Here is a 56,626-nt window from a genome sequence, read left to right as displayed (position 1 = left end):
CGGCCGCCACCGCGTCGAGGACCACGCCCTCCAGGGCGCCCTGCCGCAGCTCGCCGCCGACCAGCCGGACGAGGAAGCGCTGCTCGTCGTCGGTGGCGGCCGCCAGGAGCTCCGCCAGCAGGGCCTCCCGGCGGGCGGCCGAGCCGCTGCCGGCGGTGCCCGCCAGGCCGGTGAGCGCCGCGTCGACCGCGGCCACGGTCAGGGACGGCGCGGCGGCGGCAGCCGGCGCGGCCTTCGCCAGGGTGCGCCAGCCGACCCCGACGCGGCCCTGCGGCAGCTCGCCGGCCAGCCACGCGGCCACCGGCCCGACCTCCCCGGGCACCTCCCCGGCCGCAGCGGCGCGCAGGGCGGCGGCGATGGCCTGCGCCTTGGCGGTGCGTGAGCGGTTGGCCGCCACGGCGGCGGAGGCGGCGACGACGTCGGCGAGCAGCACCGGGTCATGCTGGCAGCGCCGTTGCCGTGCTCGCAGCGGGGTGCCGGCTCGAGAGGTGAGTGTCCCCCGGTCCGGTTAGCGTCACTCCCGCGCCGGAAGGGGGGTGACCGCAGCGTGAACCTGGAGAAGGTCGTCTTCGGCTTCTTCGTGCTGCTCGCCGCGACCCTGAACTTCGGCTTCTTCCTCGGCGACATCTCCGACCCCGAGCTGCACAACGTCTACGAGCTGTTCGCGGCGCTGGTGGTCAGCCTGATCGCCACGGTGCTCAAGTTCGGCGACCGCACGCAGATCGGCGCCGTCCACCTCGCCACCAGCCTCGTGGCCGACCTGCAGCTGATCGCGGCCACGATGACCTGGGCCTGGGCGGTGCACATCTCCGCCGACGGGCTGACCGAGAACGCGACCGCGAGCATGGTGTCGCTGTCGGGCGGTGCGCTGCTGGCCAACGTGGTCTCGGTGGTGCTGCTCGTCGTCGAGACCGTCTCCTTCCAGCGCCACTGACCGCCGCCGACCGCCGCCGACCGCCATGGAAGCCGCGCCCCCGACACCGGTGACGACCCGCGGCCGCCGCGTGCGCCGGCGGGCGCCGGTGGTGCCGCGTGCAGAGGGGTCGGCGACGGTGTTCGTCGTCCTCCGCCGGATGCGCGCGCCGCTGATCACCCTGATCGTCATCTTCTTCGTCAGCGTGCTCGGCCTGTCGCTGATCCCGGGCCTCGACGCCGAGGGGCGACCGGTCCGCCTGAGCCTCTTCGACTCGTTCTACGTCATGAGCTACACGGCGACGACGATCGGCTTCGGCGAGATCCCCTACGCGTTCAGCTACGGGCAGCGGATGTGGGTCACCGGGACGATCTACCTGACCGTCGTCGGCTGGGCCTACGCGATCGGCTCGCTGCTGTCGCTGGTGCAGGACCGCGCGTTCCGGCAGGCACTGGCGCTGCGGCACGTGTCGCGCAAGGTCACCCGGCTGCGCGAGCCGTTCCTGCTGATCTCCGGGTTCGGGCAGGCCGGCGAGACGCTCGGCGCCTCCCTTGACGCCCTGGGCCGCCGGTTCACCGTCGTCGACATCTCGGAGAACCGCATCGACGCGCTCGAGATCGCCAGCTACCGGGCCGACGTCCCCGGGGTGGTCGGCGACGCCCGCGACCCGCACGTGCTGGGTGTCGCCGGGCTCGGGCACCCGTACTGCGAGGGCGTGCTGGCCGTCACCGGCGACGACGAGGCCAACCTCGCGGTGACCATGGCCGCCGCCCTGCTGCGCCCCGAGCTGCCGGTGGTCGCCCGCACGACGTCGCCGACGGTGGCCGAGCGGATGTGCGGGTTCGGCTCGCCGACGATCATCAACCCCTTCGACCGGTTCGGCGACCACCTGCGCCTGGCGCTGCGGACCCCGGCGTCCTACCAGCTCATGACCTGGCTGGAGAGCGGCCCGGGCGCCGAGGTCCCGCCGCGGGGCAGTGCGCCCGCGCCCGGCCGGTGGGTGGTGTGCGGCTACGGCCGGTTCGGCCGGCACTTCGCCGCCGACCTGCGCGCCGAGGGTCTGGAGGTGACCACCGTCGACCCCTCGCCGGAGGAGGAGCCGACCGTCGTCGGGGACGCCGCGGACCCGGACACCATCCGGCGGGCCGACCTGGCGTCCGCGGTCGGCCTGGTCGCGGGCACCGACAACGACACGACCAACCTCTCGCTGATCGCCGAGGCGCGGCGGATCAACCCCGGCCTGTTCGTCGCCGCCCGCCAGAACCAGCCCGCCGACGCCGCACTGTTCGCCGCCATGGAGGTCGACGCGCTGCTCGTGCCGACCGAGGTGGTCGCCCACGACGCCTACGCCCGGCTGAGCACGCCGCTGCTGTGGCGCTTCCTGCGCGAGCTGCCGCGGCAGAGCGACGCGTGGTCGGCGCAAGTGGTCGAGCGGCTGCTGGACGCGTGCGGCAGCCACCTCGAGGCGCTGTGGAAGGTGCGGCTCACCGCGCAGGACGCCCCGGCGCTCCACCCGCGGCTGGCCGCCGGGGGGTTCCGGCTCACCGACCTGCTGCGCGACCCAGCCGACCGGGACCAGACCCTGCTGGCCGTCCCGCTGCTGGCGCTGCGCCGCGGGGAGGCGCACCTCGCCCCCGACGGGGACCTGGTGCTCGAGCCCGGCGACGAGCTGCTCTTCGCCGGCCGGGCCGCGGTGCACCGGGAGGTCGAGGCGACGATGTTCATCGAGGGCGTCGCCGACTACCTGGTCACCGGCCAGCGGGTGCCGTCGAGCTGGATCTGGCGGAAGCTGAGCCGGTCGGCGCCGACGCCGGAGGCGACCGCCGCGTCCTGACGCCGCCGACAGGGGGAGATCCGTGGCCGACCAGGGACTGGGCCGACGGCTGATCGACGGCCTCACCGGCCGGGGGGACGCCGTCCGGCCTCCGCAGCTGCGCACCGACGACCACCGCTCGGCCTCGCGCCTGGAGCTCTTCTTCGACCTGGCGTTCGTCCTCGTCGTGGCCGAGCTGGCGATAGCGCTGCGCGAGGACGTGACCTGGCACGGGTTCCTCGTCTTCGCCGGGCTCTTCGCGACCGTCTGGTGGTCGTGGGTGAGCTCGACGCTGTACGCCAACCGCTTCGACCACGACGACGTCGTCTACCGGCTGTACAAGCTCGGCAGCATGGCGGCCGTCGTCGGGCTGGCGGCGTCGGCGTCGGAGGCCACGGGGGAGCGCTTCGTCGTCTTTGTGCTCTGCCACGTCGCGCTGCGGATCACGCTGCTCCTGCAGTACCGCCGGGCCCACAAGCACGTGCCGGAGGCGCGGCCGATCACCCGGCTCTACCTGCTCGGCGCGGGCGCCGGTGCGACGCTGTGGGCGGTGTCGCTGGCGGTGCCGCGGCCGGCCGCCTACGCGCTGTGGGCGGCCGCGGTCCTGGTCGAGGCGCTCGTGCCGCTGCTGGCGACGCGGTCGCGGACCGACGTGCCGCTGCACGTCGAGCACCTGCCCGAGCGGTTCGCGCTCTTCGTCATCCTCGTGCTCGGCGAGCCGGTGGCCGCCGTCGCGCACGGGCTCTACGACGCGAAGTGGACGGGTGCCGCGCTGCCGGTGGCGGCGCTGGGGTTCGTGCTCGCCGCGGCCTTGTGGTGGAGCTACTTCGACCTCGCCGGCGCGCGGGCGAAGAAGCTGCTGAGCGAGGCGGGGGAGTCCAACGGCGCGCACTCCCACGACGTCTACGTCTTCGGCCACCTGCCGCTGACGCTGGCGCTGGCGTCGGTGGGCGCCGGCCTGGAGCTCGCGGTCGTGGAGGCCGCGGCCGGTGAGGTGCCGGTGGGGACCCGGCTGCTGGTGGCCGGCGGCGTCGCGGTCTACCTGGCTTCGGCGAGCGTCACCACGTCGGCGATGACGGGGGAGTCCCGGCGCGCGCTGTGGTGGCCGCTGCTCGCTGCGGCGGTGGCGGCGCTGGACGTGTTGCTGGAGCTGCCGGCCGTGGTCGTCATCGGTGCCCTCGCCGCGCTGGTCGCCGTCGTGGTGGTCGCCGGCGGGGTGCAGCGGGCCTCCGGTGACCTCGAGACCGAGGAGGTCTGACCCCGGCGGTCCCCAGGGACCTCCGACCCTCCCGCCGGCCCCCGGGACGGCGTCCACTGGACCCGGCGGGTCGTCGAGGACCGGCCGGGAGGTGCGCTGCCGTGGACGCGTTCCCGGGAGGCGGCGGGATCGTCGTCGGGGTCGACGGGTCGGCGTGCGCACGGACGGCGCTGGCCTGGGCCGGACGGCTGGCCGGCCGGGCGGGCCTGCCGCTCCTGGTGGTCCGCGGCTGGAGCCTGACCACCGCGCCGCGGCCGGCCAGCTGGGAGCCGGCGTACGTGCCGCCGCTGGCCGAGTACGAGGCCGCGGTGCGGCAGGCGCTCGACGACGACGTCGCCGCCGCCGGGCTGCCCGCGGACGTCGCGGTGTCCTGCCTCGCGGTGCACCGCGCCCCCGTCGACGCACTGGTGGCCGCGGCCGCGGGCGCCGAGCTGCTCGTCGTGGGTTCCCGCGGCCGCGGCGGAGCCCGGGGGCGGCTCATGGGATCGGTGGCCACGTCGGTGATGCGGGCGGTGGACTGCCCGGTCACCGTCGTGCGCCCGAGCGGGACGACGCCCGGTCCGGGACCGGGCGGGACGAGGGAGGAGCGCCATGAGCACGTCCACACCGACGCCCGGTGACGACCGGCAGCGCTGGGAGATGTCCCCGGAGGAGAAGCTGATCGCCCAGTGGGAGGCGCAGCACGACGTCGCCGCCCGCGGCTCGCGCTCCGACCCGCTCGGCCTGCAGCACCAGCTCAGCCGGGAACGACTCGCCGAGCGCACGCGGCCGCCGGCCCCCCGGGCCACGGGCGCGACCGCCTCCCGGGTGGCCGCCGAGTCCGCCGCGGAGGGCGAGCAGCACCCCGAGCCCCCCACGGCCCGGCGGCACCCGTGGCGGCGGTTCCACCGCCACCCCTCCGAGCACTGACGCGGGCGGTCACCGCCGCGGAACGGGGCGACACGGGTACACCGGTCCGGATCGTGGGACCAGCGTGGGGGTCCTGTGGGTGGGACGTCCGCGGCGCCGCGGACAGGCTCGTCCCCATGACGAACACCGCCATGACCCGCACCGACGTCCGCGACATGTACGTCGTCCACCGCGCCTTCCGCCGGGAGCTCGGCCTGCTGCCCGGGCTGGTCCGGGCCGTCGCCCCCGGCGACACCGGCCGCGCCGCCGTGCTGGTCCGGCACGCCCGGATGCTGCTGCAGGGCCTGTACCTGCACCACACCGCCGAGGACGACCTGCTCTGGCCCAAGCTGCTCGAGCGATGCCCGCCCGACGCCGGGCTGGTGCACCGCATGGAGGCCCAGCACGAGCAGGTCGAGCACCTCACCGGGCTCCTCGGCCCCGCGCTGGACCGGTGGGAGGTCGAGGCCCGGCCGGCCGTGGCCGAGGAGGTCGCCTCGACCCTCGAGGCGCTGCGGGCCGTGCTGGTCGAGCACCTGGCCGAGGAGGAGCGGGAGATCCTGCCGCTGGCCGAGCGGCACGTCACGCAGGAGGAGTGGGACCAGCTCGGCCAGCACGGCAAGGGCCAGATGTCCGCGCGCGACCTGCCGCTGCTGTTCGGCTCGCTGCTGGAGGAGTGCAGCCCCGAGGAGCGCACGATGATGCTGCACGTCGTGCCGTTCCCCGTCCGCCTGCTGCTGCGGACCGTCTTCGCCCGGCAGTACCGCCGCTACGTCAGCGAGGTCCGCGGGACCGCCTGATCTCGCCGGCCAGGGCCGGGACGTCCGTCGGTCGCACCAGCCGGCCGGCGTCCCAGGCCCGGGCGAACGCCTCCTCGCCGAGCGCCGCCCGCACCGCCGGGAGCACCTGCCGGGCGAGGGCGACGTCGGGCGGGAAGGACACCGCCACCGCCGCGGCCTCCGCCGTCGCCGACCCCGCCGCGAACAGCCGGGCCGCGAGTTCCGGCAGCCCGCGGGAGGCGGCGATGACGGCCAGCCCGGGCAGTGTGTAGGCCAGCGTCCAGGAGGTGCGGACCGCCGCGGCCAGCTCCGCGGCCTCGGCCCACCGCGCGAGGGCGCCGTCCTCGTCCCCGGCGAGCTGGGTGAGGGAGGCCTGCACGTTGAGCACCGTGGCCAGGCTGAAGGGGCTGCCGAGCTCCCGCGCCAGCCGCTCGGCGTCGGCCAGCGCTTCCGTCCCGCCGGCCAGGTCGCCGGACTGCAGCAGCAGCTGGCCGCGGCCGGTGACGGCGTGCGTGCGCGCCCAGGCCTGCCCCGTCCGCTCCGCCAGGCGCAGCGCCTCGGCGAGGTCGCGGCCGGCCGCGTCGAGGTCGCCGAGGACGACCGCGGCCGACCCGGTGAGCACGAGCGCGAGCGCCCGGAGGTCCCCGGCTCCGGCACGCGCGGCGGCCGACGCCGCACCGGCCGCCGCCTCCGCCGTGCCGGGGACGTCGCCCGCCGCGTAGCGCAGGGCGGCCAGCGCCAGCAGCGCCCGGGCGTCGTCGGCCGGCGCCAGGCCCGTCCGGTCGACCCGCGACACCCACCCGAGGCCCTCGGCGACGTTGCCGCGCACCGTCCAGTACAGCCACGTCGCGCCCATCAGCCGGGCGGTGTCGGTGGCGCGGCCGGTGTCCACGAGCCGCCCGAGGGCCGCGCCGAGGTTGCCGTGGTCGTGCTCCAGGCGGTCCAGCCAGGCGCCCTGCTCGGCGCCGGCCAGCCCGGTCTCCGCGCCGGCGGCGAGGTCGAGGACGGCGGCCGTCGCGCGGTCGGCGGCCAGCGCCGTCTCGCCGGCCTCCTCCAGCCGCGCGGCGGCGTACTGGCGCACCGGTTCCAGCAGCCGGTACCGCGCCTCCGGACCCTCCTCGGGCAGGACGAGGGACTGCTCGGCCAGGCCGCCGAGCGCGGCCAGCACGTCGCCGCCGCCGGCGACCGCCCGCGCGGTGTCGAGGGAGAAGCTGCCGGCGCACACCGCCAGCCGGCGCAGGAGCTCCTGCTCGGCGGCGGTCAGCAGGTCGTGGCTCCAGTCGAGGGCGGCCCGCATCGTGCGCTGCCGCTCGGGCAGGTCCCGGGAGCGGCCGGACCCGAGCGCCTCGTCCAGCCGGCCGAGCAGCGCGGCCGGCGGCAGGTAGCGGGCGTGCGCCGCGGCCAGCTCCAGGGCCAGCGGCAGGCCGTCGAGCCGCCGGCAGATGGCGGCGACGTCGGCGGCGCTCGCCTCGGTGAGGGCGCCGGGGCGCCCGGCGGCCGCGGCGCGGTCGAGGAACACCTGGGCCGCGGGGGAGGCGGCCACGGCCGCGGCGCTGCTGCCGGCCGGCAGCGGGAGGGGGCCCAGCGGCCGCTCGCGCTCGGCGCGCACCCGCAGCGGCGCCCGGCTGGTGGCCAGCACCGCCAGACCCGGGCAGCGCGCGAGCAGGTCGGCGACCTCCGGCGCGGCGTCGAGCACGTGCTCGACGTTGTCGAGGACGACGAGGTGGCGGCGGTCGCCGAGCCGGGCGGCCACCGCGTCGGCGACCGGGCCGGACAGCTGCCGGCCTCCCAGGGCCCGGGCCAGCGTGGGCAGCACCAGCCGCGCCTCCCGCACCGGCGCGAGCTCGGCCACCGTGACGCCGTCGGGGAAGTCGGCCGCGACCGCGCGGGCCACCGCGAGCGCCAGCGTCGTCTTGCCCACCCCGCCGGGGCCGGTGAGCGTGACCAGCCGGGCCGCCCCGGTACGCAGCAGGCCGGCCACCTCGGCGACGTCGTCGTCCCGGCCGAACACCGGCGCGGCCGGGGCCGGCAGGCCGACGACCGGGTCCCCGTCGCCTCCCGGCCGGGCCGCCGCGGCCAGCGCGGCACGGCCGGCCTCGTCGAGACCGAGGGCCTCCCCGAGCGCGCGCAGCGTGTGCGGGTGCGGCCGGCGCCGCTCGCCGCGCTCCAGCGCGCTGACCGCCTTGGCGGTCAGCCCCGAGCGGGCGGCGAGCTCCTCCTGGCTGAGCGCGGCCCGCAGCCGCGCGGTCCGCAGCAGTCCGGCCAGCGGGCCGGGACCGGACGTCGCAGCGCTCACCGGTCGGCAGGGTAGCGGCGGCACGCGTGCTCCGGGCGCCGTCATAGCGCATAAGCATTGACTCATATAAGGGGTAACTGAAACGCTGCGGCCGTGCACGCGTTCGACGTCCTGGGCGACCCGGTCCGGCGGCGGGTCCTCGAGCTCCTCGCCGACGGCGAGCGGTCGGCCGGCGAGGTCACCGCCGTCGTCCGGGAGGAGTTCGGCATCTCCCAGCCGGCCGTCTCCCAGCACCTGCGGGTGCTGCGGGAGAACGGCTTCGCCCGGGTCCGTGCCGACGGCGCACGGCGGCTGTACGCCGTCGAGCCCGCGCCGCTGCAGGACGTCGACCGGTGGCTCGAGCGGTTCCGCGGCACGTGGGACCGGCACCTCGACGCACTCGCCACCGAGCTCGCCCGCGGGAAGCGGGAGCGCCGCCTGCGCGAGGAACGCCCCCCGGGCACCGGCCCGGTGGACCCACCCGAGGAGGAACGACCGTGAGGGACCTGCTGGCCGAGATCGCCGAGACCGCCCGAGAGGTCGCCCGCCGCGGCGGGGGCGACGACGAACTGGTCGCCGTCACCGTGCGGCGCGAGTACCCGGCCGCCGCCGACGACGTGTGGGAGGCCGTCACCGACCCCGCGCGCCTGGCCCGCTGGTTCGCGCCGGTCACCGGCGACCTGCGCGAGGGAGGCACCTTCGCCGTCGAGGGCAACGCCGACGGCGAGATCCGCGAGTGCTCCCCGCCCTCGACGCTCGTCCTCACCTGGGGCGGGCCGGGAAGCGTCGTGACCGTCCGGCTCACCGCGGCCGGCGGGGCCACGGTCCTGGAGCTCGAGCACACCGTCCCCTTGGCCTTCGCGGGCAGCGGTGCCGGGGCGCTGTTCGTCGGACCCGGGTGGGACGTCGCCCTGCTGGGCCTCGGGCTGCACCTGCGCGGCGAGGACGTCGGCGACCCGGTGGCCTGGGAGGGCAGCGAGGAGGTGCGCCGTGCCAACTCCGCCTCGATCGACGCCTGGGTGTCCACCGTGACGGCCTCGGGCACCGCGACCCCCGAGGAGGTCGCCGGCGGCGAGGCGGCGGCCCGCGCCCAGTTCACGCCGGAGGCCACCGCGAGCTGACCTGGCGAGCTGACACCGCAGGTCGGGCCCCTCCGCGGTCCCCGGCGTCGGCTCGCCGGGGACCGCGCCGTCGGTCAGAGTGATCACGCGATCCACTCCCCGGACGGAAGGCCCCCCGTGCGCCCCCAGGACGACGGCGACCCGCAGCTCGCGGAGTTCGGCTACACGCAGAAGCTCGACCGGAGCATCGGGCGCTTCGCCAGCTTCGCGGCCGGGATCAGCTACATCTCGATCCTCACCGGCACGTTCCAGCTCTTCTACTTCGGCTTCGGCGCCGGCGGCCCGGCCTACGTGTGGTCCTGGCCGATGGTCTTCGCCGGGCAGCTCATGGTCGCGCTGTGCTTCGCCGAGCTCGCCGCCCGCTACCCGGTGGCCGGGTCGCTCTACAACTGGACCAAGCGGCTGGGCAGCGCGACGACGTCGTGGCTCGCCGGCTGGGTGATGCTCACCGCCTCGATCGTGACGCTGGCGGCCACCGTGCTCGCCTACCAGATCACGCTGCCCCAGCTGTGGTCCGGCTTCCAGGTCGTCGGCGACGGCACCGGCACCTACGACGTCCCCGTGAACGCCGTCGTCCTGGGCGGCGTGCTCATCCTGTTCACCACCCTGGTCAACGCCTTCGGCGTGAAGCTGATGTCCCGGATCAACAGCACCGGGGTGCTCATCGAGCTCGTCGCCGCGGTCCTCATCGTCGTGATCCTCGGGATCAGCGCCACCCGCGGACCGCAGGAGGTCCTCACCGACACGGCCGGCACGGGCGAGGGGCAGAGCCTGGACTACCTCGGTGCCTTCCTCGTCGCCGCGCTCGCCTCCGGCTACGTCATGTACGGCTTCGACACCGCCAGCTCGCTGGGGGAGGAGACCAAGGACCCCCGCCGCACCGCGCCGCGGGCGATCATCCGGGCGATCACGGCGTCGTTCGTCCTGGGCGGGCTGATCCTGCTCTTCGGCCTCATGGCCGCGCCCGACCTCGCCGACCCGCAGCTGGCGTCGAGCTCCGGCGGCCTGCAGTACGTCCTGCTGCAGGTGGCCGGCACGGGCCTGGGCAAGGCGTTCCTCGTCTGCATCGTCGTCGCGATCACCGTGTGCTGCCTGGCCGTGCACACCGCGACCATCCGGATGGCCTTCGCGATGGCCCGCGACAACGGGCTGCCCTTCAGTGCCCGGCTGGCCCGCGTGGACCCCAAGCGGCGGACGCCGGTCGTCCCGGCCGTCGTCATCGGGGTGCTGGCCCTCGCGGTCCTGGTCCTCAACATCCGCCAGCCGCAGATCTTCACCGCCCTGACCAGCATCGCCGTGGTGATGATCTACCTCGCCTACCTGCTGGTCACCGTGCCGATGCTCATCAGCCGGCTGCGCGGCCGCTGGCCGCTGCCCGCCGAGCAGGGGCGCTTCTCCCTGGGCCGCTGGGGCCTGCCGGTCAACGTCCTCGCGGTGCTCTGGGGGGCCGGCATGGCCCTGAACCTCGCCTGGCCGCGGCGGGAGGTCTACAACGCGACCGGGGAGCAGCACTGGTACCTGCAGTGGGCGGCGTTCGTGCTCATCGGCGGGATCGTCGCCGTCGGGCTGGCCTGGTACCTGCTGCGCCAGCGGTCGCGGACCGGCGTGCTGCCCGAGCACGCCCTGGCCGTCGACCCGGGGCCGACGCCGCCGCCGACCCCTGCCTGAGGCGGCTGTTCGGGCAGCCCTCTCCGGTCCGACACCCGGTCCCCGGCTGCGGTCCACCTCGCGTGCGGAGGGTGGGCGGTGTCCCGCAGGACCGAACGACGGAGGACCTCAGATGACCGCCCCCACGAAGTCGCAGCGAGCTGACGAGCGGCCCACCCCGGACAGCGCGACGGCGCCGGCCGCCGACCGTGCCACCGGCACCCACACCGGCACCCACACCGACACCGACACCCACACCGGCCCGGCCGGGGACCCCGACACCGAGCTGCGCGACCTGGTGCGCACCCAGGACGACGTCACGTCGCAGGCGCGGCGCATCGTCGCCGGGCGCGTGGTGGCGGAGGCGGGCGACTCCCCGGCCGCCGAGGGCGAGCGCACCGACCGGCTGGTGGCCGCGACCCGCGCCGACCTGCTCGCCGAGCTGCGCGGACAGGAGCAGGAGGAGGCCCGGCGGCAGCTCGCCGAGGCGGGGCGCAGCGGCGAGGACGCCGCGGCCGCCGTCGTCCGCGGGGCGACCGCGATCGTGCGGTCGGTGGTGCCGGCCGCGCTGGTGCGGCCCGAGGACCTCGTCGAGGCCGCCTACGGGCTGGCCGACCAGGCCCTGCGGGTGACGCGCCGGCTCGCCCTCAGCGTGACGGCGGGCCTGCGCGACCTGGGCAGCGCCGCCTGACCCGGTCGCCCTCCCCGGCGCGGTGGGCGGGCTCTACGCCGGCCGCCCACCGCGCCCGGCCCGTCGCGCGGCCACACGTGCGACGGTGCGCAGCAGACGGGCGCGCTGCGCCCCCGGCAGCGCGGTGAACACCCGCGCCATGGCCGCGGCGACGGCGGACGGCGGTGAGCCGACGTCGAGGTAGCCGCCCCACGCCCGCTCGGGGAGCGTGAAGAAGGCGGCGAAGAAGGCGTCGGTGGCCGCCGTGTCGAGCGGGAGCAGCACCTCCAGGCCGAGGCCGAGCAGCCCCGCCGTCGTCCGGGGCCGGGCGGCGCGCACCACCGGGCGCGGGTCCCCGCCGGCCGCCAGCGTCGCCGCCACCCGCGGGCCCAGCCGCAGCGACGACGCGACGCTGTAGCCGGTGGCCGGGTGCACCAGCCCGGCCGCCGCCCCGAGGGCGGTGCCCGGCCCGGCGGCGCGCGGCCGCGCGTCCAGCGGGATGGCCACCCGCTCGGACTCCCCGGCCGGGCGCAGGCCGTGCGCGTCGAGCAGCGCGGCCAGCCGGGCCCGGAGGTCGGCCAGGGGCACCGGCGGGCGGCCGGCCAGCGAGGTCGCCTCCAGGAGCACGGTGCCGTCGTCGAGCGGCAGGCCGTAGAGGAAGGCCGGGGGTGCGGCGGGGTCGGCCAGCGCCGTCCAGTCCATGAGCAGCGCGCCACCGGGCGGCACCAGGCCGGGCGCCGGGCCGGCGACCACCTCGCCCCAGGCCCGCTGCTGCGCGGAACCCGGCCCGCCGCCGCGGGCGTCGAGCACCGCCCGCGCGGCCAGCCGGCCGCCGTCGGCGAGGACGGCGACCTCCCGGCCGCCGTCGCGGACCAGCCCGGTCACCCGGCCGGTCCGCACCTGCCCGCCGTGCGCGCGGAGGCGGTCGAGCAGCGCGGCGTGCACGACGTCGTTGCGGAGCCGCGCGTAGTCCCGCTCCAGGCGCCGTTCCCCGCCGGCAGCCGTGCGGACGACGGTGGGGGAGTACCGCGCCGCGGCGGCGTCGGGGTCGAGCCCGAGCGGGCCGGCCGCGGCGTCGAGCTGGTCGGCCCACAGGCAGTAGGTGGGCGTCCAGGGGTTCACGGACGGCGCCACCAGCACGGTGCGCAGGCCCGCCGCGGCGCAGGCCGCCGCCGCGGACAGCCCGGCCGGGCCGGCGCCCGCGACGACGACGTCGGCGTCGGACGGGACGGCGGCGGGCACCGCAGGAGACGACCACACCCCCGACCCCGGCGCCATGCCGGGGTCGGGGGTGCGGAAGGAGGGCGTCAGCGCACGGAGGCGACGGCCTGCTCGCGCACCGCGGCCTCGGCGTCCCGCCCACCGGGGCCGGCGTTCGTGGCGGAGTCGGGGAGGTCGCCGTGGTCGTCGTCGAGCATGGTCGCCTCGTCGAAGGGAGCCCGGCCCGAGAGCGCCGCGGTGAGCTGCTCGCGGTCCAGCTCACGGGTCCAGGTGGCGACCAGGACCGTGGCGACCGCGTTGCCGGCGAAGTTGGTCACCGCGCGGGCCTCGGACATGAACCGGTCGATGCCCACGATCAGGCCGACGCCGTCGAGCAGGTCGGGGCGATGGGCCGACAGGCCGCCGGCGAGGGTCGCCAGGCCGGCGCCGGTGACCCCGGCCGCACCCTTCGACGCGATGATCATGAAGGCGAGCAGGCCGAGCTGCTCGCCGACCGACAGCGGGTCGCCGAGGGCCTCGGCGATGAACAGCGAGGCCATGGTCAGGTAGACGGCGGTGCCGTCGAGGTTGAACGAGTACCCGGTCGGGACCACGATCCCGGCCACCGACTTGCTGACGCCGGCGTGCTCCATCTTCGCGATCAGCCGGGGCAGCGCCGTCTCGGAGGAGGAGGTGGACACGATCAGGAGGAACTCGCGGCCGAGGTACTTCAGCAGCCGGAAGACGCTCAGCTTCGCGACCAGCCGCAGGAGCAGGCCGAGGACGACGAAGACGAAGACCGCGCAGGTGGCGTAGAAGCCGAGCATGATCACCGCGAGGCTCTTCAGGGCGTCGACGCCGGTCTCGCCGACCACCGCCGCGATCGCGCCGAACGCCCCGATCGGCGCCACCCACATGACCATCGCGAGCACGCGGAAGACGAGCTTCTGGAAGTGCCCGATGCCGCGCAGCAGCGGCTCGCCCGCCCGGCCCATCGCCTGGATGGCGAACCCGACGAGCAGCGCCACCAGCAGCGCCTGCAGCACCGAACCGTCGGTCAGCGCCGACACCAGCGTCGTCGGGATGAGGCCCAGCAGGAAGTCCACCGTCCCGCCGCTCTCCTCGGCCGTGCCCGCCAGCTCGGCCCCCTCACCGCGCAGCGAGTCCGACAGCTGCAGGCCGTCGCCGGGCTGCAGGACGTTGCCCACGACCAGGCCGATCGCCAGCGCGATCGTGGACATGAGGATGAAGTAGCCCAGCGCCAGGCCGCCGATCCGGCCCACCTTCGCCGCCTGCCTGATGGCGCCGATGCCCAGGACGATCGTGCAGAAGATGACCGGGCCGATCAGCATCTTGATCAGCCCGACGAACGCCGTCCCGATCCACTTCAGCCCGGCGGCGAACTCGGGGAAGGCCAGGCCGACGGCGATGCCGAGGACGACGGCGCCGATGACGGCGATGTAGAGCCAGTGCGTGCGGTCGCGCCTGCCGGCGGCGGTGCCAGCTGCCATGTCTGCTGCTCCTGGGTGGGAGGTCGGGGGGACGCACCCAGTGGGCCGTACGCCGTGACCGCGGTCACGCATGTGTTCATTGCGTACGTGACCGGCGTCTCCCGGCCCGGAGAGCGGAGACTGCTGGCGTGTCGCGTGTCCTGCTCCCGCTACGTCGCTCCGGGGGCGCCAGCCTCGCCCGGCAGCTGCTGTGGTTGCAGGCCCTCGTGCTGCTCGCCGTCGTGACCACGGCCTCGGTGGTCGCCTGGCGGGACGCGCGGGCGGCCGTGCAGCGCGCCGCCGAGCAGCGCACCACCGCCGTCGTCGAGAGCCTGGCCGACTCCCCGCTGGTCGTGGACGCCGTCACCGGCAGCGACCCGACCGCCGTCCTGCAGCCCTTCGTCGAGCAGGTGCGCGCCGACACCGGCCTGTCGTTCATCACCGTGATGGCGCCGGACCGGACCCGCTACACCCACCCCGACCCGGAGCAGATCGGCCGGCCGTTCCGCGGGACGATCACGCAGGCTCTGGCCGGACGCACCACGACGGAGACCTACACCGGCACGCTCGGGCCCTCGGTCCGCGCCACCGGTCCGGTCCTCGGGGCCGGCGACGAGGTGGTGGCCCTGGTGTCGGCCGGGCTCACCGTCGACATCGTGGGCGCGGACCTGGCGGCTGCCGTCCCGGGGATCCTCGGCACTGCGGCGGTGACCCTGGCCGTCGGCGGCCTGGGCAGCTGGGCGGTCAGCCGCCGGTTGCGCCGCCAGACCGGCGGCCTGGACGCGGCGACGATGGCGCGGATGCTCGACCACCACGAGGCCGTGCTGCACGCCGTCCGCGAGGGCCTGCTGCTCGTCGACGGCGACGGGCGGGTCCGGCTGGCCAACGACGAGGCCCGCCGGCTGCTCGGGCTCGACGGTGACCCCGTCGGCCGCCCGGTCGACGGGCTGGGCCTGCCCGCCGAGCTCGCCGCGGCGCTGGGCAGCCCCGAGCGCGGGGTCGACGAGCTGCACCTGACCGACAGCCGGGTGCTGCTGGTCAGCCGCTCGCCCACGCGCTCGGCCGGCCGGTCCGCGGGCTCGGTGGTCACCCTGCGCGACTCCACCGAGCTGCAGGCGCTCACCGGCGAGCGCGACAGCGTGCGCGCCTTCGCCGAGTCGCTGCGCGCCCAGGCGCACGAGGCGGCCAACCGGCTGCACACCACCGTCTCGCTGATCGAGCTGGGCCGCAGCCAGGAGGCGGTCGAGTTCGCCACCCACTCCCTGGCCGCCGCGCAGGAGCTCACCGACCGGGTGGTGGGCGCGGTCGAGGAGCCGGTGCTGGCCGCGCTGCTCCTCGGGAAGGCCGCCACGGCCGCCGAGCGCGGGGTGCTGCTGGAGATCGACCCGGGCAGCGCGGTCGGCCTCACGGGCATCCCCGGCGGCGACCTGGTCACCGTGCTCGGCAACCTCCTCGACAACGCCATCGACGCCGCGCTGACCGGCGACCCGCCGCGCGAGGTGCAGGTCGGCCTGACCGTCGACGCCGACCGGCTGGAGATCCGCGTGGAGGACAGCGGCCCCGGCGTCGCGGAGGAGGACGTGCAGTTGGTGTTCCGGCGCGGGTGGTCGACCAAGACGGCCGAGGACGAGGCGGGCCGCGGCCTGGGGCTGGCCCTCGTGGCGCAGGTCGTCCGCCGGCACGGGGGCGAGGTGTCGGTGCGCCCGGGTCCCGGCGCGGAGTTCACCGTCTCGCTGCCGCTGGCGACCCGGGTCGGCGTCGCCCCGTGATCCGCGTGCTCGTGGTGGAGGACGAGCCGGTGGCCGCCGAGGCCCACCGGGCCTACGTCGACCGCACCGACGGGTTCACCGCCGTGGCCGTCGCCGGTACCCGCGCGGCGGCGCTGGACGCGCTGGCCCGGACGCCGGTCGACCTCGTGCTGCTCGACCTCCACCTGCCCGACGCCTCGGGCCTGGAGCTGTGCCGGCGGATCCGGGCCGCGGGCGCGGACGTCGACGTCCTCGCCGTCACCTCGGCGCGGGAGCTGGCCACGGTGCGGGCAGCCGCGGTGCACGGCGTCGTGGGCTATCTGCTCAAGCCGTTCACCTACCCGGCGCTGCGCGACCGGCTGGTGGCCTACACCGAGTACCGGACGCGCCTGAGGGCCGGCGGCGAGGCCGCCGGGCAGGCCGAGATCGACCGTGTGCTCGGGACCGTCCGCCCCGCCCGGTCCGCGCCGCTGCCCAAGGGCATGGGCCGGGAGACCCTCGACGCCGTCGTCGCCGCGGTGCGGCGTACGCCGGGGCTCTCGGCCGCCGAGACCGCCGAGGTCATCGGCGCCTCGCGGATCACCGCCCGCCGCTACCTCGAGTACCTCGCCGAGACCGGGCTGGTCGACCGGGCGCCGCGCTACGGCGGCACCGGCCGGCCGGAACTGGAGTACCGCTGGCGCTGACGCGCCTCAGGACGGGACGCCGTCGACGTACACCCAGCGGCCGTCCACCCGGCGGAACCGGCTGTGCTCGGCCTGCACGTGCTCCTGCCCGCCCGCGCGGGAGTGCGCGCGGAAGGTGACCGTGCCCTCGGCGTCGAAGAGCCCGCCGCCGGTGGTCGCTCCCACCTCCAGGCCGGTCCAGCGCACCGCGGGGTCGAGGTCCAGCGACCGCGGCCGGGTGGCCGGGTCCCAGGTCTCCTGCAGGTAGCCGGCGTCGCCGACGGCGAAGGCGCTGTACCGCGAGCGCATGAGCTGCTCGGCGGTGGCGGCGGTCGCCGTCCCGTCGTGCAGCCGCCCGCAGCACTCGGCGTAGGTCAGGCCGGTGCCGCAGGGGCAGCGCTTCGGGGGCACTCGTGCATCCTGGCCCTCCTGCAGGGTCCCGCCGCGAGCGTGCGAGGGGTGGGGGCAGGAGGTCCTCAGTCCTCGGCGATCCAGACGGCGGTGTCGGGCGGCAGCGCGACCGAGCGGGCCGAGCTGTGCACGCCGGGGCCGGACTCGAGCAGCACCCGGCCGCGCGAGCGGACCAGCGCGGTGCCGGTGCCCATGTTGACCACGCAGCGCACCGTCCGGCCGCCGCCGGTGCAGCGCACGGTGAGGACGTCGCCGCGGGTGCTCACGGTGGCCTCGCCGCTGCCCAGCGCCGGGTGCTCGGCACGGACGCCCAGCGCCGTCCGGTAGAGGTGCAGCACGGAGCCGGAGTCGCGGGTCTGGCGGGACACGGCGTGCCGCTTCCACTCCGCGGGCACCGGCAGCCAGGGCCGCGCCGAGCGGGCGGGGGAGAAGCCGACGCCGGCCGTGGCGTTCCACGGCATCGGGACGCGGCAGCCGTCGCGGCCGGCGCGCTCGCCACCGCTGCGGTGGAAGATCGGGTCCTGCTTGGCCTCGTCGGGGACGTGCGCCTGGGGCAGGCCGAGCTCGTCGCCGGCGTAGACGTAGGCCGAGCCGGGCAGCGCGAGCAGCAGCATCGCCGCCGCGCGGGCGCGGGCCAGGCCGGTCAGGCCACCGCCGAAGCGGGTGACCATGCGGTCCTTGTCGTGGTTGCCGAGCACCCAGGACACCGGCGCGCCGACGCGGCCGAAGGCCGCCAGCGCGCTGCCGATCGCCTCGGCGAAGGCCGACGTCTCCCACGCCGACTTCAGCAGCCGGAACGACAGCGACTGGTGCAGCTCGTCGGGCCGCGAGTACAGGGCCACCTCGTCGAGGTCGGCCAGGCAGACCTCGCCGACCAGCATCGTGCCGGGGTACTCGTCGCACACCGCGCGCCAGCGCCGCCACACGTCGTGGACCTCGGGCTGGTTCCAGGTCATGGCCTGCTCCGGGCCGTGGCCGAAGAGGGTGGGGGAGTACTCGCCCGGGTTGTCGCGCAGGGCGGCGTCCTTGTGCAGGCCGTAGGCGACGTCGACGCGGAAGCCGCTCACGCCGCGGTCGAGCCAGAAGCGCAGGGTCCGCTCGAAGTCCTCGGCCACGACCGGGTCGCGCCAGTTGAGGTCGGGCTGCTCGGGGGCGAACAGGTGCAGGTACCAGCGGCCGTCGGGGGTGCGCGACCAGGCCGGCCCGCCGAACAGCGAGCGCCAGTTGTTGGGCGGCTGCTCCGACGGCGGGGCGAAGTGGTACCGCGAGGCCTCGGGGGCGTCGGGGTCGGCCAGCGCCGCCTGGAACCAGGGGTGCCGGTCGGAGGTGTGGTTCGGGACGACGTCGAGCACGACGCGCAGGCCCAGCCGGCGGGCGTCGGCCACCAGCGCCTCGACGTCGGACACGTCGCCGTACTCGGGGTCGACCGCCCGGTAGTCGATGACGTCGTAGCCGCCGTCCGCGCCGCCCGAGGGGTAGTGCGGGTTGATCCACAGCGCGTCGACGCCGAGCCAGGACAGGTACGGCAGGCGGGCGCGCAGGCCCGCGAGGTCGCCGATGCCGTCACCGTTGCCGTCGGCGAAGGAGCGCAGGTAGACCTGGTAGACGACGGCCGAGCGCCACCACGGCTGATCGGGGGACTGCTCCTGGGCGGACGTCTCCCGGGACCACGGCTGCGCACCGGCGGCGGTGCCGGCCACGACGAGTCGAGCGGACATGCGCCCAGGATCGGCAGTCCGGGCGTGCCGATCGCACACCACGGACGCCAAAGCCGGTCCCCGTGATCGTCACGTTCCGCCGAACGCGCTGGTGCGAACGGTGCACGGTGTCCTCACGCACACCCCGGATGGGTGACCCCCCTGCCGGTGTTGCACCAGACGTCACACGAGTCACGAGCCGCCGTCGCACGGCGGCAGGGAGTACCTGCACCATGACCAGCCCCAGGACCAGCCCCACGGCCACGGCCGCCTGTCACCGCCACCCCCGCCACGTCTGGATCGCCAACTGCCCCGACTGCACCGCCTGGTACCTCGCCGGCCTGCGCGCCGCGTCCCGGGAGCGGGACCGGGCCGCCTAGCGTGAGGACCCCTCTGCCCCCACCGCTCGCGAGCTCGCGGTGGGATCCCGCAGAGGGCCGTGCAGCAGGACTGCGCCCCTCCGGTCCCCGACCGGAGGGGCGCCGTCGTCTCCGGACCTGGTTCACTGGTCGTTGAGCGTTTGACGACAGTTGCTCGACGGAGTGCTCGAGGACGGGGGCCCGGGCCCCGGGAGGAGGACCGCCGTGCACCTCGGCGTGGACAGCTTCGTGGCGGCGGTGACCGATCCGCGGACCGGCCGCCGGGTCGGTCCCGAGGAGCGGATGGCCCACCTGCTCGAGGAGATCGAGCTCGCCGACCGGGTCGGCCTGTACTCCTTCGGCATCGGCGAGCACCACCGGCCCGAGTACTACGACTCCGCGCCCCCGGTGATCCTGGCGGCGGCCGCCGCGCGCACCGAGCGGATCCGCCTGGGCAGCGCGGTCGCGGTGCTGTCGGCGGCCGACCCGGTGCGGGTGTTCCAGCAGTTCGCCACGCTCGACCTCATCAGCCGCGGGCGCATCGACCTCGTCGTGGGCCGCGGCTCCTTCACCGAGGCCTTCCCGCTGTTCGGCCTGTCGCTGGCCGACTACGACGAGCTCTTCGACGAGAAGCTCGACCTGCTGCTGCGCATCCGCGGGTCCGAGCACGTCACATGGTCGGGCCGGCACCGCCCGGCGCTCACCGGCCAGGGCGTGTACCCGCGGCCGCTGCAGGACCCGCTGCCGATCTGGGTGGGCGTGGGCGGCACCCCGACCTCGTTCGTCCGGGCCGGGCTCCTGGGCCTGCCGCTCATGGTCGCGATCATCGGCGGCGAGCCCCGGCAGTTCGCCCCGCTGGTCGACCTCTACCGGCAGGCCGGTGCGCAGGCAGGGCACGCGCCCGAGCGGCTGCAGGTGGGGCTGCACGTGTTCGGCTACGTGGCCGACAGCACCCAGGCGGCGGCGGACACCATCTACCCGGGCTGGCACGAGATGTTCACGGCGGTCTCCCGGGAGCGGGGCTTCCGTGCGCCGACCCGCGCCCAGTTCGACGCCACCAGCGGCCCCGACGGCGCCTTCTTCATGGGTGACCCCGACACCGTGGCCGACAAGCTGCAGCGGATCTCCGCGCAGCTCGGCGGCGTGGACCGGGTGTCGATCCAGATGACCAACCCGCGACTGGCCCACGAGGACCTGCTGCGCGGCATCGAGCTGCTGGGCACCGAGGTCGCCCCCCGGGTCGCCGCGGGCTGAGCGGTCGTCAGGAGGGGTGGCCGTGCCGGCCGAGGGTCTCCACGGGGGTCGCGCCGGGGCGGGTCCACTGCGGCACGGGGCGGCTCGTCGGGCCCCAGGTGGCGTTCCCGTCCGCGTCCGAGCGCCAGTACCAGCACGCGTGGCGGCCCTCGGGCCAGCCCTCGGGCACGTCCTCCCACGCCTCGCCGCGGCCGCGGGGCGTCATGTCGAGCAGGCCGAAGGACCCATTGGCCGGCTCGTTGCCGCGGCCGGTCGTGGAGTAGGTGAGGAAGGTGCGGTCGCCGTCGCGCAGGAAGCAGCTGAGGTGCCCCATGCCGCCGCCGACCGGCGGGTCCACGTCGCGCACCGAGTACCAGGGCTGGGTGTAGCCCATGAACGCGACGTAGGAGGCCACCTCGTCCCACCGGCCCGTGGTCAGGACGGCGAACGAGACACCGCGGGCGTTGAGGTAGACGGCGTCCCTCAGGTGCCAGGCCGCGTTGGTGCAGCCCTCGCACTGCCCCTGGTGCGGCGCGCCGTCGTACCACATGTGCTGGTAGACGACGAGCTCCTCGCGGCCCTGGAACAGGTCCGGGAACGGGACCGGGCCGTCGGGTCCGACGACCTCGACCGTCCCGTCGACCTCCACCATGGGCAGCCGGCGGCGGGCCGCGGCGAGCGCGTCGCCCTGGTGGGTGTGGGCCTTCTCGCGGACCAGGAGCTCGTCCCGGGCGGCCTGCCAGGTGGCCAGGTCGACGACGGGCGGGCGGCCGGACGCCGCGGTGGCCGGGTTCCTCGGCGTGGTCGTCATGGTCCCCTCCGTGGGATCTCGGGCCGGGCGTCGTCGTCCGGCGACACCAGGACGGACCCGCGACCCGGCCGGAACTCATCGCCGGGGCCGGGACCGGGGCCGGCGACCAGGGACCGGGGACCGGGGACCGGGGACCAGGGTCGGGTCCGGGTGCGGTTCCGGGCCTTCCCCGATGCGCCGGGACGGCCCGCGGCGGGAGCCTCGTGCCATGACCACACCGACCTCCCTCCCGCCCACCACCGGCGTCCCCGCGCGACTGCGGCGCAGCTCCACCGACCGCATGCTCGGCGGCGTCTGCGGTGGCCTGGCCACCTACACCGGCGTCGACGCCGTGCTGTGGCGCGCCGCCGTCGTCGCCCTCTCCCTCGCCGGCGGCGCCGGCCTGGTCCTCTACGCCGTCCTGTGGGTGCTCACCCCGGCCGACCCGCCCGCGCCCGGTGAGCAGCCGCGCCCGGTGGACCGGTTCGTCGACCGCCTGGCCGGCCGGATCCACGGCGCCGCCTGAGCGCCGCTCAGCGCCCGGGGCCGGGCAGGATGCCCCGGCGCTGGGCCTCGAGCACCGCGGTCAGCCGGTCGTGGACGCCGAGCTTCCGGTACAGCCGCGCGGTGTGCGTGGTGACCGTGCGGGCCGAGCAGCCCAGCCGGTGGGCGGTCGCGCCGGCGGTCAGCCCGTCGGCCAGGCACAGCAGCACCGCCGTCTCCCGGCTGGTGAGGCCCACCTCCCGCGCCCGGTCCCCGCCCTGCCCCGCCGGGTCCTGCCACCGCGCGAGCAGCCGGACGTGCCGGTCCAGCGCCTGCAGCACCGGCTGCACGGCCGCCAGCAGCTCCAGGTCGGACGCGGTGAAGTCCCGGCCGGGCCGGCCGAAGGCGAACCCGCCCACCTCGGCCGGTCCGCCCCGCAGCGGCAGGCTGACCACCTGGTCCCAGCCGCACACGTCCTCCAGCACGCCACGGGCCGGGGAGCGGCGCCAGCGCTGACGCCCGCCGGCGGTCCGCTCCGCCGTCGCCGGGGTCAGGTCCCCGGCCGCGGCGGCCGCCAGAAGCGGGTGCTCCGCGCGCATGCGCCGGGTGGCGTCGACCAGGTCGTGCAGCTGCCCCGGCCCCAGGCCGGTGGTGACGAGCTCGGTGGCGCCGGTCCGCCAGGCGGTGTACTGCAGCGCCGCGGCGGCCGCCTCCAGCCGCGGGCAGAGGACGGCGAAGACCGGGTCGGCGGGCAGCCGCGGGCCCACCATCCCGTCGAGCAGGCCGACCACCAGGTCGGTGAGCTCCCGGACCGCTGGCTCCATGGCCGGCCTCCGACGAATCCCCCCGCAGGTCCCGGGTGCGCCGGTCCCGCGTCCGCCGTGCGTGCAGCTCACGTACGGGACGAGAGTGGCCGCGGACGCGGTGTCACGTCAACGGGACGCCGCGCGGTCAAGGGGTCCCGGCACGGGCGGCATACGCACATGTGCGTACAGACGGGCCCGTCCCGCCGTTCCTAGGGTCGCCGCTGCACCCGCGTCGCGGCTGCACCTTCGGAACACCCCAGGGGGAACCGTGTCTCTCCTCGTGCTGCACATGCGCTGGAACGACCTCGACGCGGAGCGGTCCGCGCTGCTGGCCGACTCCCTCCCGGAGGACGACGGCCGGCCGCGCAGCTGCCTGTCCCGCCGGCACGTCCGCCATCCGCGGGCGCTGATGGTCTACGAGGTCTGGGACGACGGCCTCGCTGCCGAGGAGGAGCTCGCCCGGGTCCGTGCCGTGCTCGGTGCGGGCCCCGAGGAACCGCAGCGCGTCGTCTTCACGGTGCCCGACCTGTTCGCCGTCGGCTTCCCCGTCCGGAGGCCCGCACCCGCCGCCGTGCCGATCCCCGCACCGCGGTCGCCGGCCGAGACTCCGGTCGCCGCACCCGTCGGCTGAGCCGGAGGACGCCGGTCAGCTCCGGAGGTGCTCGGCGAACCAGGCGTCGGTGCGGGCCCAGGTGTCGGCCGCGGCGCCGGGGTCCGGGCGGATCCGGAGGACGGTGCGCAGCACCGGGCGCAGCGCCCGCGGGCCGACCGGGGCGTCGTGCAGGAAGCCGTGCCCGGCGCCGGGGTACTCGCGGACGTCGTGCCGGACGCCGACCCGGGTGAGCACCGCCGTCAGCTCGGCGGCGGTACCGCGCAGCCCCGGGTCGGCCCCGCCGTAGCCGGCCACGACCGGGCAGGCGCCGAGCAGCGCCGTGTGCGGGTCCTCCGGCAGCCGCGCGTAGAACACCGCGGCCGCGTCGAACCCGCGGGCGGCCACGTGCAGCGCCAGCCCGCCGCCGACGCTGGACCCCAGGACGCCCAGCCGGCCGGCGCAGCCGGGCATCGCGGCCAGGTGGGCACGGGCGGCCTCGACGTCGGCGAAGGGTCGTCCCCGCCCGGCGGCCACGGCCTTGAACGTCCGCACCAGCGCGTGCCGGGCGCCCCCGTCGGTGAACAGGTCCGGCATCAGCGCCAGGTGACCGGTGGCGGCGATCCGCTGCACCTGCCGGCGCATGACGCCGTCCACGCCGAAGGCCTCGTGCAGCAGCACGACCCCCGGCCACGGCCCGGGCCCCTCCGGGACGCCGAGCACCCCGCGCAGCCGGGGTGACCCGCCCGGCGCCGGCGGGATCTCGACGTCGTGCAGGGCGATGCGCTGCAGATCGGTCACGGACGGCCTCCCCGGGGCTCCGGTCGTGCCGACGATGCTGGCAGAGGACACGCGCGCAGGGGGTTGGCTCCCGCCGCCGGCTGTGGGGGGATGCCGGGATGAGGCGGGCGATCGTGGTCGGTGGCGGGGTCGCGGGACCGGTGACGGCGATGGCGCTGCAGCGCGCGGGGATCGAGGCGACGGTCCACGAGGACCACCCGGCACCCGCCGGGGACGTCGGCGCGTGGCTCGGCGTGCAGGTCAACGGACTCGACGCCCTGGCGGCGGTCGGGGCCGAGGACGTGGTCCGCGCCGCGGGGTTCCCCACGCACGTGATCGAGTTCCGCAGCTCCACCGGGAGGGTCCTGGGCGTCCTCCCCACCGGTGACCCGTCGCGCGGGCGGGCGGCCGGGATCTCGCTGCGCCGCTCGGAGCTGTACGAGGCGCTGCACGCCGAGGCGCTCCGCCGCGGCATCGAGGTCCGCTACGGCTCCCGCCTGACCGGGGCGCACGACACCGGCGACGGCGTCACCGCGGAGTTCGCCGACGGCCGCACCGAGACCGCGGACCTCCTCGTCGGAGCCGACGGCGTCCGTTCGACGGTGCGGACCCTGGTCGACCCCGGCTGCCCGCCACCCCGCTTCGTCCCCGTGCTGAACACCGCGGGCTACTCCGAGCACGTCCCGGCCGACGCCGAGGTGGGCCGGCTGACCATGGTGTTCGGCCGGCGGGGCTTCGCCGGCTACCTGGCCGCCCCGACCGGCGGGACCTGGTGGTTCGCCAACCCGCCGCTGACCCGGGAGCCGCCGGACGGGGAGGTGGCCGGCACGTCGGACCTGCGGTGGCGGGCCCGGCTCTACGACCTGCACCGGGGGGACCGGTCCCCGGTCGTCGACCTCGTGGAGGCCACGCCCGGGCCGCTGCGCGGGTGGACGACGTACGACGTCCCCACCGTCCGGCGCTGGTCCCGCGGGCGCAGGGTCCTGGTCGGGGACGCCGCGCACGCGACCTCGCCGGCCGCCGGGCAGGGGTCGTCGCTGGCGATGGAGGACGCCGTCGTCCTGGCCCGGTGCCTGCGCGACCTGCCGGTCCACGACGCCCTCCGGGTGTTCGAGGACCTGCGCCGGCCGCGGGCCGAACGGGTGGTCGCCCAGGCGTTCCGCACCAGCAGCGCGACGCCGCCGCCGGCGGTGGGCCGCCTCGTCCGTGACGTGGTCATGCCGCTCGTGCTCCGTCGCCGCGACCCGCGGGCCTGGGTGCGCGACCACGCCGTCGACTGGGACACGCCCGTGACGGCCGGGACGGGGTGAGCGCCGTTCCCGACGGTGACTGCGTCGTCGTACCCGGCGACCTGCCCCCGGCCCCGATGGACTGGTCCGACGGCCGCCCGGGCGATGGAGTCGCTGCACCTGCGCTGAGGCCCCGGCCCGCGCGACCCCGGCCGGGTCGCGCGGGCCGGGCCGCCGGTCAGTCCCGCGGCAGCGCCAGTGCCGCGGCCAGCCCGGCGGCCACCACCGCGGTGCTGACCGCGAAGGCCACCTGGTACGAGGCGACGTCGGTGAGCCAGCCGGCGACCAGGGGACCGGCCACCGCCCCGAGGTCGGCCGACATCTGGAACACGGCCACGACCCGGCCGCCGCGGGCCGGGCTCACGTCGCCGACCAGGGCCGCCGGCACGCTCGCCAGCAACGAGGCGGCGAGCCCGTAGGTGGCCATCGAGAGCAGGAAGAGCCCGGTGGTCGGCGGCAGGGCGAGCACCGCCAGGGCGGCCGTGCCGACCGTGGAGCCCAGCACCAGGCTCGGCCGGCGTCCCCACGTGTCGGCCAGCCGGCCCGAGCGCAGCAGGCCCAGCGCCTGCGCGGCCGAGCCGGCCAGCAGCCCGGCGCCGGCCCAGGCGGCGCTGCGGCCGAGTTCCTCGGTCACGTACAGCGGGACCAGGGAGTTGCGGACGCCGAAGAGCACCCAGCCGATGCCGAGGTTGGCCACCAGGGCCGCGACGTAGGCGCGGGAGCGCAGTGCCGCCCGCAGCGGGAGCGGCCCCTCGGAGAGGTCCGGTGCCGCTGCGGGTGCCGCGCCGTCCGGGGTCCCCGGCGCGGTCCGCAGCAGCACCAGCGCAACGGCTCCGGCCACCAGCAGTGACCCGGCGTAGAGGAAGAAGGGGAGCCGCGGGGACAGCGTGGTGAGCAGCCCGCCGGCGGCGGGGCCGGCGATGCCGCCGAGGATGAAGCCGCCCTGGTAGGTGGCGGCCGCCCGGCCCCGGTGCGTCGGCGGCGACACCCGGAGCAGCAGGGCCAGCGCGGCCACGGTGAACATCGCGCTGCCGGTCCCGCCGGCGGCGCGGAGCGCGAGGAAGACGGGGAACGACGTCGCCAGCCCCGCCAGCCCGGTCGTTCCCGCGACGACGGCGAGCCCGGTGGCGAGGACGACGCGCTCCCCGAGGCGCTCGACCAGCGCGCCGCCACCGAACGCGGAGACGAAGCGGAAGAACGCGAAGGCGCTCACCGCCAGGCCGACGGCCGTCGTCCCGATGCCGAAGGAGCGGGCGAACAGCGGGAGCGCCGGGGCGACGATCCCGAAGCCGAGCGCGACCACGAAGGCCACCACGGCGAGGACGCCGACCTCGCGGGGGAGCTCCGCTGACCCCCGTCGCCGCACGACGCCGATGCTCGCAGGCGGTTCCGTCGGGCCGGTGGACAGCCCCTCCGCCGGCGGGTCACCATCCTCGGGACCCGCCCGGACAGGAGGACCGCATGCGCGTCACCCGCATCATCGCCGACCTCCCGGTGGCCGACCTCGAGACCGCGAAGGGCTTTTACACCGGCTTCCTCGGCCTGAGCACCGAGGAGTTCGACCTGGGCTGGGTGGCCCGCTACACCTCCCCGGACACCGGCGCCCACCTGCAGCTGGTGACGCGCGACGCCTCGGCACCCGAGCTCCCGGCCGTCTCCGTGACGACCGACGACGTGGACGCCGCCTACGCCGAGGCGCAGGAGGCCGGCTACGAGATCGTGCACCCGCTGACCACCGAGCCGTGGGGGGTGCGCCGGTTCTTCGTCCGCGCGCCCGACGGCACCGTCCTCAACGTCGTGCACCACCACGACTGAACCGCCGGTGCCGGACGCCGGTCCGGGCAAGCCGCTGCCCGACGTCGTCGCGCCCGGCCTCGACGTCCTGTTCTGCGGCATCAACCCCTCACTGCTCTCGGCGGCGCGGGGCCACCACTTCGCGCGGCCGGGCAACCGGTTCTGGCCCGCGCTGCACCTGGCCGGGCTCACGCCGCGCCGGCTCGCGCCGGAGGAGGACCGCGAGCTGCTGCGCCACGGGCTGGGGGTCACCAACCTCGTCGACCGGCCCACGCGGACGGCGGCGGAGCTCACCCCCGGCGAGCTGCGCGACGGTGCGGCGGCGCTGGGACGGCTGGTGGAGGCCAACCGGCCGCGGGTGCTCGCGGTCCTGGGCCTCACCGCGTGGCGGCTCGCCGTCGGCTCCGCCCGGGCCGGCTGGGGCCGCCAGCCCGTCCGGATCGGCGGGGCCGACACCTGGGTGCTGCCCAACCCGAGCGGGCTGAACGCGCACTTCCAGCTGCCGGACCTCGCCCGGCTCTACGCCGGGCTGCGCGAGCCGCCCGGCCCGGTCTAGCGCGCCGGCTCGGTGGTGCGGGCCTCCTCCGCCAGCCGGCCCACCATCGCCACGGCCTCGCCCCGGTCCAGGACGGCGCCCTCGGCCAGGGCGGTGTCGTACTCGACTTCCGGGAGCGCCTCGCGGGTGGCCGTGACGTAGCGCTGCCCGTCCATCGGGTCCATCCGCAGCGGGTCGTAGCCGACCTGCCGGGCGTTGGCCTGTACCGCGCCGAGCAGCACCGCTGCGGTGCGCGGCCGCCCCGCGGCGGTGGTGGCGCCGACGGCGGCCAGCAGGCCGGCGAGGGTGCCGGTGGCGTCGCCCTCGCGGTGCGTCAGGTCGACCATCGGCCACAGGTCGGCCAGCGCCTCCGGTGCCCGGCCGACGTCGGTGAGCGTCTTCGCCCGGATCCACAGCACCGAGGAGTGCGCCCACGAGTGCCCGAGCCGCACGGCGAGCTGCTCGGCGCGGCCGAGGTGCTCCAGGGCGCCGTCGGTGTCGCCGGCGGCCCGCGAGAACTGGCCGAGCGTCATGGCGATCTCGACCTGCACCCACTCGATGCCCGAGGCCTGCGCCAGCTCCAGGCCGCGGGCGATGTCGCGGGCGACCTCTCCGTCGAGGTCGGGCTGGCCGAGCAGCGCCCGCACGAAGCCGCGCAGGACCAGCGCGAGGGGCAGCACCGGGTCGGAGTCGGCGGCGGTCTCGGCGATCTCGCTGGTCCGCGCCCACAGCGAGGGCACGTCGCCGGACAGGTAGGACAGCAGCGCGTCGGCGAGCAGGGCGCCGCTGCGGACACCGGCGGGCGCGCCCGGCGTGGCGTCGAGCGCGGCGGCCAGCCAGCGGCGGCCCTCCTGCACGTGGCCGCGGCGGTACCAGTACCAGCCCAGCGCGCCGCCGATCCGCAGCGCGCTCTCGCCCTGGCCGGTGGCCAGCGCGTGCGCGAGCGCGGCCCGCAGCGCCGGCTGCTCGGCGTCGAGCCGGCGGGCGCTCTCGGTCCACAGCGGGCTGCGCAGCGTCGGCTCGAGCCGCCCGGTGAGCTCGACGGCGAACCCGGTCAGCCGGTCGCGCAGCCGCCGGGACGCGGGCTCGTCCAGCCCCTGCTCGGCGTACTGCCGCAGCGTCTCGAGCATCCGGTAGCGCCGGGCGCCGTGGTCCAGCTCGACCAGCGACTTGGCCACCAGCACCCGCAGCAGCTCCAGCGCGCCGCCGTCGACCTCCGGACCGGCCACCGCCTCGACCAGGTCGGGACCGAAGGTGCCCGGCAGGACCGCCACGGCCCGGAAGACGGCGAGCTCCGCGGGGGAGAGCAGGTCGACGCTCCACTGCACGGTGGCCGCGAGGGTGCGCTGGTGGGGCACCGCGGTGCGCCAGCCGCCCGACAGCAGCGCGAACCGGTCGTCGACCCGGCCGGCCACCTCGGCCAGCGGCAGCGTGGTGAGGCACGCGGCGGCGAGCTCGACGGCCAGCGGCAGCCCGTCGAGGGCCGCGACCAGCTCGCGCACGTGCCGCAGGTCCTCCTCCGACGGGTCGGCCAGGTGCGGGGCGGCCAGCCGGGCGCGGTCGAGGAACAGCTGCTCGGCGTCGCTGCCCGGGGCGCCGGCCGGCATCGGGCCGCAGGGCAGCACCGCCTCGCCGGGCAGGCCGAGGGGCTCGCGCGAGGTGGCGAGCACCTGCAGCTCGGGGCAGTGGGGCAGGAGCGCGGCGCAGACCGCCGCGGCGGCGTCGACGACGTGCTCGCAGTTGTCCAGCACCAGCAGGAGCGGTCGGTCCACCAGGGCCGTGGCGACGGCGCCCAGCGGGTCGCCGCCGGCCAGCGTCACGCCGAGGACGGTCGCCACCTGCGCGGCGACCAGCTCGGGGTCCTCGACGCCGGCCAGCTCCACCAGGGCCGCCGGCGGCGCCCCGGCCGGACGGCGCCGCGCGGCCTCCAGTGCCAGCCGCGTCTTGCCGCTCCCGCCGGGCCCGACCAGGGTGACCAGGCGCTGCCCGGACAGGGCACCGCCGAGCCGGCCCAGCTCGGCGGTGCGGCCGACGAAGGCGGTCAGCGGCACCGGCAGCGGTCCGAGGGCCCGCACCGCGGGCGGCGCCGGGGGAGCGGGCTCCGGCGCCGGGGCGGCGGGGGCGGCGACCGGCCCGGCCAGCGCCGGGTCCTGCCGGAGGATCTGCTCGTAGAGCGACTGCAGCGGCCGGCCGGGGTCGACGCCCAGCCCGTCGGCGAGCAGCCGGCGGCCCTCGTCGTAGACCTCGAGCGCCTCGGCCTGCCGCCCGCAGCGGTACAGCGCCAGCATCAGCGAGGCCCGCAGGCCCTCGCGCAGCGGCTCGGAGCGCAGCAGCTCGCGGACGTCGTCGACGATCTCGGCGTGCCGTCCCAGGCGCAGGTCCAGCTCGGCGGCGAGCTCGCGGGCGGCCAGCCGCAGCTGCTCGAGCCGCTCGGACTCCTCGGCGGCGAAGGTGGCCGCGACGTCGGCGTAGGCCGGACCCCGCCACAGCGCGAGTCCCTCGGCGACCGCGGCTCGGGCGTTCTCCGCGTCGCCCCGGCCGGCGAGGTCGCGGGCGGCGCGCAGCAGCTGGACGAAGCGCACGGCGTCGACGTCCTCGGCGGCCACCTCCAGGCGGTAGCCGGGCTCCCGGGTGACCAGGAGCGTCCAGCGGCCGCCGCTGACGTCGGGCTCGAGCTCCCGGCGCAGCCGGGACACGATCGACTGCAGGGTGGCCGAGACCGCGGTGGGCGGCTGGCCGCTCCACACGCGGTCGACGAGCAGGTCGACGGGGACGGTGCGCCCGGCGTCCATCAGCAGCGCGGCGAGCACCGCGCGGTGACGAGGGGACTGCGGAGCGAGGAGCCGGCCGTCGCGCCAGACCTCGACGGGTCCGAGCACGCGGTACGAGGTGCTGGTCATCGCGGCGCAGGATAGGAACCGGAACGCCTCCGTGGTGGTGCTCGCCGCGCACCGTGACCTGCCGGTGACCTGCACCCCACGCGCGTGACCTGCTGCCCAAGCGGTCGCCAAGGGGACACCAAGGACGCACCGACACCCTCCGGGTGCACCGACCACCGCCCCTGGAGACGCCTCGTGACCACCCTGCCCGTCCCCCCGTCGCCGCTGCCGGACCTCCTCGGAGACCCCCGGCCGGCGGTCCTGCCGCCCGACCTGATCGCCGTACTGGGTGCCCGGCTCTCGCCGTCGGCCGTGCTGACCGCCGGGTCGGTGGTGCAGGTCGCGGAGGTCTCCGACGTGGTCGCCGCCCTGCGGCTGGCCGGCCGCCACGGCGTCCCCGTGACCGTCCGGGGGCCCGGCCGGGTCGACGACGGCGCGGCCCGGCGCCTGGTGGTGGACCCGGGGGGACTGGCCGAGGTGACCGTGTCGCCGGCGGGCTGGGCACGGGTCGGTGCGGGGGTGCGGTGGCGGACGCTGGCCGACGAGGCCGCGCCGCACGGGCTGACCCCGATCACCGGCGCCTCGGCCGCCGAGCGGGTCGCCGACACCGTCACCGGCGGCGGGGTCGGGCCGCTGGCGCGGACCTACGGACTGGCCGCCGACCGGGTCCGGGCGGTGGAGCTGGTCACCGGCGACGGCGTCCTGCGCCGGGTGACGCCGACCGACGGCGCCGACCTCTACTGGGGCGTGCGCGGCGGCGGTGCCGCGCTCGGCGTGGTCACCGCCGTGGAGCTCGACCTGCTGGCCGCGGGGCCGCGCTACGGCGGTGAGCTGCACTGGGCCGAGGCCGACGCCGCGCGGGTGACCGAGGCCTGGCGGACGTGGTCGGCCGGTCTGCCGCCGCAGGCGGGCACCTCTCTGCTGCTCACCCGGCCGCGCCAGGGCGACGGTGAGGTGGCCGTCCGCTTCGCCTGGTCCGGCGAGGCCGACGACGGCGGCGCGCTGCTCGACCGGCTGCGCGCCGCGGCACCGGCGGTCCGGACCGACCTCGCCTCCCGCGGACCGGCCGGCCTGGCCGTGCCCGGGCTCGCAGGCGGCGTGGAGTCCTCGCTGCTGCTGGACCGCCTGTCCGGCGGCGCGACCGGCGCCCTGCTGCGCGCCGCGGGCGGCAGCCGGCCGCGGACGGTGGAGGTGCGGCTGCTCGGCGGCGCGCTGGGGTGGGTGCCGCAGTCGCCGAGCGCGGTCTGCCACCGGGACGCGCGGCTGGCGGTCCGGGTGTCCGGCGGTGCCGGAGCCGAGGACCGGGCGGCCACGCGCGCCTGCGCCGAGGAGCTGGCCGCCGCGCTCGGGGGTGACCTGGGCGGACGCACCGCCGCGCACGGCTGGGGGACGACGCCGGACGTGCTGGCCCGCACGCCTCCGCCCGCCGTCCGGGACCGGCTCGCCGCCCTGGCCGCGGCCACCGACCCGCACCGGATCCTCGAGGGCGCCGCCCCCGGGGGGAGGAGTCAGCGCTCGAGCGCCGCGCGCACCACGGGTGAGGGGCGCAGGGCCACCGCGCGGCCGGTGAGCTCGGCGTGCTCCAGGTGGTCGACGAGCAGCTCCCGGCCCGACGCCGACAGCGCGGTGACCGAGCCGGCGTCGACGCGGTCGACCCGCACCGGCTCCCGCCCGTAGCAGCTCCAGAAGGCCTCGACCGCCGCGGCGTCGACCTCGCCGGCCAGCACCAGCGCCCGCCCGCCAGCGGTGTTCAGCAGGCGGACGACGCCGCGGCGGGTGGCGGCCGATCGTGTCGCGGTCACCCGCCCAGTGTCCCCGGCCGCCCGGCTACCGGACCGCGCCCGCCGGCTCCGCCAGCGCCCCCGGGGCCGGTTCCGAGGCGAGGTCGGCCTGCCAGAGGTCGGGGCCGAAGACCTCGTACTGGATGTCCCGGGTGGGGACGCCGCGGTCGACGAGGCTGCTGCGGACGGCGCGCATGAACGGCAGCGGGCCGCACAGGTAGTACACGGCCCCCTCCGGCAGGTCCACCGCGTCGAGGTCCATGACACCGGCGTGCACGCCGTCGAACGGCAGGGTGGCGTGCGCGCCGCGCTCGAACCAGACGTGGATCCGCGCGCCGGGCAGTTCCCGGACGTCCCCGAGCACCTGCCCGCGCAGGGCGAAGGAGTCCTCGTCGACGTCGGCGTGCAGCAGGGTGATGGGCAGGTGCGAGCCCGCGGCGGTGAGGTGGGAGAGCATCCCGGCCATCGGGGTGATCCCGATGCCGGCGCTGGCGAAGACGACCGGGCGGCCGGAGTCGTCGAGGACGACGTCGCCGAAGGGCAGCGACATCGTCAGGCGGTCGCCGACCTGGACCCGGTCGCACAGGTGGGTGGAGACCTCGCCGTCCGGGCCGTCCCCGCCGTGGACCCGCTTGACGGAGAACTGGCGGTGCTCGCCGTCGTCGGCGCGGGTGAGGCTGTACTGCCGCGGCTGGTGCACGCCGTCGGGCATGGGCACCTTGACCGTCACGTACTGGCCGGGCAGCGAGGTCTTGACCAGGCGGTCGTCGACCCGCCGGACGCGGAAGGTGACGACGTCGGCCGTCTCCTGGGTCTTCTCGGTCACCTCCCAGTCGCGCCACACGGTCTCCGGGCGCACGCCCTGGGCGCTGTAGAGGCCGCGCTCCTGGTGGAGGAGGGCGTAGGCCATCAGCCAGTAGACCTCGTCCCAGGCTGCGGCGACCTCGGCTGTGACGGCCTCGCCGAGGACGTCGGCGATCGCCCAGAACAGGTGCTCGTGGACGACGTCGTACTGGGCCGGCGTGACCCCGAGGGAGGCGTGCTTGTGCGCGATCCGCGACAGCAGCCGCTCGGGGACCTGCTCGGGCGTCTCGACCAGGGTGCTGGCGAAGACGGCGACCGACCCGGCGAGGGCGACCTGCTGCTCCCCGGTGGCCTGGTTGCCGCGGTTGAAGACGCCGTCGAACAGCTCGGGGTGCGCGCCGAACAGGTGCTCGTAGAAACGGCGGGCGATCTCCTGGATGTTGTCGGCGACCACCGGCAGGGTCGCCTCGATCACGGGACGGGATCGGTCAGAGAGCATGCGGTCCTCCTCGGCCTGCCGACGGGCGGGTACCGCTCGTCCGGCGTTGAGCTCCCCGTGTCCGCGCCCATCCGTCGCTGCCGTCCGCGGGGGAGGGGTGGCCACACCGGCGCGCCCCCGCGACCGACCCTGCCAGGAGCGGCTCCGCAAATCGACCGGATCGGCGCCGGCGGAGGTCTAGCCGCTGCCCGGAGGCCTCGCTAGTGTGCGCCACGTCACACGACGAGTCGACGGGGGCGAGTGTGGACATTCCTGCGATGCGCGCGAACTTCGCCAGAGCGGCGGCCGCCGGTGACGAGGCGCCGCTGTGGTTCTACGCGCACCTGTTCCTCACCCACCCCGAGACCCGGCAGCTGTTCCCGGTCTCGATGGCGCACCAGCGCGACCGGCTGTTCGCCGCGCTCGGTGACGTGGTGGCCCGGGTCGACGACCTGGACTCCCTCGTGCCGATCCTGCAGCAGCTGGGGCGCGACCACCGCAAGTTCGGGACGGTGGCCGAGCACTACCCCGCGGTGGGGGCGAGCCTGCTGGCGACGCTGGAGCACTTCGACGAGGACTGGGGCGAGGCCCTGGCCGCGGACTGGACGGCGGCCTACGAACTGGTGGCGAAGGTGATGGTCGAGGCGGCCGACGAGGTGGCCGACCAGCCGCCGTGGTGGGACGCCGAGGTCGTCGGTCACGAGCGGCGCGGCATCGACACCGCCGTCCTGCGGGTACGGCCGGCCACCCCGCTGCCCTTCCGGCCGGGGGAGTCGATCTCCCTGGAGACCGACCTGCGCCCGAGGCTGTGGCGGTACTACTCCCCGGCCAACGCCCCGCGCAGCGACGGCGAGCTGGAGATCCACGTGCGGGCCTGGCCCGGCGGGCCGGTGAGCACCGCCCTGGTGCACCAGGTCGGGGTGGGCGACGTGCTGCGGCTGGGGCCGCCAGTCGGGCACCTCGCGCTCGACCCCGAGTCCGACCGCGACCTGCTGCTGGTGGCCGGGGGCACGGGTCTGGCGCCGCTCAAGGCCGTCGTCGACTCGGTCGCCCGCTGCGACCGGGCCCGCCGGGTCGACCTCGTCGTCGGGGTCCGCCGGGAGGATCACCTCTACGACCGCGCGGACCTCGCCCGCCTGGAGCAGGAACACCCGTGGCTGACGGTCACCGTGGCCGTCTCCGAAGAGCAGGCCCCGGGCCTCGAGCACGGCGACGTCGGTGACGTGGTGGCTCGCACCGGGCCGTGGCAGAGCCGCGAGGCGCTGGTGGCCGGGCCGCCGGCGATGGTGCACCACACCGTCGAGCGGCTGCTGCAGTGCGGCCTCCCCCGGAGCCGCATCTCCGCCGAGGTGTTCGCCCCCAGCCGCCCGGGACCTGATGTGGACGGAAAGGTGACCTCATGACGATGACCGCCGACGACATGACCCCGAGAGGCCGCCGTCTGACGCCCGCGGACGTGCGCGAGGTCCGGTTCGCCCGCTCGACGATCCTGCATCCCGGCTACAGCGACACCGAGGTCGACCGGTTCCTGGACCGCGTGGGGGAGGAGCTGGCCCGGTTGCACGCCGAGAAGGCCGAGCTGCGCGACAGGGTGCAGGCGCTGCGGGCGCAGGTGGGGGACGAGCAGCCGCGCGAGGCGCCGACGGCGCACGCGGTGAGCCTGCTCGCGGTCGCCCAGCAGACCGCCGACCGGTACGTGGCGGAGGCCGAGTCGTTCAGCCGGGTGATGGTCAGCGAGGCGCAACAGCAGTACGAGGAGCAGCTGCAGACGGCGCGCGAGAAGGTCGGCGCGATGATCCAGGCGGCCCACGAGGCCGCGGCCCGGATCGTCGCCGACGGCGGTGGGCCGGCCCCTGCGGGGGACGCCCGGACCGCCGAGGAACTGCAGGAGCAGGTGGCCTACCTGCAGGCGTTCGGCCAGGCGTGCCGGACGCAGCTGCGGGCCTACCTGGAGGCGCTCCTGGCCGACGTCGAGCAGGCCTGGGGCCGGTCCGACCCGGCCGCCGTGCCGGTGCCCCGCTCTGCGCCGCGGACGGCCAGGCCGACCCCGGCACCGGAGTCCCCGCCGCCCGTCGCCGGGCCGGCGCCGGCGGCGGAGCCGACGACGGTCGAGGCCGCTGCGGTGCTGCTCGGCGAGCAGTCACTGGGACCGGGGTCCGCGGACGACGCCCCGCGGCAGGTGTCCGGCGCCGGAGCGACGCTCGACCGGTCCTGATCCTGGCACCGGCGGCACCTCCCCGGGACGGTCGGTCGGGTCGGGGAGACTGCGCGGGTGGACCGGGTCCTGCTGCGGCGCCGCGGGGACGCCGTCGCGGTGCACGAGGCCGACGGCACGGTCACCGAGGTGCCGGCCGACGGGCTGCCCGCCCTGGTGCGTGCGCGCGCCGGCGTCCGCTGGGTGTGGGACGACACCACCCGCTGGTACCCGGCGCTGCTGGCCGCCGGCGTCCGCGTGGAGCGCTGTGCCGACCTGCGGCTGTGCGCCGCGGTCCTCCGCCGCTCGCCGTATGCCGGACCCGACCCCGCGGAGGACCCCGGCTGGGCCGCGCTGGAGCCGGTGACCGCGGGCGACCCGGCGCTGTTCGACCTCGCCGACCCCGCCGACGCGCTGGACCCGGTCGCCGAGGACCGCCGCCAGCAGGCCGTCCTCGCCGCCTCCCCGCAGCGCGCCCGGCTCGGCCTGCTGCTGGCCGCGGAGTCCTCGGGGGCGCTGGCCGCCGCGGAGATGACGCACACCGGGATGCCTTGGCGGGCCGACGTCCACGACCGGCTGCTCACCGGGCTGATGGGCCCGCGCCCGGCAGCGGGCATGCGCCCGCCGGTGCTCGAGGAACTGGCCGGCGAGGTCCGCGCGGCGCTCGGGACCCCCGACCTCAACCCGGACTCGCCGGCCGTGCTGCTGCGCGCGCTGCAGACGGCCGGGCTGCCGGTCGAGGACACCCGCTCGTGGACGCTGGAGCGGTTCGAGCACCCCGTCGTCGCGCCGCTGCTGGAGTACAAGCGGCTGGCCCGGCTGCTCGCCGCCAACGGCTGGAGCTGGCTGGACACCTGGGCCCGCGGCGGCCGGTTCCGGCCGGTGTACCTGCCCGGCGGCGTGGTCACCGGGCGCTGGGCGTCCTCGGGCGGGGGCGCGCTGTCGGTGCCGGTCCAGGTGCGCCCGGCCGCGGTGGCCGACGACGGCTGGTGCCTGGTCGTGGCCGACGTCGCCCAGCTCGAACCCCGGGTGCTCGCCGGCATGAGCGGTGACACCGCGCTGGCCGACGCCGCCCGCTCGGCGGACCTCTACGCCGGCATGGTCGACGCCGGGGTCGTGGCCACCCGGGCCGAGGCCAAGGTCGGGGTGCTCGGCGCGCTCTACGGCGGCACCCGCGGCGAGAGCGGGCGGATGGTGCCGCGGCTGGCCCGCCGCTACCCGCGCGCGATCGGGCTGGTCGAGGAGGCGGCGCGGGCCGGCGAGCGCGGCGCGGTGGTGTCCACCCTGCTCGGCCGCGGCTCCCCGGCACCCGGCGCGGCGTGGGCGGAGCGCGACGCCGACCTCGGGGAGGCACCCGAGCCCGGCGGCCGGGACTCCGACCGCGCGCGCCGCGCGTGGGGCCGGTTCACCCGCAACTTCGTCGTCCAGGGCACCGGTGCGGAGTGGGCGCTGTGCTGGCTGGCCGACCTGCGCAACCGGCTCTGGCGGCTGGGGGAGGGGCGGCTGGGGAAGGGGCGGCTGGGGGACGCGCGGCTGAGGGACGCGCGGCTCGAGGAGCGGCCGCACCTGGCCTTCTTCCTCCACGACGAGGTGGTGGTGCACACCCCGGCCGGCCTCGCCGACGACGTCGTCGCGGAGGTCCGGGCCGCTGCGGGAACCGCGGGCCGGCTGCTGTTCGGGACCTTCCCCGTCGACTTCCCGCTCGACGTCGCCGTCGTCCGGTCCTGGGCCGACGCCGGCTGAACGGCTCCCGGCGCTCCGGCGGTGCTCAGGCGGTGCTGGTCTCGAGCAGGCGGCGCAGCGCCTCCTCGAAGTAGTCCTCGTAGAGCTCCTGGACGAGGTCCATGCGGTCCTCGGCGACGGCGGCGTTGACCTGCCGGACGTAGTGCTCGTGCAGCGCGGTCTGCGTGGTGTCCACGGGGTCCTCCTTCCTGGTCGGCTGCTCCCAGTGTCCGGCCGCGGGGCACGTCGGTGTGGCAGGTCGGGCTGCTCACTCCGTCACACCACCCCTCCCGCCGACGGCTCCGTCCCTGGCAGGGTGGGCGCCCGGACGGGGTCGCCGCCCGGTATCGGAGGAGGACCCGTGGACCGTGACGCATACGGCACCGACGGCACCGACCCCGAGGAGGCCACCGGCCTGCTCGAGCCCGAGGACACCCTCGAGGACCCGCGGGGTACGCGCGACCTCGACACCGGCTGGTCACCACCCGAGCGGCCCTGGGGCGTCGACGACTGGGGGACCACCGAGCGCGAGGAGGCCACCGGCGAGAGCCTCGACGGCCGGCTCCGCCGCGAGCTGCCCGACCGGCCGGAGGACGACGGCGAGGGTCTCGGCGACCTGGCCGGGGGCGACGGCGAGCTGCTCGACGACGAGGTCGGCGACGCGCGGGCGGGGCGGCTGGCCGACGTCGGCGAGGACGGTGTGGTCGATGACGAGGACCAGCTGCTCGCCGAGGACCTCGGCATCGACGGCGGTGCGGCCTCCGCCGAGGAGGCGGCGGTGCACGTGGTGCGCGGCGGGGACGAGTAGCCCGCGGGGAGTGCCCGGTCGCGCGAGTCGGCGGCCACGTGCCCCTGGTGGAGAAGACCACCGGCCCGCTGGAGAACCGGGTGCACCAGGTGACCCGCCAGTTCGTCGGCGAGCCCGCGTGGTTCCTGCTCGCCGAGCTGGTCCTCGAGTCGCTCGAGGCCAGTGCAGGCGTTCCGCACCCAGCAGGCGCCGCTCGGCGTCACCTGCGGGCGACGCGGGCGGCGACGGCCTCCTCGCTCAGCACGGCCTGGACCGTCGTCCCCCGGCCGAGCTCGCGTCCCCCGGCGTCGACGGCGGCGCACGCACAGGTCACCCGGTTGCCGCGGACCTCCGTGCAGCGCGCGGTCACCCGGATGCGGTCCCCGGGCCACGCCGGCACCCGGTGCTCGACCGACAGCGCCGTCCCGATGCCGGCCTCGCCGGGCTCCAGGTGCGCGAGCAGCAGCTTGCGGCCGGCCTCCTCGAAGTGCTTGGCCATCGAGTAGGTGGCGTAGACCGGGTGCACCGGACCGAGCTCGTCGAAGTCGACCGTCATCGCGTCGGTGACGACGACGTCGAGGACGGCCGTGGTGCCGACCGCGATCGGCCGCACCGGGCTCAGGCGTCGAAGTCGACGGTGACCGCGTCGGACAGCGGGAGCGTCTGGCAGGTCAGCACGTAACCGGCCGCGACCTCCTTCTCCTCCAGCGCGTAGTTGCGGCGCATCTCGACCTCGCCGTCGGTGACCCGCGCCCGGCAGGTGCCGCACACCCCGCCCTTGCAGGCGAACGGCAGGTCCGAGCGCACCCGCTGCGCGGAGTCGAGGACGGGGACGCCGCGGGGGAGCGCCAGTGTCGTCGAGCGGCCGTCGAGGACCACGGTGACCTGGCTGCTCGGGCCGTCGACGGTCTCCTCGTCGCCGCGCACCGGCTCCGGCGGGACGTCGTCGACGTAGAACAGCTCCTGGTGCACCCGCTCAGACGGGACGCCGAGCTCGTCCAGCAGCGCGCGGGCGTCGGTGACCATCCCGTGCGGCCCGCACAGCCACCAGTGGTCGACGTGCTCGGCGTCGGTGAACGCGGTGACCAGCGCGCGCAGCCGGTCGCCGTCGAGCCGCCCGCTGGTGAGCTCGGCGTCGCGCGGCTCGCGGGAGAGCACGTGCACCAGCTGCAGCCGGGTGCCGTAGCGGTCCTTCAGGTCGGCCAGGTCGTCGGCGAACATCACCGTGTTGGTCCGCCGGTTGCCGTAGAAGACGGTGACGGTCGACTGGCCGTCGCGCAGCACGCTCGCCGCCAGCGACAGCGCGGGGGTGATGCCGGAGCCGGCGACGACGAAGACGTGGTCGGCCGGCTGCGTGAGGTCGGCGGTGAAGGTGCCCGACGGCGGCAGCACCTCGATCTCGTCGCCGGGCCGCACCTCCTGCACCAGGTAGCGGGAGAAGAAGCCGCCGGGGACCTCGCGGACGCCGACCCGCGGCAGGGCGCCGACCGGCGCGCAGATGGAGTAGGAGCGCCGCTCGTCGCGGTCGCCGTCGACGCGGCGCAGGGTGAGCGCCTGCCCGGGCTGGAAGGCGTAGTCCTCGGCGAGCTCGGGCGGGACGTCGAAGGTGACCGCGACCGCGTCGTCGGTGAGCCGCTCGACCGCGGCCACCCGCAGCGGGTGGAACCGCGGCCGGCGCCGGGTGCTGCTCGATGCGGTCACGCTCAGATCTCCTTCACGTGCTCGAACGGCTCCCGGCAGCTGCGGCAGCGGCGCAGCGCCTTGCACGCCGTCGCGCCGAACTCGCTGAGCTCCTCGGTGTCGGGGGAGCCGCACAGCGGGCAGGCCGCCGTCCGCCGGCTGGGCCCGAGCTGCAGCGGGACCGGTCCGGCGGTGCGGACCGGCGCCTTCCCCGGCGGGGCGATGCCGGCCGTGGCGAGCTTGCGGCGGCCCTCCTCGCTGATCCAGTCGGTGGACCACGCGGGGGACAGCACGGTGCGCACCTCGACGTCGTCGAACCCGGCGGAGTGCAGCGCGTGCAGCAGGTCGGCGCGCATGACGCCCATCGCCGGGCAGCCGCTGTAGGTGGGGGTGATGTCGACGACGACGGTGCCCTCGTGCACGCGGACGTCGCGCAGCACGCCCAGGTCGGCGAGCGTGAGCGCCGGCAGCTCGGGGTCGGTGACGGTCTCGGCCACCGACCGCGGGTCCCGGGCGGCAGAGATGGCCATGTCTGCCGTCACCACGTCGCCGCCGGGTGCTCGCGGGCCAGGCCCTGCAGGCCCTCGAGCAGCCCGGTCCGCTCGGGACCGTGCTCGCCGGTCCGGCCGCGCGGCGGGGCGTCGGCGGGCCACTCCGGCACCCGCAGCGTCGCCCGCTCCAGCACGGTGGTCAGCACGTCGCGCACCTCGGCGCGGACGTCGGCCGGGTCCACGGCGACCCCGCCGGCGGCCAGCCGCGACTCGACGTCGGTGGCGGTGAACAGGTCGGCCAGGTGCGGCCACACCGCGTCCACGCCGGCCTGCGCGCGGCGGTGCGACTCGGGCGTCCCGTCGCCCAGGCGCAGCACCCAGCGGGCGGCGTGGTCGCGGTGGTAGGCCAGCTCGTGCACACCCTTGGCGGCGATGGCGGCGAGCACCGGGTCGCGGGAGTCGCGCAGCCGGGCGAACACCGCCAGCCGCACGGTCGAGGCCACGAACAGCCGGACCATCGTCTGCCCGAAGTCGCCGTTCTCCGCCTCGACCAGGCCGGTGCTGCGGAACTCGTCGGCGTCGCGGAAGTAGGCGAGCGCGTCCTCGTCGGGGATGCTCTCGGTCGCCCGCGACCGGGACCGGCCGAGGACGCCGACGGAGCCGGCGCGGGCCAGCAGCAGCCGGGCCTGGCCGAGGAGGTCCAGGCCGGTGTTGCCGATCGCGACCTCCTCCTCGAGCTCGGGCGCGGCGGTGATCCACTGCGTCAGCCGCTGGGCGAGCACCAGGGCGTCGTCGCCGAGCATCAGGCAATAGGCGCCCAGGTCGGCCGGGTCGACGCCGTCGGGCACGGTGGTGTCGACGCCGGCCAGCGGGTCGTCGAACCCCGTGCCGAACGCCCAGTGCCCGGCGTCGTCGTGCGCGTTGGTCAACGCGTCGTAGACGGTCTCCTCGTGCATGACCTGCCTCTCGGAAGGGCCGATGGCGCCGCAAGGGCCCTTCACATGTGGGGGACGTTCTCCGGGATGTCGTAGAACGTCGGGTGCCGGTAGACCTTGTCGCCGCTGGGGGCGAACATCGGGTCCTTCTCGTCGGGGCTCGAGGCGGTGATGTCGGCGGCCCTGACCACCCAGATGCTCACGCCCTCGTTGCGCCGGGTGTAGAGGTCGCGGGCGGCGTGCACCGCCATCTCGTCGTCGGGCGCGTGCAGCGAGCCGACGTGCACGTGGTTGAGCCCGCGCTTGCCGCGCACGAACACCTCGTAGAGCGGCCAGTCGCGCCGGCTCACCGACGGCGACGGCGCGGTGGGCACCTCCGGCCCGGTGGGGACGGCGCCGTGCCCGCCCTCGGCGGTGAGGTCGGTGCTCACGACGCGTGCTTGGCCGCGTAGGCCGAGGCGGCCTCGGTGACCCACGCGTTGTCGTCGCGGGCGGCGCGCCGGCGGGCGATCCGCTCGGCGTTGCACGGGCCCTGTCCGCTGATGACCCGCTGCAGCTCCGACCAGTCGATGGCGCCGAACCGCCAGTGGCCGCCGGCCTCGTCGAGGGTCAGGTCGGGGTCGGGCAGGGTGACGCCGAGGGCCTGCGCCTGCGGCACGCTCATGTCCACGAAGCGCTGGCGCAGCTCGTCGTTGCCGTGCCGCTTGATGCCCCACGCCATCGACTGCGCGGAGTTGGGGCTCTCCTCGTCCGGCGGGCCGAACATCATCAGCGAGGGCCACCACCACCGGTCGACGGCGTCCTGCACCATCGCCCGCTGCGCGTCGGTGCCGCGCATCATCGTCATCAGCAGCTCGTAGCCCTGCCGCTGGTGGAAGGACTCCTCCTTGCAGATGCGGATCATCGCCCGGGCGTAGGGACCGTAGGAGGAGCGGCACAGCGGCACCTGGTTGCAGATCGCCGCGCCGTCGACCAGCCAGCCGATGACGCCGACGTCGGCGTAGGTGAGCGTCGGGTAGTTGAAGATCGAGCTGTACTTCTGCCGGCGCTCGATGAGCTTGTCGGTGAGGTCGGCACGGTCGGCGCCGAGCGTCTCGGCCGCGGAGTAGAGGTACATGCCGTGCCCGGCCTCGTCCTGCACCTTGGCCAGCAGGACCGCCTTGCGCCGCAGGCTGGGCGCCGCGAGCAGCCAGTCGCCCTCGGGCTGCATCCCGATGATCTCCGAGTGGGCGTGCTGGGCGATCTGACGCACCAGCGTCTTCCGGTACCCCTCGGGCATCCAGTCGCGCGGCTCGATGCGGTGGTCGGCGGCGATCGTGGCCTCGAACTGCTGTCGCAGCGCGGTCTCGTCGGGGCTGGCGGCCGCGGGTCGATCCAGGGTGGGCGCGGACATCGCGTCTCCTCAGGCTGTTTACTGACCGTCCGGTCAGGAATAGTGTTCCCCATGCCGCCGGTGCGCACAAGCGCCGGCCGGCGGAAGCGGCGGCCGAGCGACGAGGACGGCACGAGATGACGACGACGGACCAGCGGCGGCTCGGCGAGGCCCCCGACCCGGCCACGCTCGACCCGGCGGAGCGCCTGTCGGTCGACGAGTTGCGTGCGCTGCAGCTCGAGCGCCTGCAGGAGTCGCTGCGGCACGCCTATGAGAACGTCCCGCACTACCGGCAGGCCTTCGACACCGCCGGCGTGCACCCCGACGACTGCCGGGACCTGGCCGACCTCGCCCGCTTCCCGACGACGAGCAAGGCCGACCTGCGCGACAACTACCCGTTCGGCATGTTCGCCGTCCCGCAGGACCGGGTGCGCCGCGTGCACGCCTCCAGCGGCACGACCGGGCGGCCCACCGTCGTCGGGTACACCGAGCGCGACATCGACACCTGGGCCACCGTCATGGCCCGCTCGATCCGCGCCGCCGGCGGGCGCCCGGGCGACCGGCTGCACAACGCCTACGGCTACGGCCTGTTCACCGGCGGCCTCGGCGCGCACTACGGCGCGGAGAAGCTCGGCTGCACCGTCATCCCCGTCTCCGGTGGCATGACGCCGCGGCAGGTCCAGCTGATCACCGACTTCGAGCCCCGCGTGATCATGGTGACGCCGAGCTACATGCTCACCGTCATCGACGAGTTCGAGAAGCAGGGCCTCGACCCGCGCGCGTCCAGCCTCGAGATCGGCGTCTTCGGCGCCGAGCCGTGGACGGAGCAGATGCGCCGGGAGATGGAGGAGCGACTCGACATCCAGGCCGTCGACATCTACGGCCTGTCGGAGGTGATGGGCCCCGGTGTCGCGCAGGAGTGCGTGGAGACCAAGGACGGCCTGCACGTCTGGGAGGACCACTTCTACCCGGAGGTCATCGACCCGGTCACCGGTGAGGTGCTGCCCGAGGGCGAGGTCGGCGAGCTGGTGTTCACCTCGCTGACCAAGGAGGCCATGCCGGTCGTCCGCTACCGGACCCGCGACCTCACCCGGCTCCTGCCCGGGACCGCCCGGCCGGGCATGCGACGGATGGAGAAGGTCACCGGACGCACCGACGACATGATCATCCTGCGGGGCGTGAACCTCTTCCCGACGCAGATCGAGGAGGTCGTGCTGCGCACCCCGGGGCTGGCGCCGCACTTCGCGCTGGAGCTGAGCACGCGGGGCCGGCTCGACCACCTCGTCGTGCGCGTCGAGGCCCGGCCGGACTGCCCGCCCGAGCGCAGGGAGCAGGCCGCCCGGGAGGTGGCCCGGGGCGTCAAGGACACCGTGGGCTCCAGCATCGAGGTGCTGGTCGTCGACCCGGAGACGCTGCCGCGGTCGATGGGCAAGCTGCAGCGGATGGTCGACAAGCGGGAGCGCGCGTGACGGAGACGCGCGTCCGCCGCGGGCGGCCCGGGCACTCGCTCGACACCCTCCTCGACGTCGCGGTCGCGGTCTTCAACGAGCGGGGCTACGACGCCACGAGCATGGAGGAGCTCGCCGCGCGGCTGGGGATCACCAAGTCGGCGATCTACCACCACGTCACCGGCAAGGTCGAGCTGCTGCGCCTGGCGCTGGACCGGGCGCTGGACGCCCTGTTCGCCGTCACCGAGGAGCCGCAGGCGGTCACCGGCCGCGCGATCGACCGGCTCGAGCACGTGGTCCGCGGCTCGGTCCGGGTCCTGGCCGCCGAGCTGCCGTTCGTCACGCTGCTGCTGCGGGTGCGCGGCAACTCCCCGGTCGAGGAGGCCGCGCTCGCCCGCCGGCGCGAGTTCGACCGGATCGTCACCGACCTCGTGCGCGCCGCCGAGGAGGAGGGCGACGTCCGCCCCGACGTCGACCCCGCCGTCACCAGCCGGCTGCTGTTCGGCACGGTGAACTCGCTGACCGAGTGGTTCCGGCCCGGTGGTGCCCTGTCCGCCGACGCGCTGGCCGACGCGCTGGTCGCCACCGCGTTCGAGGGCCTGCGCGCCCGCCCGTGACGGGCGGGCGCGCAGGACGGGTCAGCCCCGGTCGGGGCGCGGCCGGTAGGGCCGGCCGGGGTTGAAGACCTCGAGCGTGTAGGCGTCGAAGCGGCGCAGCCAGGTGCGGGCACGGGTGGCGAGCGCGGGGGGACGACCGGCGGTGGTCGTGGCGGAGGCGGTCGTGGCGGGGGGAGTCATGGCGGGGGGAGTCATGGCGTCTCCAGGTGGATCGGGATGTGGGGACGTCGTCGTCGCGGCCGGGTTCCACGCTCCCCGCGGGCCGTTGCAGGACGGCGACGGACACCTGAACGGGAGGTGAACCGCCCCGTGTGCTCCACCACTGCCGCGGTCCGGGCGACCGGGCCCGAAGTCCGGTGACACGGCCGCGCTCCGGTGCTTCGATGGGCGCGCACGGGGACGAGCCGACGTCGGAGGTCTCCGGTGGACCCTGTCTCCACGACCGTGCGCCCCTCGACGGGCCGGTCCCGTGAGCTCCGCCCGGCCATGCGGGTGCTGCTGCTGGCCTTCAGCGTCCTCACCGCCCTCGCCGTGGGCGCGCTGCTGCTCCAGCCCGGCCGCACGAGCCAGGTGTTCGCCTGGACGATCCAGCCGCCGCTGACCGCGGCCTTCCTCGGCGCGGGCTACGCCGCCGGGTGCACGCTGGTCGTCCTCTCCCTGCGGGACCCGGTGTGGGCGAACAGCCGCGTGCCGGTGCTGACCATCCTGGTGTTCACGCTGCTCACCCTCGTGGCCACGCTGGTGCACATCGACCGCTTCCACTTCCAGGAGGAGTTCGCCGCGGCGCCGCTGCTCGCCCGCGCCGCCGCCTGGTTCTGGACCGGCGTCTACGTCGTCATCCCGCTGGCGATGCTGGTGCTCCTCGCCCTGCAGGAGCGGGCGCCCGGCACCGATCCGCCGCGGCGCTGTCCGGTGCCGGTGTCCCTCCGGCTGGCGCTCGGCGCGGAGTCGGTGGTGCTGCTCGGCGTGGGCGCGGCGGTGTCGGTCGTCCCCACGGCGGCGGAGACGCTGTGGCCCTGGACGCTGACCCCGCTCACCGCGCGCGTGGTGGGCGCGTGGCTCGTCGCGTTCGGGGTCGCGACCGCCCTGGCCGCGCTGGCCGGTGACCTCGAGCGGCTGCGCACCGCGGCGGTCGCCTACACCGTCTTCGGCGTCCTCGTGCTCGCCGTCGTCGCCTGGCACCGCGACACGGTGGCCTGGGACCGGCCGGTGGCCTGGGCGTTCGTCGCCGTCGCGGCCGCCGTCGTCCTCACCGGCGCGGCCGGGATCCGGTGGGCGCCGGCCGTCGTCGCCGCCGGGAGGCACCGGTCCTGAGCCCGGCCCGGGGCCCCGCTCGGCCGGCGGGGGGCGTCCCCGGTCCGCACGCGGCGGGACACGGGGATGCGGACGATCGCGTCTCGGTGCACGCTTGAGGTCTCTGTCGCAGGGGGCGGACGATGAGCGGACGACAGGCGGCGCGCGGGCGGGTGAGTGCCCGGTGAGCGTGCTCCACCGGGCCCCCACCGCCCGGCGCGCACTGTCCGACGTGGTCCGGCTCGCGGGCGCGGGGGTGCAGGCCGCCGCCACGCCGGCCCTGGTCACCGCCGGCCTGCTCGGCGCCTCGACCCGGGCCGCGGTGCGGACGGCGGAGGGGCTGACCTCCCGGGTCGCCGGCCGGCCGGTCGACCTCGCCCAGGGCGCCGTCTCCGGGATCCGCGCCGCCGGCACGCTGCTGACCGGGGCGGACCCGCTGCCCACCGGCCGGCTCCGGGAGTTCGCGCGGGTCGCCACCGGCATGTTCGAGCCGGAGGGCGACCGGCACACGCCGCGGGTGTGGGCGGACTCCGGCCTGGTGCAGGTGGAGCTCCCCGAGTGCGCACCCGGCGCGCCGTCCGACGCGAGCCGGTCGCTGCGCCGGCGACTCGAGGGCCTCGAGGGCGTCAGGTGGGCCACGGTCAACGACGTCCTCGGCCGGGTGCTGGTCGCCGTCGACGAGCGGCGGGTGGGCGTGGACGACGTCGTCACCACCGTCCGCGCACTGCAGGACGCCGACGAGCGCCGGGACGTCCTGCCCGAGCCGGCCGACCACCCCGCCGATCTCGAGCCCCTGCTGGCCGCGGCGACCACGCTGGCGGTGGACGCGCTGGGCGTCGCGGCGGCCCTCGGCGCCCGGGCACTGCCGGTGCCGGCCCTGTCGCGGCACGCCACGCTCGCGGTCGTCCTGCTCGACACGCAGGACTGGATCACCGAGCTGCTCACCCGCCGGGTCGGCCGGTTCGGTGCCCGCCTGGCCCTCGAGGGGCTCTCGGCGGTCCTGCACTCCGCGACGAAGAGCCCGACGGTCCCCGCGCTCAACGCGGTGGCCTCGCTGCAGCACGTGCTCGAGGTGCGGGCGCGCCGCCAGGCGTGGCGGCTGCGCGAGGAGGAGCTGTGCCGGCCCGAGCCGGACGGGATCGAGCCCGAGGACACCCGTCCCGCCGCCGACGCGGGGGAGCGGCCCGTTCCGCTCCCGCCCGGCAGGGTGGACCGCTACCGCTCCCGCCTGGGCCCGACGACGACGGCCGCCGTGCTGACCGTCCTCGCCCTCACCGGCCGGCCGGGCCGCGCCGCCGACCTGGTCAAGGCGCTCTCGCCCAGGGCCGCCCTCCAGGGCCGGGAGTCCTTCGCCGCCACGCTGGACCTGCAGATGTGCCGCACGGGCGTCCTGCCCCTCGACGGCGCGGCCTACCGGCGTCTCGACCGCGTCGACTGCGTGGTCGTCGACGGCGCGGCGCTGTGCACCGGTCCGCCGGTGGTGCTCGAGGCCGATGCCGAGGCGGAGGGGTGGGACGTCGCCGCCGTCTGGACCACCGCTGCCCGGCTGCTCGCCACCGGGGACAGCGCGGACGGGACCCGGCTCGGCGACCCGCGCGAGGCCCCGGACGCGCCGGGAGCGTCGCTGCGGACGCTGTACGCCGGGCGCCGGCGCGTGGGCACCGTCCTGGTCGCCCCGGAGCTCGACCCGCACGCCGAGGCGCTCCTGACCACCGCCGTCGGCACCGGCGCACGGCTGGTCCTCACCGAGCACGCCGGGACCCGCGAGATCGCCGGGATCGCCGAGGAGGTCGCGCCCGCGGACGAGTCGCCGGCCGACGTCGTCCGCCGGCAGCAGGCCGACGGGCGCGGGGTGCTGCTCGTCGCGGCCGCCGGCCCCGCCGCGCTGCTGGCCGCCGACGTCGCCGTGGCGCCGGTGCGCCCGGGCCGGGCGCCCGCCTGGGCCGCCGACCTGGTGACCGGGCCGGGCCTGGCCGACGCCTGCCGGGTGGTCCGGGCCGTGTCCGACGCGCGCGCGGTCGCCCGCCGGTCGGTGCAGAGCGCGCTGACCGCCAACGTCCTGGGCAGCCTGCTCGCCGCCGTCGGCTCGGCGAGCGCCGGCCAGCGCCGGGCGACCGCACCGGGCAAGACGGCGACGGTCGTGACGATCGTCGACGGCACCTGGACGGCCGTCCGCGCCGCGCGCCGGCCGCCGCCCGCCCCGTCGGTCCACACGCCGTGGCACGCGCTCGACCCCGACGACGTCCTGCGCCGGCTGGCGGAGCTGCCCCGGGCCGACGACTCCCCGCCGGGGCCGCTGGAGCGGGCGTGGCGGCGGGGGACCGGCGTGGCCGCGGTCCGGGTGCCGGCCCGGTTCGCGCGCACCGTCGCCGCCGAGCTCGCCGACCCGCTCACCCCCGTCCTCGGCGCCGGCGCCGGCGCCACCGCGGTGCTGGGCGAGACCGCGGACGCGTTCCTGGTCGGCGGGGTCACCGTGGGCAACGCGCTGCTCGGCGCCGCCCAGCGGATGCGCGCGGAGACGGCTCTGGAGTCGCTGCTGCTCGAGCAGGACGCCTGCGTCCGCCGGGAGACCGACGGCGGCTCCGAGGAGGTCCCGGCCGGCGCACTGCGCGTGGGCGACGTGGTCCTCGTCGGGTCCGGCGACGTGGTGACCGCCGACGCGCGGCTGCTGGCGGCCGAGGACCTCGAGGTCGACGAGTCGAGCCTGACCGGCGAGTCGCTCGCGGTGGCCAAGTCCCCGGCCGCGACGCCGGGCGCCGAGGTCGCCGACCGGCGCTGCATGCTCTTCGACGGGACGACCGTGGTCGCCGGCACCGGGCGCGCCGTCGTCGTGGCCGTCGGGTCGGCCACGCAGGCCGGGCGGGCGACCCGTGCGGCCGGGCGCGGGGCACCGCCGGCCGGCGTCCAGGCCCGACTGGCCGAGCTGACCCGCTCGGTGCTGCCGCTGACGCTGGCCGGCGGTGGTGCGGTGACCGCGCTCGGGGTCGTGTGGCGGCGGCCGCTGCGGGAGGCGGTCAGCGCGGGCGTCGCCGTCGCGGTCGCGGCCGTGCCCGAGGGGTTGCCGCTGGTGGCCACCGTCGCCCAGCAGGCCGCGGCGCGGCGGTTGTCGCGGCGCGGGGCGGTGGTGCGCAGCGCCCGCGTCCTCGAGGCGCTCGGCCGGGTGGACACCGTCTGCTTCGACAAGACCGGCACGCTGACGGAGAACCGGCTGCAGGTGGTGCGGCTGCTGCCGCTCGGGGACGGCGGCGACGACGAGGACGGCCTGCTCCGCCTGGCGGCGGCCGGGGTGGGCGCCGGCGACACCGACGCGCACGAGACCGACCGCGCCGTCGCGGCCGCCGCCGGCGACCGCGGCGTGGGCTGCGCAGGGGAGCCCGAGGCCTCCGTCCCGTTCGCGACCGGGCGCGGCTTCTCGGCGGCCCTCCGCGAGGGCCGGCTCGTGGTCAAGGGCGCGCCGGAGGTCGTGCTGCGGCTGTGCACCGACGCGGGCGACGCCGCCGGCCGCGTGCGGGAGCTGGCCTGCGAGGGGCTGCGGGTGCTGGCCGTGGCCGACCGGGAGGTGCCGCAGCGGCCGGAGGACCTCGAGGCGGCGGCGACGGGGCTGACCCTGCGCGGCCTGGTGGGGCTGGCCGACACCGTGCGCGCGTCCTCGGCGGCGGCGGTCGAGCAGCTCGGCGCGGCGGGCGTCCGGGTGCTGGTGGCCACCGGTGACCACCCCGAGACCGCCGCGGCCATCGCCGCGCAGGCCGGTGTCCCCGACGCCGACCGGGTGGTGACCGGCGCCCGGCTGGCGCGGGCGTCGGACGCCGAGCGCACCCGTCTGGTGCAGGAGACGGCGGTGTTCGCCCGGCTGACCCCCGAGCACAAGGTGCTCCTGGTGTCGGCGCTGCGCCGCGCCGGCGCCACGCTGGCCATGACCGGCGACGGCGTCAACGACGCCGCCGCGATCCGGCTCGCCGACGTCGGGGTCGGCGTGGCCGGGGCGGAGTCGCCCGCGGCCCGCAGCGCGGCCGACCTGGTGATCACCGACCTCGACCTGACCCGGCTGGTCGACGCCGTGGCCGAGGGCCGCGCGCTGTGGTCCCGCGTGCGGGACGCCGTCGCCATCCTCGTCGGGGGCAACGCCGGCGAGGTCGCCTTCACCGTGCTGGGCACCGCGTTCGGCGGACGCGCACCGCTGGGCACCCGGCAACTGCTGCTGGTCAACCTGCTCACCGACATGTTCCCGGCGCTGGCCGTCGCCGTCGCCCGGCCGGGGGCGGCCGCCCCGGCCTCGGACGGAGGACCGCTGAGCGGGCACCCGCTCGAGGCCGCGCTGCTCGCCGGTCCGTACCGCGGCTTCACGGAGGCGGTCCACCGCATGGTCGCCGTCCGCGGCGTCGCGACCACCGCCGGCGCGACGGGCGCGTGGGCCACCGGGCGGGTGTCCGGGCCGCGCCGCCGGGCCAGCACGATGGGGCTGGCGGCCCTCATCGCCACGCAGCTCGGGCAGACCGCCTGGGCCGGGCGCCGCAGCCCACTGGTGCTGGTCACCGCGGCCGGGTCACTGGCCGCGCTGGCCGTCGTCGTGCAGACCCCCGGGCTGAGCCGGTTCTTCGGCTGCACCCCGCTGGACCCGCTGGCGTGGCTGGTCGTCCTGGGCTGGGCCGCGGCCGGCACCGCCGGCGCGGAGGTCGTCCCCGGGCTGTACCGCCGGTGGGCGGATCAGGACGCGACGCGCTCCGGCGCCCGCGACCGGGACGACCGGGTGATCACCCAGCCCACGAGTGCGGCCACCGGGAACATCAGCACGCCGTAGACCGCCGCGGGGACGGCGAGCTCCACGCTCCCGAGGACGCTGATCGCCACCGCGATGGCCAGCGTGCTGTTGTGCACGCCGATCTCGAAGGCGCACGCGACCGCCTGCCGGTGGCCGATGCCGAGCGCGCGCGGCACGGCGAAGCCGATCAGCAGGCTGAGCGCGCAGAACGCGAGGGCGACCAGCCCGACCTCGCGCAGGTACCCGGTCACGTTCTCCCGCTCGGCGACGACCGTCCCGGCGATCACCAGCGCCAGCACGAGGGCCGAGAGCACCCGCACCGGCCGGTCCATGCGGTCGGCGAAGGCCGGGGCCGAGCGCCGCACGAGCATGCCCAGGGCCACCGGCACCAGGACGATCGCGAAGACCTGCACCGTCTTGCCGAACTGCAGGCCGATCGACCCGGCGCCCGGCGGGTCGAAGACGGTCACCGCGAGGTTGGTGACCAGCGGCAGCGTGACCACCGCGAGCAGCGAGTTGACCGCCGTCAGGGAGACGTTGAGCGCGACGTCCCCGCGGAAGAGGTGGCTGAACAGGTTCGCCGTCGTCCCGCCCGGGGAGGCGGCCAGCAGCACCATGCCGACCGCGAGCACGGGCTCCAGGCCGACGGCCGTCACGAGGCCGAAGCAGAGGGCCGGCAGCACCAGCAACTGCAGCCCGAGGGCGACGACGGCGGCGCGCGGCCGGCGCGTGACCCGGACGAAGTCATCGACGGTGAGCGACAACCCCAGCCCGAACATGATCACGGCCAGGGCCGCGGGCAGGGCGACGGTGCTGAGGGCCGAGTCCACGGGCGACCTCCGGAGACGGCCGCGGCGCCGTCGCCGCGGGTTGCCGGGATCCTGGCGGACCGGGCGACGGTCGGCGAGAGCCGGCACGCGGGCGGGCGAACGGCCGCGAGGGGTCCGGGTGGTTGACGAGCCGCCCGGCCGGGCACCGAACCGTGGTCGCCGTCCGGCGCGGGACGGCGTCGACAGCTCCCGCAGGGGGCCGGAGGGAGCGGGTCGGGGACCCGCGGCGTCGGACGGGACGGAGCGCGCAGTGACCACGGTCGAGCAGGATCGGCAGACCCTCGGGGACCGCTACGAGCTGCAGGAGCTCATCGCCACCGGGGGCATGGGCCAGGTGTGGCGGGGGCGAGACCTGCTGCTCGAGCGCTCCGTGGCCGTCAAGGTCCTGCGCAGCGAGTACGCCGACGACCCCACGTTCCTCGCCCGGTTCCGCAACGAGGCCCGCCACGCCGCGGCGCTCAGCCACCCGAACATCGCCACGGTCCTCGACTACGGCGAGGACTCCGACGACGGCACCGGCGAGCACCTCGCCTACCTGGTCATGGAGATGGTGGAGGGTGCGCCGCTGTCGACGCGCATCCGCGACGAGGGTGCGCTGGAGCCGCAGGCCGCGCTGTCGGTGCTGCGCCAGGCCGCGGCCGGGCTGGCCGAGGCGCACCGCGCCGGTGTCGTGCACCGCGACGTCAAGCCCTCGAACATCCTCGTGCGACCTGACGGGCGGGTGAAGCTCACCGACTTCGGCATCGCGTGGTCGGCCGAGTGCGTGCCGCTGACCCAGACCGGCCAGGTCATCGGCACCGCGCAGTACATGTCCCCGGAACAGGCGGCCGGGGAACGTGTGAGCCCGGCCAGCGACGTCTACGCCCTCGGCCTGGTCGGCTACGAGTCGCTGACCGGCCACGCCGCCTTCTCCGGCACCAACCCGGTGACCGTCGCGCTCAAGCAGGTGCGCGAGCAGCCCGAGCCGCTGCCCGACGACCTGCCGCCCGACGTCCGCGAGCTCATCGGCTCCGCGCTCACCAAGGACCCCGGTGCCCGGCTGCCCGACGGTGAGGCGTTCCTGCACGCGGTCGAGGACACCATCGCCCACCAGTCCGGTCCGGTGCCGCCCACCGCCCCGGTCGCGGTCGCGGCGGCGGCCACTCCGGCCGCGGGCACCCTCGCGGCCGCACCCGGGACCGTGGCCGACGGGGACGGCGGCCCGACGGCGCGCCGGGCCCCGGTCACGTCCCCGCCACGGGAGGGGAACCGGCGGCGGCTGCTCGTCCTGCTGCCGCTGCTCGCGCTGCTGCTCGTCGTGGGCGGCATCGCGTTCGTGAGCACCCGGTCCGGCGAGGCGCCCGCGGCGGAGGGCGCCGAGACCGCTCCCGGCGGGATCGTCCTGGCCGCCGCGGACCACGTGGGCCGCCCGGTGACCGAGGTCGTCGACGCCCTGACGGCGCTCGGGCTGACGGTCGGCCAGCGCAGCGAGGCGACGGCCGACGTCGAGCCCGGCACCGTGGTGCGGCTGTCCCCGGTGGACGTCCAGCTCGCTCCCGGTGACCGGGTGGAGGTGGTCGTGGCCGTCCCGGTGGACACCGCGGTGGCCGCCCCCACGCCGTCGGCGCCCGGTGCGGGGAGCGACGCGGCCCCGGTGCCGGACCCCGCGGCGACGGAGGGCGCCGCCCCGGACACCGCCGACACGGGAGGGACGGCGCCCGCCGACGCCGGCACCGCGACGACCGGCACCGCGACGACCGACACTGCGTCGACCGGCACCGCGACGAGCGGCGCCATGATCCCGGGGACCGCGCCCGGCGTCGGCACGGCTCCCGGCAGCACCGGCTCGGACAGCACGGCCCCGGGCAGCACCGGCTCGGGCAATGCCGCCCCCGGCAGCACCGGTTCGGGCACCACGGGCTCGGGCACCACGGGCTCGGGCACCACGGGCTCGGACACCACGGGCTCGGGCACCACGGGCTCGGACACCACGGGCTCGGGCAGCACGGGCTCGGGCACCACGGCCACTGGCGACGCGGGCTCCGGCAGCACGGCGCCCGAGGACACCGGCGGGAGCACGCCGCCGCCGACCGGGACGCCGCAGGACCCCGCCACGGAGACGGGCACGGAGACGGGCACGGGCACGTCCGAGGACACGACGCCGTCCACCGGCGGGACGCCGGAGGAGTCCGCGACGCCGTCGCCGGACACCGGCACCACCCCCGGCACCGGATCGTCCCCGCCGCCCGCGAGCCCGGACGCGGACGGCAGCGCCACCGCCTCCGTCCCGGCCGGGGACCCCGCCCCGGCGGGCGCCTCGGGCTGACCCGGCGGGCCGGGATAGGTTCTGACGCCATGCCGACGAGGTCGCGGGACGTGCCGACGGGGACCGTGCAGGAGCTGGGCCTGCCCGTGCGCGCGGTGGGCGCGCTGGCCCGCGCCGGCATCACCACCGTCGACGAGCTGGCCGCCCTGACCCGCCGCGAGCTGTCCGCCGTCCCGGGGCTCGGTCCGGCCATGGTGGCCGCCATCCGTGCCGTCGTCCCCGAGCCGGTGGCGAAGGGTGTGTGGCCGCTGCCCGACGACGGCGACGACGGCGGCCCGGCCTCCCCGGCGATCCCGTCGTTCGAGTCGCTGCGCGGGCCGCGGCGCCGCTCGGCCCTCGACCTCCTCGTCCCGGAGCAGCCCCCGGAGGAGGACGCGAAGCCCGCGGAGGAGGACACGGCGGTGCTCGCGGAGGAGGACACGGCCCAGGACGCCGAGCCCCTCGACGACCTCGTGCGGGAACAGCCCCCCGAGCGCTCGCGTGCCCCCCGGCCGGCCGAGTGGTCCGACCTCGCCGCGCTCGGCGTCCGCGGCGTCCGGGCGGCTGCCTCCCTGCACTGGCGGGTCACCGTGTGGTGGGTGCAGGCGCCGGCGCGATTGGTCGAACGGCTCCGCGCCCGCTCCTGAGCTCCGCCCGCGGACCGGACGCGGACGTGGTCCCGGCCACGGATCCCCGGCCGCCGATTGTCACGGGCGGGTAACGGCAGCTACCGTGTCCGAGGCCGTCCGGCCCTGTCCCCGTCCGGGGACCCGGACGGTCGCCGCCGAGTCGCCCTCAGGGCGAGCCGGGGACCCACCGCAGTACTGGGGTGAATCCCGCACCGGACCCGTGCGTCCGGGCAGGTAGGGCTGCTTCCCGCCCGAACCCGTCAGCTAACTCGGTAGGCGGCTGACGGGAGAGACGGATCCATGCACCCCCGCACCACCACGTCCGGCCGCGCCGCCGCGCCGGTGAACCGTTCCAACCGCCGCCGCGGACCGCTCGCCGGCCGCCGTCCCGGGATCTACCTGGGCGTGGCCGCCGCCGGTGCCGTCCTGGTCAACGTCCTGGTCGGCCCGCAGCCGGTCGCCACGGCCGAGGCCGGGACGATGAGCGAGTCGGTCGCCGTCGCCGAGGCGCTGGGGCTGCCGGCGCAGGCCGGCCCGGCCGAGGCCCCGGCCGACCTGCAGCCGCTCGAGGACCTCGCCGCCACCCGGAGCACCCGCGAGGCCGCCGAGACCGCGGCACAGCAGTCACAGGCAGCCGCCGACCAGGCCACGGTCGACCGGCAGCGCGCCGAGGCCGAGGCCGCCGCCCGCGCCGCCGAGGAGGCCGCCGCCGCGCAGGCCGCCGCCGAGGCCGCGGCTGCCGCCGAGGCCGCTGCTGCCGAGGCCGCCGCGCAGGAGGCCGCCGCACAGGAGGCCGAGGAGCACGCCGCGGAGGAGGCCGAGCACACCGAGGAGGCCGCCTCCGGTGGCGGCGGGCAGTCCCCGGGTGCGGCGACCGTCGCTTCGTCGACCGCCGCCTCGGTCGTCGCGCGCATCACCAACACGGCCGGCAGCGTCAAGCCGCAGGTGCAGGCCGCCGCGAACGTCGTCGTCAGCAACGTGCCCGGCGCCGCCGGCATCACCCTCGGCGGCACCCGCGCCAGCGCCGCCGACCCCGGCGGGCACCCCTCGGGCCTGGCCCTGGACTACATGGTCATGACCGACGCCGCCCTCGGTGACGCGATCGTCGCCTACCACCGGGCGCACTGGGACGAGCTCGGCGTCGACTACCTCATCTGGGAGCAGCGGATGCTGTCCTCGCCGAACGGCTCCTGGTCGATGATGGAGGACCGCGGCGGCACGACGGCCAACCACTACGACCACGTGCACGTGAACTACTCGTAGGCGCCCTCAGCGCTCGCCGGGGAAGGGCGGCGCGTCGTCGGCGACCACCGCCCCGCGTTCCCCGAGCGGCTGCTCGGGACCCACCGTGGAGTCCCGGACGGTCTGCCGCTCGGCCTCGGCGTTCACCGCCGCGCCGACGATCACCAGGAAGACCGTCACCCAGACCCACACCATGCTGATCGCGACGCCGGCGAGCGACCCGTAGGTCGACTGGTAGTCGCCGAGGCCCTGCACGTAGGCGAAGAAGCCGATCGTCGAGGCCAGCCACAGCAGCGTCGCGGCCGACGAGCCCGGGGTGACCCAGCGCCAGCGGGCCTGCTTGCGGTCCGGCCCGAACCGGTAGAGGACTGCGAGCACCGCCGACATCAGGACGGCGGCCGCGACCCAGGACAGCGCGGGGACGACGGCGCGGACGGGGCCCGGCGCTCCGTGGAGGGCGCCGGAGACGACCCCGCCGAGCGCGATGATCCCGGCCAGCAGGACCGCGCCGCCGAGCACGAGGACCAGTGCCTGGCCGCTGCGGCGCAGGAAGCCGCGCGACTCGGTCTCGCGGTAGGCGAGGGTCAGGCCGTCGACGAGGTAGGTCATCGCCGTCGTCGCCGTCCACAGCGCGGCGACGAGCCCGGCCAGACCGCGCAGGGTGAGCACCTGCGTCGAGGCGGCGGCGATCGACGTCAGCTGGTCGGCGACCAGCGACTGCAGGTCCGGCGGCAGCATGCGCACCAGCCCGGAGAGCTCCTCGAGCGCCTCCTCCGGGGTGTTCACCACGCCGTAGACCGACACCGCCGTGACCAGCACCGGGGCGAGGGACAGCACCGCGAAGAACGCCACCGCCGACGCCTGGACCATGAGCCGCTCGCCGAGCACCTGCGCGCCGACGCGGCGCAGCACCCGGCGCCAGTCGCGGGCCGACATCCGGTGCGGGGAGCCGGCGGCGCTGGCCGCGGGCCCCTCCTGCCGAGTGCGCGCCATGGCACATCCTCCCGCCGTCCCCGCAGGACCCGCGACGCAGGACCCGGCCGTTGCGTCTCCGCGTCGCTGGGGGAGGCTCGGTCCCCGTGCTGCTCCCGGACGGCCTGACGCCGTCGATCCTCGCGTTCGTCCTGGTCGCCGCCCTGGCGGCGGGCTGGGTCGACGCCGTCGTGGG

Annotated in this window: 54 protein-coding genes and 1 riboswitch (2 of these 55 cut by a window edge); of the genes, 32 read left to right on the top strand and 22 right to left on the bottom strand. The window is 76.6% G+C overall.

The window, feature by feature from the left end:
- Positions 1-433, bottom strand: the start of a protein-coding gene (locus BM414_RS05740) for an ATP-dependent DNA ligase (protein ID WP_093578489.1). Its footprint begins 1,124 nt before the window's first position; the window shows 433 of its 1,557 coding nt (coding positions 1-433); the start codon lies at positions 431-433; its stop codon lies beyond the left edge, outside the window.
- A gap of 114 nt (positions 434-547) precedes the next feature.
- Here BM414_RS05740 and BM414_RS05735 point away from each other — a divergent pair, with 114 nt between their 5' ends.
- The 6 genes from BM414_RS05735 (at position 548) to BM414_RS05710 (ending at position 5,672) form a co-directional block, all read left to right on the top strand.
- Positions 548-934 (top strand): DUF6394 family protein, encoded by a 387-nt coding sequence (locus BM414_RS05735; RefSeq protein ID WP_093578488.1) that lies wholly within the window; start codon positions 548-550, stop codon positions 932-934.
- A gap of 49 nt (positions 935-983) precedes the next feature.
- Positions 984-2,747, top strand: coding sequence for a potassium channel family protein (locus BM414_RS05730; protein WP_245784516.1), 1,764 nt, complete (start codon positions 984-986; stop codon positions 2,745-2,747).
- Between the two features lie 22 nt (positions 2,748-2,769).
- Positions 2,770-3,984: a low temperature requirement protein A gene (locus BM414_RS05725; RefSeq protein WP_093578486.1), complete on the top strand. Its 1,215-nt coding sequence runs from the start codon at positions 2,770-2,772 to the stop codon at positions 3,982-3,984.
- 101 nt (positions 3,985-4,085) lie between these two features.
- A complete protein-coding gene (locus BM414_RS05720) occupies positions 4,086-4,604 on the top strand; it encodes a universal stress protein (protein WP_093578485.1) in 519 nt (172 codons plus the stop codon).
- Complete coding sequence (locus BM414_RS05715) at positions 4,576-4,893, top strand: hypothetical protein (protein WP_093578484.1); 318 nt, start codon at positions 4,576-4,578, stop codon at positions 4,891-4,893. Before BM414_RS05720 ends, BM414_RS05715 begins: the two co-directional genes overlap by 29 nt.
- Before the next feature lie 116 nt (positions 4,894-5,009).
- Entirely contained in the window at positions 5,010-5,672 is a 663-nt protein-coding gene (locus tag BM414_RS05710) for a hemerythrin domain-containing protein (RefSeq protein ID WP_093578483.1), read from the top strand.
- Here BM414_RS05710 and BM414_RS31290 read toward each other — a convergent pair.
- Positions 5,647-7,947: an ATP-binding protein gene (locus tag BM414_RS31290; RefSeq protein WP_175551436.1), complete on the bottom strand. Its 2,301-nt coding sequence runs from the start codon at positions 7,945-7,947 to the stop codon at positions 5,647-5,649. The two genes, BM414_RS05710 and BM414_RS31290, sit on opposite strands and share 26 nt — an antisense overlap.
- Positions 7,948-8,040: 93 nt before the next feature.
- On the opposite strand from BM414_RS31290, the gene BM414_RS05700 reads away from it, so the two are divergent.
- The 4 genes from BM414_RS05700 (at position 8,041) to BM414_RS05685 (ending at position 11,385) form a co-directional block, all read left to right on the top strand.
- The gene (locus BM414_RS05700; protein WP_093578481.1) at positions 8,041-8,427 is read left to right on the top strand and encodes an ArsR/SmtB family transcription factor; all 387 of its coding nucleotides are present in this window, start codon (positions 8,041-8,043) and stop codon (positions 8,425-8,427) included.
- Entirely contained in the window at positions 8,424-9,047 is a 624-nt protein-coding gene (locus tag BM414_RS05695) for an SRPBCC domain-containing protein (protein WP_093578480.1), read from the top strand. The genes BM414_RS05700 and BM414_RS05695 overlap by 4 nt, the downstream gene beginning before the upstream one ends.
- 117 nt (positions 9,048-9,164) lie before the next feature.
- Positions 9,165-10,715, top strand: a complete 1,551-nt coding sequence (locus BM414_RS05690; RefSeq protein WP_093578479.1) for an APC family permease — start codon at positions 9,165-9,167, stop codon at positions 10,713-10,715.
- Positions 10,716-10,827: 112 nt separating this feature from the next.
- Positions 10,828-11,385 (top strand): hypothetical protein, encoded by a 558-nt coding sequence (locus BM414_RS05685; RefSeq protein WP_093578478.1) that lies wholly within the window; start codon positions 10,828-10,830, stop codon positions 11,383-11,385.
- A 33-nt stretch (positions 11,386-11,418) separates the two neighbouring features.
- On the opposite strand, the gene BM414_RS05680 is transcribed toward BM414_RS05685, so the two are convergent.
- Together BM414_RS05680 and BM414_RS05675 are read right to left on the bottom strand one after the other, a co-directional pair.
- Entirely contained in the window at positions 11,419-12,606 is a 1,188-nt protein-coding gene (locus BM414_RS05680; protein ID WP_175551435.1) for a lycopene cyclase family protein, read from the bottom strand.
- Positions 12,607-12,671: 65 nt separating this feature from the next.
- Positions 12,672-14,075: a cation:dicarboxylate symporter family transporter gene (locus BM414_RS05675; RefSeq protein WP_093578476.1), complete on the bottom strand. Its 1,404-nt coding sequence runs from the start codon at positions 14,073-14,075 to the stop codon at positions 12,672-12,674.
- Positions 14,076-14,203: 128 nt separating this feature from the next.
- Here BM414_RS05675 and BM414_RS05670 point away from each other — a divergent pair, with 128 nt between their 5' ends.
- Both BM414_RS05670 and BM414_RS05665 read left to right on the top strand, forming a co-directional pair.
- Positions 14,204-15,823, top strand: coding sequence for a sensor histidine kinase (locus BM414_RS05670; RefSeq protein ID WP_093578475.1), 1,620 nt, complete (start codon positions 14,204-14,206; stop codon positions 15,821-15,823).
- The gene (locus BM414_RS05665; RefSeq protein WP_093578474.1) at positions 15,820-16,488 is read left to right on the top strand and encodes a response regulator; all 669 of its coding nucleotides are present in this window, start codon (positions 15,820-15,822) and stop codon (positions 16,486-16,488) included. Before BM414_RS05670 ends, BM414_RS05665 begins: the two co-directional genes overlap by 4 nt.
- A 6-nt stretch (positions 16,489-16,494) precedes the next feature.
- Here the strand turns inward: BM414_RS05665 and BM414_RS05660 are convergent, their stop codons facing one another.
- Positions 16,495-16,878, bottom strand: a complete 384-nt coding sequence (locus BM414_RS05660) for a YchJ family protein (RefSeq protein ID WP_093578473.1) — start codon at positions 16,876-16,878, stop codon at positions 16,495-16,497.
- A 65-nt stretch (positions 16,879-16,943) separates the two neighbouring features.
- The gene (locus BM414_RS05655; RefSeq protein ID WP_093578472.1) at positions 16,944-18,596 is read right to left on the bottom strand and encodes a glycoside hydrolase family 13 protein; all 1,653 of its coding nucleotides are present in this window, start codon (positions 18,594-18,596) and stop codon (positions 16,944-16,946) included.
- Between the two features lie 212 nt (positions 18,597-18,808).
- Here BM414_RS05655 and BM414_RS29125 point away from each other — a divergent pair, with 212 nt between their 5' ends.
- Together BM414_RS29125 and BM414_RS05650 are read left to right on the top strand one after the other, a co-directional pair.
- The gene (locus tag BM414_RS29125; RefSeq protein ID WP_175551434.1) at positions 18,809-18,955 is read left to right on the top strand and encodes a hypothetical protein; all 147 of its coding nucleotides are present in this window, start codon (positions 18,809-18,811) and stop codon (positions 18,953-18,955) included.
- Between the two features lie 204 nt (positions 18,956-19,159).
- A complete protein-coding gene (locus BM414_RS05650) occupies positions 19,160-20,188 on the top strand; it encodes an Atu2307/SP_0267 family LLM class monooxygenase (RefSeq protein ID WP_093578471.1) in 1,029 nt (342 codons plus the stop codon).
- A 7-nt stretch (positions 20,189-20,195) separates the two neighbouring features.
- Here the strand turns inward: BM414_RS05650 and BM414_RS05645 are convergent, their stop codons facing one another.
- Entirely contained in the window at positions 20,196-20,978 is a 783-nt protein-coding gene (locus BM414_RS05645; protein ID WP_093578470.1) for a DUF899 family protein, read from the bottom strand.
- A 208-nt stretch (positions 20,979-21,186) separates the two neighbouring features.
- Between BM414_RS05645 and BM414_RS05640 the strand changes: the two genes are divergently transcribed.
- Positions 21,187-21,483 (top strand): PspC domain-containing protein, encoded by a 297-nt coding sequence (locus BM414_RS05640; RefSeq protein ID WP_093578469.1) that lies wholly within the window; start codon positions 21,187-21,189, stop codon positions 21,481-21,483.
- 7 nt (positions 21,484-21,490) lie between these two features.
- On the opposite strand, the gene BM414_RS05635 is transcribed toward BM414_RS05640, so the two are convergent.
- On the bottom strand, positions 21,491-22,264 hold the full coding sequence (locus BM414_RS05635; RefSeq protein ID WP_093578468.1) for a response regulator transcription factor: 774 nt from the start codon (positions 22,262-22,264) through the stop codon (positions 21,491-21,493).
- Positions 22,265-22,514: 250 nt separating this feature from the next.
- Between BM414_RS05635 and BM414_RS05630 the strand changes: the two genes are divergently transcribed.
- Positions 22,515-22,877 (top strand): hypothetical protein, encoded by a 363-nt coding sequence (locus BM414_RS05630; RefSeq protein ID WP_139245721.1) that lies wholly within the window; start codon positions 22,515-22,517, stop codon positions 22,875-22,877.
- Positions 22,878-22,892: 15 nt separating this feature from the next.
- Here the strand turns inward: BM414_RS05630 and BM414_RS05625 are convergent, their stop codons facing one another.
- Complete coding sequence (locus BM414_RS05625) at positions 22,893-23,636, bottom strand: dienelactone hydrolase family protein (protein WP_217644559.1); 744 nt, start codon at positions 23,634-23,636, stop codon at positions 22,893-22,895.
- 98 nt (positions 23,637-23,734) lie between these two features.
- On the opposite strand from BM414_RS05625, the gene BM414_RS05620 reads away from it, so the two are divergent.
- On the top strand, positions 23,735-24,925 hold the full coding sequence (locus BM414_RS05620; protein ID WP_093578466.1) for an FAD-dependent oxidoreductase: 1,191 nt from the start codon (positions 23,735-23,737) through the stop codon (positions 24,923-24,925).
- A gap of 157 nt (positions 24,926-25,082) precedes the next feature.
- Here the strand turns inward: BM414_RS05620 and BM414_RS05615 are convergent, their stop codons facing one another.
- On the bottom strand, positions 25,083-26,270 hold the full coding sequence (locus tag BM414_RS05615) for an MFS transporter (RefSeq protein ID WP_093578465.1): 1,188 nt from the start codon (positions 26,268-26,270) through the stop codon (positions 25,083-25,085).
- Between the two features lie 95 nt (positions 26,271-26,365).
- Between BM414_RS05615 and BM414_RS05610 the strand changes: the two genes are divergently transcribed.
- Entirely contained in the window at positions 26,366-26,719 is a 354-nt protein-coding gene (locus BM414_RS05610) for a VOC family protein (protein ID WP_093578464.1), read from the top strand.
- 7 nt (positions 26,720-26,726) lie between these two features.
- Entirely contained in the window at positions 26,727-27,254 is a 528-nt protein-coding gene (mug, locus tag BM414_RS05605; protein WP_093578463.1) for a G/U mismatch-specific DNA glycosylase, read from the top strand.
- On the opposite strand, the gene BM414_RS05600 is transcribed toward mug, so the two are convergent.
- A complete protein-coding gene (locus BM414_RS05600; RefSeq protein WP_139245720.1) occupies positions 27,251-30,133 on the bottom strand; it encodes an AfsR/SARP family transcriptional regulator in 2,883 nt (960 codons plus the stop codon). The genes mug and BM414_RS05600 overlap by 4 nt on opposite strands.
- Before the next feature lie 174 nt (positions 30,134-30,307).
- On the opposite strand from BM414_RS05600, the gene BM414_RS05595 reads away from it, so the two are divergent.
- Positions 30,308-31,789: an FAD-binding oxidoreductase gene (locus BM414_RS05595; RefSeq protein WP_139245719.1), complete on the top strand. Its 1,482-nt coding sequence runs from the start codon at positions 30,308-30,310 to the stop codon at positions 31,787-31,789.
- A 150-nt stretch (positions 31,790-31,939) separates the two neighbouring features.
- Here BM414_RS05595 and BM414_RS05585 read toward each other — a convergent pair whose 3' ends face one another.
- On the bottom strand, positions 31,940-33,196 hold the full coding sequence (locus tag BM414_RS05585; protein WP_093578459.1) for a globin domain-containing protein: 1,257 nt from the start codon (positions 33,194-33,196) through the stop codon (positions 31,940-31,942).
- A gap of 257 nt (positions 33,197-33,453) precedes the next feature.
- Here BM414_RS05585 and BM414_RS05580 point away from each other — a divergent pair, with 257 nt between their 5' ends.
- From BM414_RS05580 to BM414_RS05570, 3 genes are read left to right on the top strand one after another with little or no spacing between them, the layout of a single operon-like run.
- Positions 33,454-34,578 (top strand): globin domain-containing protein, encoded by a 1,125-nt coding sequence (locus tag BM414_RS05580; protein WP_245784515.1) that lies wholly within the window; start codon positions 33,454-33,456, stop codon positions 34,576-34,578.
- Positions 34,575-35,390, top strand: coding sequence for a DivIVA domain-containing protein (locus tag BM414_RS05575; RefSeq protein WP_093578457.1), 816 nt, complete (start codon positions 34,575-34,577; stop codon positions 35,388-35,390). Before BM414_RS05580 ends, BM414_RS05575 begins: the two co-directional genes overlap by 4 nt.
- A gap of 57 nt (positions 35,391-35,447) precedes the next feature.
- Positions 35,448-37,112: a bifunctional 3'-5' exonuclease/DNA polymerase gene (locus BM414_RS05570; protein WP_093578456.1), complete on the top strand. Its 1,665-nt coding sequence runs from the start codon at positions 35,448-35,450 to the stop codon at positions 37,110-37,112.
- Between the two features lie 25 nt (positions 37,113-37,137).
- Here BM414_RS05570 and BM414_RS29120 read toward each other — a convergent pair whose 3' ends face one another.
- The gene (locus BM414_RS29120; RefSeq protein WP_175551433.1) at positions 37,138-37,287 is read right to left on the bottom strand and encodes a hypothetical protein; all 150 of its coding nucleotides are present in this window, start codon (positions 37,285-37,287) and stop codon (positions 37,138-37,140) included.
- A 165-nt stretch (positions 37,288-37,452) separates the two neighbouring features.
- Between BM414_RS29120 and BM414_RS05565 the strand changes: the two genes are divergently transcribed.
- Entirely contained in the window at positions 37,453-37,899 is a 447-nt protein-coding gene (locus BM414_RS05565; protein ID WP_093578455.1) for a DUF5709 domain-containing protein, read from the top strand.
- Positions 37,900-38,098: 199 nt separating this feature from the next.
- Here the strand turns inward: BM414_RS05565 and BM414_RS05560 are convergent, their stop codons facing one another.
- From BM414_RS05560 to paaA, 6 genes are read right to left on the bottom strand one after another with little or no spacing between them, the layout of a single operon-like run.
- Positions 38,099-38,491, bottom strand: coding sequence for a thioesterase family protein (locus BM414_RS05560; protein ID WP_093578454.1), 393 nt, complete (start codon positions 38,489-38,491; stop codon positions 38,099-38,101).
- Positions 38,492-38,496: 5 nt separating this feature from the next.
- Positions 38,497-39,579 carry a 1,2-phenylacetyl-CoA epoxidase subunit PaaE gene (gene paaE / locus BM414_RS05555; RefSeq protein WP_093578453.1) on the bottom strand — a complete coding sequence of 361 codons (1,083 nt, stop codon included), beginning with the start codon at positions 39,577-39,579 and terminating at the stop codon, positions 38,497-38,499.
- A gap of 2 nt (positions 39,580-39,581) precedes the next feature.
- Complete coding sequence (gene paaD / locus BM414_RS05550; protein WP_093578452.1) at positions 39,582-40,088, bottom strand: 1,2-phenylacetyl-CoA epoxidase subunit PaaD; 507 nt, start codon at positions 40,086-40,088, stop codon at positions 39,582-39,584.
- A gap of 8 nt (positions 40,089-40,096) precedes the next feature.
- A complete protein-coding gene (paaC, locus tag BM414_RS05545; protein ID WP_093578451.1) occupies positions 40,097-41,005 on the bottom strand; it encodes a 1,2-phenylacetyl-CoA epoxidase subunit PaaC in 909 nt (302 codons plus the stop codon).
- Between the two features lie 41 nt (positions 41,006-41,046).
- A complete protein-coding gene (paaB, locus tag BM414_RS05540) occupies positions 41,047-41,415 on the bottom strand; it encodes a 1,2-phenylacetyl-CoA epoxidase subunit PaaB (RefSeq protein WP_217644558.1) in 369 nt (122 codons plus the stop codon).
- Positions 41,412-42,377, bottom strand: a complete 966-nt coding sequence (gene paaA, locus BM414_RS05535) for a 1,2-phenylacetyl-CoA epoxidase subunit PaaA (protein WP_093578450.1) — start codon at positions 42,375-42,377, stop codon at positions 41,412-41,414. Before paaA ends, paaB begins: the two co-directional genes overlap by 4 nt.
- A 116-nt stretch (positions 42,378-42,493) precedes the next feature.
- Between paaA and paaK the strand changes: the two genes are divergently transcribed.
- Together paaK and BM414_RS05525 are read left to right on the top strand one after the other, a co-directional pair.
- On the top strand, positions 42,494-43,825 hold the full coding sequence (paaK, locus tag BM414_RS05530) for a phenylacetate--CoA ligase PaaK (RefSeq protein ID WP_093578449.1): 1,332 nt from the start codon (positions 42,494-42,496) through the stop codon (positions 43,823-43,825).
- The gene (locus tag BM414_RS05525) at positions 43,822-44,421 is read left to right on the top strand and encodes a TetR/AcrR family transcriptional regulator (protein WP_093578448.1); all 600 of its coding nucleotides are present in this window, start codon (positions 43,822-43,824) and stop codon (positions 44,419-44,421) included. Before paaK ends, BM414_RS05525 begins: the two co-directional genes overlap by 4 nt.
- Positions 44,422-44,442: 21 nt before the next feature.
- On the opposite strand, the gene BM414_RS29115 is transcribed toward BM414_RS05525, so the two are convergent.
- Positions 44,443-44,616, bottom strand: coding sequence for a hypothetical protein (locus tag BM414_RS29115; RefSeq protein ID WP_175551432.1), 174 nt, complete (start codon positions 44,614-44,616; stop codon positions 44,443-44,445).
- A gap of 228 nt (positions 44,617-44,844) precedes the next feature.
- Here BM414_RS29115 and BM414_RS05520 point away from each other — a divergent pair, with 228 nt between their 5' ends.
- Both BM414_RS05520 and BM414_RS05515 read left to right on the top strand, forming a co-directional pair.
- Complete coding sequence (locus BM414_RS05520; RefSeq protein ID WP_093578447.1) at positions 44,845-45,735, top strand: hypothetical protein; 891 nt, start codon at positions 44,845-44,847, stop codon at positions 45,733-45,735.
- A 163-nt stretch (positions 45,736-45,898) separates the two neighbouring features.
- Entirely contained in the window at positions 45,899-50,512 is a 4,614-nt protein-coding gene (locus BM414_RS05515) for a cation-translocating P-type ATPase (protein ID WP_245784514.1), read from the top strand.
- On the opposite strand, the gene BM414_RS05510 is transcribed toward BM414_RS05515, so the two are convergent.
- The gene (locus BM414_RS05510; RefSeq protein WP_093578733.1) at positions 50,419-51,303 is read right to left on the bottom strand and encodes a bile acid:sodium symporter family protein; all 885 of its coding nucleotides are present in this window, start codon (positions 51,301-51,303) and stop codon (positions 50,419-50,421) included. The genes BM414_RS05515 and BM414_RS05510 overlap by 94 nt on opposite strands.
- A gap of 250 nt (positions 51,304-51,553) precedes the next feature.
- Here BM414_RS05510 and BM414_RS05505 point away from each other — a divergent pair, with 250 nt between their 5' ends.
- From BM414_RS05505 to BM414_RS05495, 3 genes are all read left to right on the top strand, one after another.
- Positions 51,554-53,608: a serine/threonine-protein kinase gene (locus BM414_RS05505; RefSeq protein ID WP_245784513.1), complete on the top strand. Its 2,055-nt coding sequence runs from the start codon at positions 51,554-51,556 to the stop codon at positions 53,606-53,608.
- A gap of 50 nt (positions 53,609-53,658) precedes the next feature.
- On the top strand, positions 53,659-54,234 hold the full coding sequence (locus BM414_RS05500) for a DNA-directed RNA polymerase subunit alpha C-terminal domain-containing protein (RefSeq protein WP_175551431.1): 576 nt from the start codon (positions 53,659-53,661) through the stop codon (positions 54,232-54,234).
- 125 nt (positions 54,235-54,359) lie between these two features.
- Positions 54,360-54,511: riboswitch (cyclic di-AMP (ydaO/yuaA leader) on the top strand.
- A gap of 5 nt (positions 54,512-54,516) precedes the next feature.
- Entirely contained in the window at positions 54,517-55,479 is a 963-nt protein-coding gene (locus tag BM414_RS05495; RefSeq protein WP_245784512.1) for a VldE C-terminal domain-containing protein, read from the top strand.
- Positions 55,480-55,485: 6 nt separating this feature from the next.
- On the opposite strand, the gene BM414_RS05490 is transcribed toward BM414_RS05495, so the two are convergent.
- Positions 55,486-56,451, bottom strand: a complete 966-nt coding sequence (locus BM414_RS05490) for a YihY/virulence factor BrkB family protein (protein ID WP_093578445.1) — start codon at positions 56,449-56,451, stop codon at positions 55,486-55,488.
- Positions 56,452-56,537: 86 nt separating this feature from the next.
- On the opposite strand from BM414_RS05490, the gene BM414_RS05485 reads away from it, so the two are divergent.
- Positions 56,538-56,626: the 5' end (the start) of a sulfite exporter TauE/SafE family protein gene (locus BM414_RS05485; RefSeq protein ID WP_093578444.1), read on the top strand. The gene runs 715 nt beyond the window's last position; the window shows 89 of its 804 coding nt (coding positions 1-89); the start codon lies at positions 56,538-56,540; the stop codon falls past the right edge of the window.

Source organism: Geodermatophilus amargosae, from assembly GCF_900116515.1.
Classification (GTDB): domain Bacteria; phylum Actinomycetota; class Actinomycetes; order Mycobacteriales; family Geodermatophilaceae; genus Geodermatophilus; species Geodermatophilus amargosae.
This window is presented reverse-complemented; position numbering and strand designations above follow the sequence as displayed.

Excerpts from the sequence above, each read along its gene's own strand:
- BM414_RS05715 (WP_093578484.1), top strand. The coding sequence starts at position 4,576 with ATGAGCACGTCCACACCGACGCCCGGTGACGACCGGCAGCGCTGGGAG.
- BM414_RS05710 (WP_093578483.1), top strand. The coding sequence starts at position 5,010 with ATGACGAACACCGCCATGACCCGCACCGACGTCCGCGACATGTACGTC.
- BM414_RS05685 (WP_093578478.1), top strand. The coding sequence starts at position 10,828 with ATGACCGCCCCCACGAAGTCGCAGCGAGCTGACGAGCGGCCCACCCCG.
- BM414_RS05675 (WP_093578476.1), bottom strand. The coding sequence starts at position 14,075 with ATGGCAGCTGGCACCGCCGCCGGCAGGCGCGACCGCACGCACTGGCTC.
- BM414_RS05655 (WP_093578472.1), bottom strand. The coding sequence starts at position 18,596 with ATGTCCGCTCGACTCGTCGTGGCCGGCACCGCCGCCGGTGCGCAGCCG.
- BM414_RS29125 (WP_175551434.1), top strand. The coding sequence starts at position 18,809 with ATGACCAGCCCCAGGACCAGCCCCACGGCCACGGCCGCCTGTCACCGC.
- BM414_RS05645 (WP_093578470.1), bottom strand. The coding sequence starts at position 20,978 with ATGACGACCACGCCGAGGAACCCGGCCACCGCGGCGTCCGGCCGCCCG.
- BM414_RS05640 (WP_093578469.1), top strand. The coding sequence starts at position 21,187 with ATGACCACACCGACCTCCCTCCCGCCCACCACCGGCGTCCCCGCGCGA.
- BM414_RS05635 (WP_093578468.1), bottom strand. The coding sequence starts at position 22,264 with ATGGAGCCAGCGGTCCGGGAGCTCACCGACCTGGTGGTCGGCCTGCTC.
- BM414_RS05620 (WP_093578466.1), top strand. The coding sequence starts at position 23,735 with ATGAGGCGGGCGATCGTGGTCGGTGGCGGGGTCGCGGGACCGGTGACG.
- BM414_RS05610 (WP_093578464.1), top strand. The coding sequence starts at position 26,366 with ATGCGCGTCACCCGCATCATCGCCGACCTCCCGGTGGCCGACCTCGAG.
- BM414_RS05600 (WP_139245720.1), bottom strand. The coding sequence starts at position 30,133 with ATGACCAGCACCTCGTACCGCGTGCTCGGACCCGTCGAGGTCTGGCGC.
- BM414_RS05585 (WP_093578459.1), bottom strand. The coding sequence starts at position 33,196 with ATGCTCTCTGACCGATCCCGTCCCGTGATCGAGGCGACCCTGCCGGTG.
- BM414_RS05580 (WP_245784515.1), top strand. The coding sequence starts at position 33,454 with ATGCGCGCGAACTTCGCCAGAGCGGCGGCCGCCGGTGACGAGGCGCCG.
- BM414_RS05575 (WP_093578457.1), top strand. The coding sequence starts at position 34,575 with ATGACGATGACCGCCGACGACATGACCCCGAGAGGCCGCCGTCTGACG.
- paaD (WP_093578452.1), bottom strand. The coding sequence starts at position 40,088 with ATGGCCATCTCTGCCGCCCGGGACCCGCGGTCGGTGGCCGAGACCGTC.
- paaC (WP_093578451.1), bottom strand. The coding sequence starts at position 41,005 with ATGCACGAGGAGACCGTCTACGACGCGTTGACCAACGCGCACGACGAC.
- paaA (WP_093578450.1), bottom strand. The coding sequence starts at position 42,377 with ATGTCCGCGCCCACCCTGGATCGACCCGCGGCCGCCAGCCCCGACGAG.
- paaK (WP_093578449.1), top strand. The coding sequence starts at position 42,494 with ATGACGACGACGGACCAGCGGCGGCTCGGCGAGGCCCCCGACCCGGCC.
- BM414_RS29115 (WP_175551432.1), bottom strand. The coding sequence starts at position 44,616 with ATGACTCCCCCCGCCATGACTCCCCCCGCCACGACCGCCTCCGCCACG.
- BM414_RS05495 (WP_245784512.1), top strand. The coding sequence starts at position 54,517 with ATGCACCCCCGCACCACCACGTCCGGCCGCGCCGCCGCGCCGGTGAAC.
- BM414_RS05490 (WP_093578445.1), bottom strand. The coding sequence starts at position 56,451 with ATGGCGCGCACTCGGCAGGAGGGGCCCGCGGCCAGCGCCGCCGGCTCC.